The sequence below is a fragment of the Marinobacter sp. B-12 genome (genome assembly GCF_056857915.1).
The window spans coordinates 1-55783 of record NZ_JBSXOB010000054.1 but is presented as its reverse complement, the minus strand read 5'-3'; the positions used below and the strand labels follow the sequence as shown (position 1 = coordinate 55783).

Below are 55783 nucleotides of genomic sequence, written 5' to 3'. Positions count from 1 at the left end.
ATACGCTTGTTGTTGAGCGAGACAAAAAACCGCGAGCCGCCCATGTCCCTCAACTGGTCCAGCACAATATGCCGGTACTGTAACGGTAGCGACTTGAAGAACAGTGTGGTGGCAGCCGTTGAAGAAGCGAGATTGCGAGTGGTATTGACCAGACCCTCCACCTGTTGGGCGCGGAATGTGCCTACCCAGATCACGCTGGAGGCGACCTGGGCAACGCCCATTGCCAGCAGAGTCAGCAGCAGAATGCGCCCGAGAAGCGACGATGGCACCAGGCGCCAGACCTTGCGGCCGGTTTCCAGGGCCCCCACGTTATTCTGTGCCATGGGTCACCGTTGCCGCCAGCAGGTAGCCCATTCCACGCACAGTCTTGATAAGACGGGGATTGCGCCCCTGGTCCCCCAAACGCTGACGAAGCCGGCTGACGGCCACGTCCACCACCCGGTCCAGCGGCATGGACTCCCGCCCGCGGGTAACGCCGGAAATGGTGTCACGGTCCAGGACTTCGTTGGGGTGTGCCAGGAATAGTTGCAACAACGAAAAATCCGCGCCGGACAACGGCGTGGCTTCTCCCTGGTCCGAGACAAGCTCATGGGCCTGGGTGTCCAGCCGCCAGCGATCGAAGCACACGAACCGGGGATTGTCCGCACGATTGAACCCGGATCGTCGCAACAGTGCCTTGACCCTGGCCTGCAATTCCCGGGCGCTGAAGGGCTTGGCCAGGTAGTCGTCGGCACCAATTTCAAGGCCGACTACACGGTCGGTTTCGTCCGAACTCGCGGTCAGCATGATGATCGGCACTTGCGAGTGCTCGCGAATTTCCCGGCACAGCGTAAAACCATCATCGCCCGGCAACATGACATCAAGAACAATGAGATCGACCCGCGACTCTGACAGAGTGCGGCGCATGCTGTCGCCTTCGGCTGCGGTCATGACATCGTAACCGACACGAGACAGGTGCTCATGCAACAATTCACGGATTGCCAGGTCGTCGTCGACAACCAGAATCGATGTTTTTACATCAGACATTCATAAGCCTTTATTGTTATTCGTACGAGCTAAAAAGCAGGACAGCATGGTATCAAATACTTAACACTGCGCCTCTATCCTCCCGCCTCAGTAAACAGATTACGGCGGGCCGATTTCGCAGGCCAGCACCAGCGCCCAGAATTCCGAAAAGTCATTGACCACCACATCCGGCTTGTCCGGATGTTTGTGAGTGCCCGGAAAAATCCGGTTCAACCAGGGCAAATCCCACTGCGCACCGTTGAAAAACACCGCCGTCATGCCCGCGCGCTTGGCGGCAATGACGTCAGTGGTGCTGTCACCCACGTACCAGACACTGGGGTCCGGCGGGTAATCCAGCTTCTGCACGGCGAGATAAAGCTGGTCCGGGTGAGGTTTTCTCAGCGGCGTATCGTCACCGCATACATCCACATCGAACAGGTGCGTCCATCCGGTGTCTTCCACGGCAGCCAGTTCATGCTCAAAGAACTCCCTGTCCCGGTTGGTAATCACACCCACCTGAATACCAATGCGACGAAGCCCCTCAAGAACGGCCTGCACTTTTGGCTCAAAGGCTTTAACCGTTCCAAAATGCTCGCGGTAGTGACGATTGAATGCTTTGTGGGCAATCTGTTTGGCCTCCTGGTCGTCACCAAACAACACTTCGAAAATATCAGTACGAGAGATTTTTCGGTCGGCCCGAACCTTGGGGTGCAGTTTCGCAAACTCACGCACATAGGCCACAAGCCGGGCATCTTCCGGGGTCTTGCTGTCTTCCGGTGCCAGCATACGGCTGACCAGGCCCAGTTCCTCAAATTCCGGGAACATATCGTCCACCGCGTGGTACATGGCGTCCAGGGTATCCACCAACGTGGCGTGCCAGTCGAACAACACCACCGAAGGGCGGATCAGGCTGACAACGGCAGGATGCCAGTCAGGCTCAATACGGGGCTGTGGCGGTTCCGGGCGGGGGTATGGCCGTGGCCTGACTTCTGCGGGCGGCGCCCGAAAAGCATCAGGCTGTTGACGCTCCAGCAGCGCCAGCAGATCAATGAGGTCTTCGAAGCTGTCCAGAATGGCCGCCGGTGCATCGCGATAACTGAACCAGCTGTCAATCCGACCCGACTCCCAGCAAGCGCCGTTGTAAAACACACCCGACACCCCGGCACGATTGGCCGTGAGCATATCCACGTAGCTGTCCCCCACATACCAGGCCCGCCCGTCGAGCGGCAGTCCCAGCTTCTCCAGCACACGGGTAATCACCTCCGGATCGGGCTTGTACTCAGTGACATCGTCCGCACAGACGGTGACATCGAACAGGTTGCGCCAACGCCCCTCGTCCACCATGTTCAGCTCCTTGTCCAGGAACTCCCGGTTGCGGTTGGTGGACACCGCCAGCCGGATACCCATTTCCTTCAGCGCCGACAGGTACTCATAGGCGCCCTGCTGGAAAGGCCGCACCTTGCCGAAATACTTACGGTAACAGTCGTTGTAGGCGTTGTGGGCGATGAGCTTTGCGTCTTTGTCATCGTCAAAGATGGCATTGAAGATATCCGTACGGGACACCCGCCGTTCCGCCAGAATGCGCGGATGCAAACGCCGAAATATCCGTATATAACGCACCAGGCGGGCATCGTCAGACGTGCGACATTTGTCTTCTGGCAACAGCCGATCCACCAGGCCCAGATCCTCCAACTGCGGCAGCATCTCTTCCATGGCGCTGAACATGGCGTCGTGCGTATCCACCAGCGTGCCATGCCAGTCGAACATCAACACAGACGGAGCGAGCAGTCCATCGCTGAATCGGGCCATCGCCATTCCTCCAGACGTTTATGAATCTCTTGCAGTAAAAACCATTTCCAACCACGACACAAAACCACGTCGCGATTGAGCAAAACTTGCACTACTTGTTATAGCACTCCGAAATCGCTTTGCGCCGTCGTGGAACCGCCAAAACACCTTCGCACCAAACACGGGCGCACCCTCATCGTTCAATTTTCCATCAATTCCCGCAGATCAAATTTATTAAGTGCAATAAAAACATAGTGTTCCAAGCTGTCTTCCGCTTTCTGGCACAGCAGGTGCAACACCTACAGCAGGGATCATGACCTGTTAGTACAAGTGCAACGAAACGGGAAGGAAAAAAACGATGAGAGATTCAAGAACCCTTGCAACCATAACCCTCTGTGGATCGCTGGCGTTATCTGTATCTGCCGGCGCAGTCTCCGCAGAAACCATTCGCGTCGGCATCGGCCATCAGAGCATGGTGACCAACACCGTCTCCGGCGGCATTGTGCTGGAGAAACTGGGCCTGCTGGAAAAACACCTGCCCACCACAGGCAAATACGAGGATGTGGACTACGACATCGTCTACCGGGATTACGACTCTGGACCACCCATCACCAATCAGATGCTGGCCGGCAAGCTGGAATTCGGCGTGATGGGAGACTACCCCCTGATCGTCAACGGCGCCAAGTTCCAGGAAACGGGGAAACAGGAAACCCGATTTATTGCCGTGACCGGCTACAACCTAAGAGGCACGGGTAACGGCATTGTGGTGCCCATCAGTTCCGACGTTCAAAGCCTCGCAGACCTCGAAGGCAAAACCCTGTCTGTACCGGTAGGCAGCGCGGCCTGGGGGATGACCCTGAAGGCGCTGAGCGAAGCCGGCCTGAGCGACAAGGTCCAGATTGTCAATCAGAGCCCCGCCGTTGGTGCCGCCAACATTCAGGCCGGGCGCATTGATGCCCATGCGGACTTCTGCCCCTGGTCGGAAATCATGGAGTTCCGCGCCACGGGTCGCAAAATCTATGACGGCAGTGAGGCGGAGATTCCCACCTTCCACGGCATCGTGGTTCGCGAGAGCTACGCTGAGCAGTACCCCGAGGTTGTAGAAGGTGTGCTCAAGGCCACCCTCGAGGCCCAGAAGTGGATCCAGGAAAATCCCATGGAAGCGGCTGTAAAAGTGGCCGATTGGACCGGTGTGGAGAAGGAAGTCCTCTACCTCTACTTCAGCAAAGGTGGGATTACCACAGCCGAAGCCAGCATCAAGGATGAATGGGTCGATGCCATGAAGTACGACCTGGATTTGTTGAAGCGGGAAGTTGGCGTGCCGGATCTGGATTTCGACCGCTGGGTGGACGACACCTATCTACGTGCTGCCTACCAGGCCATGGACCTGGACTACGACGCCCTGGTCAACTCTGTGGTGGTCACACAACCCAACAATCCGGACTTCAAACCCGCCGAAATCTGGTTTGAAAACAAAGGCATCGTTACCTACGACTCCGTAGCCGAAATGCTGACCGCGATGGAAGCCTCTGGCGACGCCATCAATGCCACCTACGTCTACGACAACCTTACCGGGCTAAAACTCTTCGGCAAGGCCGCCTACCTGGTGCGCGGCGACGATGGAGAGGTGGTTGCTTTCCTCAAGAAGGCTGACTCCGAGCAGCATATCGCAAATCACGGCGGTACCCCGGTTGTTCCGGGCAATGCTCTCGCCATGGCCCACTGAGCCTCTGTTGCGCAGGCCCGGCCACGGCGTCTGCGCACTCCGGCCCGAGGAGTGACTAGGATGGACAGCAAAAGTAACGCTGCAATCAGGACCGATCCAGTAGCCGCCGAGCCCTCGCATCAGGCGAGCTCTGGCCCCTCGACCGCGCGGGGATCGATACCGGTATTACCCATGGCGCAGCAGGCCGGCAACCAATCACGTCTGCCGGCCAGGGTGTGGATGAAAACCACCGGAACTCGGTATCTCGTGCGCACACTGGCGCTGGTCGCCGCCGTCGTGCTCTGGCAACTGGCGTCTACCAACGGTTTTCATTTTTACATCAACTTCGACAACATTCCCGCACCTTCCGTGGTTGGCGCAGCGCTGGTTTCGGAGCTAACGGGGCAGGAGTTTTACCTTCACATTCTCCACAGCCTTCAGCGGGTCGCTATTGCTTACGTGTTGGCGGTTGTCTTTGGCGTCGTACTGGGCGTGGCCATGGGGCGTTCACGCTGGGCGGAGGACATCATCCTCCCCTACATCGAACTACTGCGTCCCATACCCGCCGTGGCCTGGATTCCATTGGCGATCCTGATGCTGCCGACCGAGCAGTCCAGTATCATTTTCATCACCTTTCTGGGTGCGCTGTTCCCGGTAGTGCTGAACACCGTTCATGGTGTGGAGCAAACCAACAGTGTACTCATTCGGGCGGCCCGCAGCCTGGGAGCCAGCAAAACAGCCATTCTCTGGCACGTGGTCCTGCCCGGCGCAATGCCGTCCATTGTCGCCGGTCTCGCAATCGGTATGGGCGTAGCCTGGTTCTCGCTTCTGGCCGGGGAAATCATCAGCGGCCAGTACGGTATTGGCTACTACACCTGGAACTCCTACACCCTGATCCAGTATCCCCAGATCATCATCGGCATGCTGACAATCGGCGGGCTTGGCACCCTTTGCACGCTGCTCGTGCGCTATTCCTGTAATCCACTGCTGAAGTGGCAAGCGAAAGGAGGCCGATCATGAGCGATGCCCCTGTCAGTAACAACCGTCTCGCGGTACTTGATCACAGCCGCTTGCGTGCCAAAACCGGAAAAGACGGAAGCGAACGAGGCCGCATTTCGGTGCGCGACGTAGACATCGTGTTCGACACCGTCAGCGGCCCCCACGTGGCAGTCCAGCAGGCCAACCTTACGGTTCGGCCGGGGGAATTTGTCTGCCTTCTGGGTCCCTCCGGCTGTGGCAAATCCACGCTGATGAACGCTATCGCCGGCTTTGTCGAGCCGAAATGCGGCGAGGTCCAGGTTGACGGCACCTCAGTGACCGAACCTGGGCCGGATCGGGGCATGGTGTTCCAGCAACACTCCCTGTTTCCCTGGAAAACAGTGCAGGAAAACGTTGCTTTCGGCCCGCTAATGGCGGGTGTCGGAAACAACGAAGCCAACAGCGTTGCCCGCACATTCCTCTCTCTTGTAGGGCTGGCCGCCTTTGCGAATGCCTATCCCAACACCCTGTCCGGTGGCATGCAGCAACGTGTTGGTATCGCTCGCGCGCTGGCCAACTACCCCAGCGTGCTGCTGATGGACGAACCGTTTGGTGCGCTGGACGCCCAGACCCGAATCATGATGCAGGAGAACCTGCTGGACATCTGGGGCGAATTCCACAACACCGTGGTGTTCGTCACCCACGATATCGATGAGGCCGTGTTCCTGTCCGACCGGATCGTCGTGATGAGTGCAAGCCCGGGCAAAATCATTGCAGATATCGACGTAAGGCTCCCCAGACCAAGGGAACAGTCCCTGCTGACCAGTCCCGACTTCATGGCGCTGAAGCGCCAGTGCCTCGACCTGATTCGAAAGGAAACACTCAATGCCTTCCAGCAACAGAACAAGGCGGGGTGAATCATGTACCAGCTCAGCCTCAACACGCCCAAACTCGCCATAACTTGTCATAACAAGGGGGAGTGTACGCCATGCCCAATGTAACCCAGTTAATGGCGGGGCACTCGCCATTACCTCTGTACGTTCAGATTCGTGACAGCCTGCGCCGGCAGATTCTTGATGGTCATTTCGAGGTGCATGCGCGACTGCCGTCGGAAAACGACATGATGAACACCTTTGGTGTCAGCCGGATCACCATTCGCCAAGCCCTCAGGGATCTTCACAACGAGGGGCTGGTGTTCAGCGCCCAGGGCAAGGGCACGTTCGTCAGCAAACCCAAGGCGGTACAAAACGTCCAGCGGCTGGAGGGTTTTGGTGAGGCCATGGCGGCCCAGGGCTACGAGGCCTCGGCCCGTGTGCTCAGCATCCAGCAGATGAAGGCACCCAAAGCGGTCGCTGCCGCACTGGACCTGCAACCCGGCGACGAGACCGTCGAGGTCAAGCGGGTGAGATACCTCAACCGTTCCCCCGTTTGCATAGAGAACAGCTACTTCCCAATGGATGTGGGCCGCCAGATGTTCAGCCTGGACCTTTCCGGCGACATCTTCCCCATGCTGGAGAACCTGTTCGACATTCCTCTGGGCGGAGCCGACATCAGCCTGGACGCCATCCTGGCAGACAACGAAACCCAGCAATACCTCAACCTGAAAGCTGGCGAAGCCATCTTGCGAGTGGAACGACTGACCCACAACCGGGACGGCCGCCCCATCGACTTCGAATACCTCTGCTATCGCGGCGATTCATTCAAATATCAATTCCGGATAGACCGGAAATAGGAGCGCACCATGAAAATAAATGACATCCCTGTGATCGAAACCGACGTTCTGGTGATTGGCGGCGGCACTGCCGGCCCGATGGCGGCGGTCACCGCCAAGGAGCAGGACCCCGGCCTGAACGTCATGTTGCTCGAGAAAGCCAATGTCAAACGTTCCGGCGCCATCTCCATGGGCATGGACGGCCTCAACAACGCCGTTGTGCCCGGCCACGCCACTCCCGAGCAGTACGTGAAGGAAATCACCATCGCCAACGACGGCATTGTCCACCAACCCGCACTGATGGCCTATGCCACGCGATCGTTCCCGATGATAGAGAAGCTCGATAGCTGGGGCGTGCATTTTCAGAAAGACGAAACCGGCGACTACGACATGAAGAAGGTCCACCACCTAGGTACTTATGTACTGCCGATGCCGGAGGGTCACAACGTCAAGAAGATCCTCTATCGTCGCCTGCGCCGTAACCGGGTACAGATCGAGAACCGCTACACGGCTACGCGTCTGTTGAAAGACCCGGACGGCAAGATCGCCGGCATGATCGGAGTGAACACACGCACGGCGGAACCCATCATCATTCGCGCCAAAGCCGTGATCATGGCTACCGGTGCCGCTGGCCGCCTGGGCCTGCCAACGTCCGGTTACCTGTTCGGCACCTATGAAAACCCGGCCAACAACGGTGATGGACACGCCATGGCCTATCACGCCGGCGCGGACCTGGCAAACCTGGAATGTTTCCAGGTAAACCCGTTGCTCAAGGACTACAACGGCCCGGCTTGTGCCTATGTGACCGGCCCACTGGGGGGCTTCACCGCCAACGCCTTTGGCGAGCGCTTTATCGAGTGCGATTACTGGTCCGGCCAGATGATGCTGGAGTTCTTCAAGGAGCTGGAATCCGGCACCGGCCCGGTGTTCCTGAAACTGGACCACCTGGCTGAAGAAACCATCCAGGAAATTGAGACTGTTCTGCACACCAACGAACGCCCCACCCGCGGCCGCTTCCACGAAGGCCGAGACGTGAACTACCGCCAGCGCATGGTGGAAATGCACATCTCCGAAGTGGGCTTTTGCTCCGGCCACTCCGCTTCCGGCGTCTGGACCGATGAAACCGGCGCCACCACCGTGCCCGGCCTTTACTGCGCTGGCGACATGGCCAGCGTGGCCCATAACTACATGCTGGGCGCCTTCGTTTACGGACAGATTTGCGGTGAAAGCGCCGTTGAATTCGTGAAATCACGAAGCGAACCAGAACTCGACGAGGACTTCATCATCCGGGAACTGGAGCGTATCCAGGCACCTATGAAACGAGCTGACGGTATTCCTCCAGAGCAGATGGAGTACAAAGTGCGCCGCCTGGTGAACGATTACCTGCAGCCACCCAAGGTGACCAAGAAAATGGAAATCGGCCTGGAGCGGATTCTCGCGGTACGCGAGGATGTGCCTCAGCTCTGCGCCCGGGATCCCCATGAACTGCTAAGAGCCATGGAAGTGCAATCCATCATCGACTGCGCCGAAATGGCGGCCCGCGCCTCTCTCTACCGCACCGAATCCCGGTGGGGGCTCTACCACTACCGCGTGGACTTTCCGGATCAGGACGACGGTGAATGGTTCTACCACAGCCGCCTGTTCAAAGACGAAGACGGCCAGATGGCCAGCGGCAAACGCCCCATTGCGGACTACCTGGTGTCGCTCGGTGAAGAAAAAGACGCCTACCGCAAGATGCGGGTCCAGAAAGCGGCTAACGAATAACGCAACTCTGCGGACGCCTCCTGGAAGGCTTCCCCTGACAAAGAATTTTCTGACGAGAGAGGAAGACCGACATGCCTATCGCCAATCACCACTCAAGCGTTCCCGTCATTGTTGACGAGGACAAATGCATTGCCGACAAGGGCTGCACCGTGTGCATCGACGTGTGTCCGCTGGACGTGCTGTGGATCAACGAGGAAACCGGCAAGGCCCACATGAAATACGACGAATGCTGGTACTGCATGCCCTGCGAGGCGGACTGCCCCACGGACGCCGTGACCGTCAACATTCCCTACCTGCTGCGCTGAGGTAAGCCATGAAAACCTACGACGATCCCGAACTACAGGCCATTGCCGTAAAACTCACTTCTGAGGATCCCGGTATACGACGTGTCGCCGTCATGGACCTGGTGGATTCCGGTGAGCCGGAAGCCGTTGAACTGGTCATCCAGGCCCTGAATGACCCGGACACCAACGTGCGCCAGGAAGCCGCCAAGGTAGTGGATGAATTCGAAGCGGCTGACATGGCGGACGCCCTGATTGCGGCCCTCAGTGATAACGATGAAGTGGTACGCAACAGTGCCGCCCACGCACTGGCCGATCTGAAAGACCCGGCTGCCGCCGCGCCATTGCTGGAAGCTCTGGAATCCAGCACTGACGGATTTGTGGTGTCGGGAATCCTTCGGGCCCTAAAGCCTCTGCGGAACCCGGGCTCCCAGCGGCCTGCCTTGAAGAGGCTCGGCGATGAGGATCCACGTGTTCGCCGTGAGGCCGTGGCCGTCATCGGCTGGTTGAAACAGCCGGAGAACCTGCCCGCCCTTGTGGAAACCGCCCAGCATGACAAAGACCCGGAGGTACGCCGTGCAGCCACCGGTGCGCTGGTCTACGCCAGCCCGCAACAGGTAGGACAGGCGCTGATTGCTCTGCTCAAAGACGAGCACTGGCAGGTGCGCTGCGAGGCCGCCAACAGCATCGGCAAACTGGATCATCAGGAAGCGGTACAGGCCCTGATGGAGTCCACCAGGGACGAACTATGGCAGGTCCGTGAAAAGGCGGTGGACGCCCTCGGCAAGTTGGGCTCAACAGATGCCATCCCAGTATTGGGAGAATGCTCAAAAGACGCCATGAGCAACCTGCGCAAGGCCGCCATCGGTGCCCTCGGCACCATCGCCCACAGTGATGGACGCCCTTTCGTGGTGACCGCTCTCGACGATCCCGACCCGGATGTGCGCAAGCTGGCCCGCTGGGCCATCTCGAAACTGGACGCTGCGGCCTGAGATGCCGGCCAGCCTGTTCCGCACCAGGCTGGCCCGGCATCCGCCAACGACCCGAGAGGAGAACGCCATGACCTTTGTTATTACCGAAAACTGCATCCGTTGCAAATACACAGACTGTGTCGATGTGTGTCCCACGGACTGCTTTCACGAAGGCCCCAACTTTCTGGTGATCAATCCGGAAACTTGCATCGACTGCAGCCTATGCGTCACCGAGTGCCCGGCCGATGCCATTTTCGATGAAAACGACCTGCCGGAGGATCAGCGCCACTTTATCCAGTTGAACGCCGACTTGGCTCAGATATGGCCGGTCATCGACTCGACGTCCGCGCCGCTACCGGAAGCTGAGGAGTGGGTCGACCGTCCCGATAAAATGCAATTCCTGGAGCGCTGAGCCATGCCTCAACTTGTCATAACGAGTTGTTTTCGGGCGTTATCGTTTGCCCTGGTGGTCCTGTCCGCCGCCGCTCTGGGCAGCACTCGCCCAATGGAATTGCCTGATCGCCATGTTCCGCTGCCGGAGGCGCCGGAACTGGTGATCCCGTCCACACAGGTAGGAGGCCCCCATGCCTAACCAAACCTTGGTTGCTCCCCCCAAAGAAGTTCGCCTGAAGCGCAAACTCAACGCGCTGGAACTGAGCTGGCACGATGGCCTGTCCACGCGGCTGAGTTGCTTGATGCTGAGAAAGTCCTGCGCCTGCTCACACTGCACGCAGGCAAAACGCTCTGGCCGACTTAGCCTGATTGACGCCGACATCAGTGTCGAACGTGTGGAACTGTCTGGCGTCAGTGGTCTCCAGTTCTTTTTCAGCGATGGCCATTACCGGGGGCTTTATCCCTGGGCTTTCCTGCGTGAACTGAGCGAGCAAGTGTCATGAACCAGACCCTTCGCGCCCTGGACACCCGTTGGTGGGCTCCAGCACGGCTGCGCTATCCCGGAACGGCCCTGTGTGTCGTGCTGGCACTGGCTGGTAGCTTCCTGGCGGAGCATTACGGGGCTCCAGCGCTGGTGCTGGTCCTGCTGCTGGGCTTTGGTTTTGCCAGCCAGGCAGCGGATACCCGATTGCGACCAGGTGTGGAGTTCTGCAGCCGGCAGGTTCTCCGCGTGGGCATTGCCCTACTCGGTGCACGAATCGGCGTGGAACAACTGATGGCCGTCGGCAGCCTGCCGTTGCTGGTGGTCCTGACCTGTACGCCCATTATCATCAGCTCCGCGCTTTTGCTCGGACATTGGCTTGGCCTGCCCCGGTTGCAAAGCCTGGTGGCCGGTGTGGCGGTCGCAATCTGCGGTGTGTCCGCTGCCATCGCCGTTGCCGCCGTTATCCCCCAGGGCAAGCTGGAAGACAGACGACTGCTGGGTGTCGTGGTGGGTGTCACCGCTCTCGGCACCATTAGCATGTTAGCGTTGCCGCCGCTGTTCAGTCTCTTGGGGTACAGCGATCCACAAACGGGCCTGTTGCTGGGTGCGAGTATCCATGACGTGGCGCAGGCCGCAGGAGCTGGGTACCTGGTATCCGATACTGCCGGCGACATTGCCACGCTCACCAAACTGTTACGGGTTGCCCTGCTGGCGCCGCTGGTTCTGCTACTGGGGGCTCTGCTTAACCGCAATAGTGCCGGCAAGGCAGAACATCCCTGGTTCTTACTGGGCTTTGTGGTTCTGTTCGGTATGAACAGCCTGGGCTGGCTTGCCAACGACTTTCGTCACGCCCTGACCACAACTTCCCAGGCTTGCCTACTGGTAACCATGGCGGCCCTTGGGATGCGCACCAGCCTGTCATCGCTGATCGCTCAGGGCTGGAAACCCTTTGCATTGCTGGCCCTGCTCAGTGCCCTGCTTGTTCTTACGGCCATGACTTCCCTGGCCACTTACTCACTTTAACCACGTTTACATCTGGCCAAAACGGAGGACTACCCCATGGCTGCACTTGGAACCGAAAACGTCATCAGCGTCCATCACTGGAACGATACCCTGTTCAGTTTCAGGACTACCCGGGACCAGAGCCTGCGCTTTGAAAACGGCCATTTCGTCATGATCGGCCTGCCAGTGGAAGGCAAACCCCTGCTGCGCGCCTACAGCATTGTCAGTGCCAACCATGAAGAATACCTGGAATTTCTCAGCATCAAGGTACCGGACGGCCCTCTGACTTCACGCTTGCAGCACATCCAGAAAGGCGACTCGCTGTTTGTCAGCCGCAAGCCGGTGGGCACCCTGATCATGCACGACCTCAACCCTGGCAAAAACCTCTACCTGCTCGGCACCGGCACTGGCCTGGCACCGTTCATGAGCATTATCCGCGACCCGGAAACCTATGATCGTTTCGACAAAGTGGTGTTGGTGCATTGCGTTCGCGAAGTCAGCGAGTTGGCGTATCATGACTACCTGACCAGCGAACTGCCCGGCCATGAATTCCTGGCGGAAATCATTGGTGACAAGCTGATCTACTACCCCACGGTTACCCGCGAACCCTTCCGTAATGAGGGTCGCATTACTACCCTGATTGAGTCTGGCCAGCTGGCCAGTGACACCGGCCTGCCGCAACTGAACGCGGACCATGATCGGGTCATGCTTTGTGGCAGTCCCGCCATGCTGAAAGACCTATCCACCATGCTCGACAATCAGGGATTCAAAGCCTCACCCCAGCAGGGTGAACCAGGCGACTACGTCATTGAACGCGCGTTCGTGGAACAATAACCGGAGGTATCATTATGTCTAGTCCAGTGTCGTACTTGCCCGCGCATCAGCAGAAACGGCAGCCCCCGGAGCAGAGGTCAGTTCCCGGCGTGAAACACCTGATCGCCGTCGCGTCCGGTAAAGGCGGCGTCGGCAAATCAACAACCGCCGCCAACCTTGCTCTCGCGCTCGCCACCGGTGGTGCCCGCGTGGGCATATTGGACGCGGACCTGTACGGTCCCAGCCAGCCCCGCATGCTGGGCCTGAAAGGCATGCCCGACAGCCTGGATGGCAAGGTCCTCGAACCCATGATTGGCCATGGCATCCAAACCATGTCTATCGGCTTTCTGGTGGATGACGAGTCCCCCATCATTTGGCGTGGCCCGATGATCACCCAGGCGCTGACCCGCCTGATGTATGAGACACACTGGAACAACCTGGACTACCTGATAGTGGATATGCCACCGGGCACCGGTGATATCCACTTGACTATGGCCCAGCGTATGCCGGTCTCGGGTGCGGTAATTGTTACAACACCCCAGGACATTGCACTGCTGGATGCTCGCAAAGGTCTGAGCATGTTCGAGAAAGTGAATATTCCCGTGCTCGGTATCATCGAAAACATGAGCACTCACGTCTGCTCCGAGTGTGGCCACGAGGAGCACATCTTCGGCGAAGGCGGGGCAAAGAGAATGGCGAAGGAATCCGGCACCGAACTTCTGGGCGAACTGCCATTGGATATCCGCATCCGCACCGGCTCGGATTCGGGTCGGCCTATTGTGGTCAGCGACCCCGGAGGCCCCCTCGCAACTGCTTACGGGGTGATAGCAGAACGGATTAGCCGCAAGATCAAGCTAGTCGCCAGCCCTGTCGGGGACGGCGAGACGAATGAGCCGGCCATGCCCAGGATCTTTGTGGAGTGAAGCGCCGGGCACCAACGCGTCACTGGGGCTTCTTCGTGGTTCTCACCTGAATGACCCGACCGTTGCGCAACTTCACGATGCGTCGAAACTGGGTCTTTCCGGTCTCGTACAGCCATTCTTCCACTGGTACCAGTTGATCGGCACGGTAATGACCGGGGGCCGTGGATCCACGGCCAACGGATTCCCAGGTTACTCTGCGGGAAAGCGGCTCGCCACAGTAGGCCACCATCTCGAACTCGCTGAGCCCGCTTTGCAGCCGCGCCGGAGAACAGTCACCGGCACTGTCGCCGGCAAAGCCATAGCCCAGGCTGTGCTCATGCCGGAGCTTTCCGTTCCTGAACTCAAGGCGGCGGATAAATCCCTGTGGGCCGGGGTTGTAGTACCAATGCTCGACTTCGCCAACAATACCGATTCCGGGAACGGTGGCCGTGGGATAGGTCGCTACGTAATCCGGCGCACCGCAGCGCTCTTCAACCTCTACCGGCCAGTCGCCAACATCCACCAACGACGAGCCGCAGCGAAAAGCGCCATGGGCTGCACCCGGCAGAGCGACTATCCCCGGGAACACCAAAAACATCAGCACTTTCATCGAACAAAACACGCGCATACCTTTGCCCTCCCAAAAGGCGCCTAGCCTTCCATACTAGAAGGATGGCAACGTCATGGGCACCCGGAAATCGTAAAAAGCACGTAAACGTCAATGCTAACGCCCCTAAACCACCGGCCATGGTTCAACCACTACCGGGTTGAAAACCGTCATTTCACCTATAGGTCTTGCGGTGTCGATGCAATATAAGGAGGACACTTATGTCGCGCCCACAAGACCTGTTTCCAACACGCCTTGAACGCAAACTGGGCATGTTTGAGCGACTGGATCCTGTGGTACATACCCCTTCGGAGCGCCTGTCAGACGGCCCACTGTCCGCCAGACAGGTGCGAGAATTCGATGAGAGGGGGTTTCTGTTTTTTGATTCCTTTTTCTCCAAGGACGAGATGGACGGATTTATCAAAGAGCTTAAAGACTATGAGGACGATGACGACCTCAAGCTCTCCGAGGGCACCATTCTTGAGCCCGGAAAGGAGGAGATCCGATCCATCTTCGGCATTCACGACATCTCGGAACGCTTTGACCGGCTGACCCGTGACGCGCATTTGCTCGACATCGTGCGCCAGTTGCTGGACAGCGACGTTTATATCCACCAATCGCGGATCAACTACAAACCCGGCTTCAAAGGCAAGGGATTCAACTGGCACTCCGATTTTGAAACCTGGCACAGCGAGGATGGCATGCCACGTATGCGCAGCCTCAGTTGCTCCATCGTGATGACCGACAACAACGAGTTCAATGGCCCGTTGATGCTGATCCCGGGTTCCCAGAAGTACTTCATTCCCTGTGTCGGTCGCACACCGGAGGATAACTACAAGAAATCCCTCAAGAGTCAGGATCTCGGTGTTCCAGACGCCGCCAGTCTGACCCGCCTGATGGACGAGAACGCTATTGAGGCGCCCAAGGGACCACCCGGTTCACTGATCATCTTTGAGTGCAACACACTGCATGGTTCCAACGTGAATATGTCGTGCTGGCCGCGGAGCAACCTGTTTTTCGTTTACAACAGCGTTCACAATACTCTGGAAGAGCCTTATTGTGGCAACAAACCACGGCCTGAATTCCTGGCCAACCGGAAGAACCTGGAACCGCTGAAGCCGGTCAGGAACCCGTAACGGCCCTGGCACACTTGGCGGACAAACGGCAGGCGAGCAACCATGAAAATTGGCGAAATCTCGAAAACCACAGGCATTCCGGTAGAAACCATTCGCTATTACGAAAAAATCGGGCTGGTGCCAGCTCCCGACCGCCTGGCCAGCGGCTATCGCCAATACCGGCAAAGCCACCTTGATCGCCTGCTGTTCATCAAACGTTGCCGCAATCTGGATATGGCACAGGATGAAATCCGCGAACTGATACGGCTGGCCGACCAGCCAGACGCTGATTGCAGCGAAGTCGACGCTCTGCTGGCCCGCCATCTCAGCCATGTAAGGGAGCGTCTTCAGGAACTGGCCAATCTGGAAGACACCCTACAACAACTTCAACATGCCTGCTCCGAAGGCCGCACTGTCAGCGAGTGCGGTATCCTCGGCGGACTGACTTCGGAGCCGGCCCATGAAGCGTCCTCCGGCAACCACAACCATATTCCCGGCACTCACGGCACTCGCTGAACACCCTTTTCGCGACGCGGTTTGACTCTGTAGTAGCTACAGGGTTTTTAATGAATACAGTCTCACATAAGGAGGTATTCATGGCCTGCAGTAGCTGCTCCGCCCCCAACCCAAAATCCCCCGCGCCAGGCTTTAGAAAAGCGTTGTGGATTGCACTTTGGGTCAACCTTGCAATGTTTTTAGTGGAAGGCATTGCCAGCCTTCAGTCCGGGTCGGTGTCGTTGATGGCCGATGCTATCGACTTCTTTGGCGACAGTGCCAACTACGTCCTGTCCCTGACCGTTCTTTCCATGGGCATGCTTTGGCGCGGCCGGGCTGCCCTGGTGAAAGGCATTACGATGGCCGCGTTCGGTGTCATCGTGCTCGCCCGGGCCATCTGGGTACTTCAGAGTGGCATGACACCGGAGCCTCTGACCATGGGGGTCGTAGGCCTTGTGGCACTGGTGGCAAACGTCATCGTGGCACTGATACTGTTCCGCTACCGGGACGGTGATTCTGACATGCGCTCGGTGTGGCTGTGCAGCCGCAACGACGCCATTAGCAACGTCGCCGTGATGGGCGCAGCGCTGGGGGTGTTCGGCACCGGTACCGCCTGGCCCGACCTGGCCGTGGCGACGGTGATGGGTGGTCTGGCCATTACGGCGGGGGTCAGCGTGGTGCGCCATGCCCGCAAGGACATCGACGGCGCAAAACAGGCGTCAGCCCATCCCGTCAGCCCGGAAGTCCGATAAGTCGTACTGGGGGTGGTTATAGACGCGACAACCTGTATAAACTTGAAGCGCATTGAACATCCCTGTTTGGTTCATCAGAGGGGATTGCACAAAATCCAATCAATTCGCAAACAGGGCACCAGGCGTTATGCGTGACGTCGTGTATTTATGACCAACACACTAGTGTCACAACTATCCCCTTACTGGCCAAGATTCACGGTGCTGGCAGCGCTTCTGGTGGCTGCTTTCCTGTTGCCGGCAAGCACTCTGGAATGGTCTCGTGAGGGCATTCCTGAAGGCGAGTACTGGCGACTGCTGACCGGCCACTGGGTTCACCTCGGTCTGAACCACCTGCTACTCAACCTGGCAGGACTCCTGGTAACCGGCCTGTTGTTCACAAGGCACCCGCCCCTGCCGAGCTGGATAAGCTACCTGATTCTCTCGCCTCTCGCCATCTCTTCAGGCCTGTTTCTGGCAGCGCCCGAGCTTGACTGGTATCGAGGCTTTTCAGGCTGCCTGCACGGGCTCCTGGTGTTTACGGCGCTCTATAATATAAGAGCAGAGACACGCTGGAGCCTCATCATTCTCGGATTCCTCCTGATAAAGCTGGCAACAGAAGTGTTTCTTTATCCGGCTGTTGGAGAAAACCCTTTGGTCGGTGGCCGAGTCATCGTCCAGTCCCACTGGCTTGGTGCACTTGCCGGCTTGGCAGCCGGCCTGCTTACCCTGTCTCGAGCGCCCCGGGTTACGGCATAACCAGGGCCACCATCACCGGTATAAACAGCAGGGCAAACAAGGTGCTTAGCAGAGCGGTGCCAGCGGCCTGTTTTGGTGCGGTGTCCAGCAGCGTGGCGATCACCACGGTATTGGCAGCAATGGGTGTTATGGAGATCAGGAAAACCGCCTGGTAGACGGCCAGGTTGTAGATACCGAAGAAACGGGCATCCAGCCACCACAGCACGATGGCCGCCAGCGGCCAGGACACAAACTTGCCGAAGAACGCCAGGCCGGTAAAGCGCAGGTTGCCCGCCAGCCCGCGAAAACTGAGAATTCCCATTCCAATAATCATCATGCCAAGGACGCTATAGGCACCGCGAAGGTTGTCGAAAAGCGGCGTAAAAACGTCCGGGATGGAGAATCCGTTCAGGTTCAGCACAACCGCCAACATGAATGCGTAGACCGAAGGCAGCCGCGCCACCCTGACCAAAGAGTCCTTGAGGCTGTATCGACCCCGGGCAGCCAGATAAAAGCCCACGGAATTCTCGAACAACGTCGTACCCAGCATGCACACGATATAAAGCGCCAGCCCCTCCTGGCCAAACAGCAGCAATGCCACCGGTATGCCAAAATAACCGGTATTGCCCGTGCCCACCGACAACGGAATAAGACTGGCGCTGCCGTCCGAAATAATCCCGCGAGCAATCCTCATGTGGGCAAAACCAAGTACCGAGCACAGCGTAAAAACCAGTAATGGCAACAGGATCACTTGCATCGACAGTGGTGCCGCCATAACGCCGGAAAACACCACAGAGGGTGTGACGATGTAGAGCATGATACCGGCGATGTGTTTACCGCTGGCCTGGAGATAACGCCCGGCAACCCAACCCAGGGCAACCGTGATATACAGGGGGAGCAGTTTATAGAACAGTGCGAGGGCAGCGGCCATGCTGACTCCGGTAGAGGGCAAGAAAGGCACCGAGTTTAACACCAGCAGGAATATTGATTCAGCCGCTAAGACAAACTGGTTTAATTTATTTTGCATGTATCTATCCAGATGCCAAACTCCGACAACTGACCCAGCCAAGGTGCCCCCATGAAACAGGAACCGATTGCCAGTTCATCGCCCCCATGCATGCTGGCAGAGCGACACCGGGATATTGTCTGGCACGAGCCCGCGCCCGAGTCCCATGCGTTACTCAGCGGGCTCAGCCACTGTTTTGGCATTCATCTGAGCAACGACAGCGACAGCCCCCAACAGCGCTTCGTCAGTGAGTTGGGCGGACTGTTCCAGAAATGCCGGGTGGACGCTGAAACCGATCTCGAGCGGCACAACCGCCCCTGGGGTAATGTCTATCTGATCCAGCACGGCGTGCTTCGACTGTTCCGGGAATCACTGGCGGGAAAGGTGGCCATCCACCATTTTTTCACGGAAGGGGACCTTATCTGGCCTGTCTTTGGCAGAAGCCGAACCTCCCGCAACACCCTGTGCCTCACAGCCGTTACCCCTGCAACCCTCTGGGTGGCCGACTTTTCCTCGTTCCGGGCGGCGGTTCAGGCGCAGGGGGATGGCGCCTGGGAAAAGTTCGCCATTGTGCTGACTGAGGAAGTCGCCGAGTTGACCAGCATGAGGGAATTCCGCAAGCAGACCATGCCGGCTCAGGAGCGTTACCGGCTACTGCTGGACGAGTATCCCGAACTGATCAAGCGGGTGCCGGACAACCAGTTGGCGTCCTGGCTGGGTGTGGTTCCGGCAACCTTCTCAAGGCTGAAGAAGGCCACCGGCAACGGCCGCGGCTCGGGATAATTCATCGAATAGCGTTATTTCAGGTTCAGGCTGAACAACACGTCACACTTCGTCTATTGCGTACACCTGTACGCTGAAGTACCGTGTCGGCATGACAGAACCGAACCAGGCCCCCATGAAAGCTCGCGACAACCCCGAAGAATCCGTCCATCACCGTATCGAGGAATGGCTGAACAGCGCCACCCATGGTCTGGGCGCCCTTCTTAGCGTGATCGGTACAATTGCATTGATCGTCGCGGCCAGCCAACTGGGGGATGTCTGGAAGATCGTCAGCTTCAGCATCTTTGGCGCATCCCTGATCATGCTTTACCTGGCATCAGCGCTTTACCATGGCGCCCGCCACCCCAGGCTACGGGCGCTGTTCAAGACTCTGGATCACTGCGCCATTTTCCTGTTGATTGCCGGCACCTACACCCCTTTCCTCCTCGTCAATATGCGCGGCACCAGCGGCTGGACGCTGTTTGCCATCATCTGGTCCCTGGCTGCGACCGGCGTGGTGCTGAAAGTCATCTTCCAGAACCGCTTCAAACTGGCACGTGTAGGTATCTACATTGCCATGGGCTGGCTGATCACCTTCGCCTCATCAGACCTGGTGGCGAGTATCAGCGATACAGCTCTCTACCTGACCATCGCGGGTGGCGTGGTCTACACCGTCGGTGTCGGCTTCTACCTCGCGGACCGCATTCCCTACATGCATGCGGTATGGCACCTGTTCGTCATCGGCGGCAGCGCCCTGCACTTCAGCGCGATCTACTACGGCGTCCTGCCGCATACACTGTGACGGTGTGACCTCGCCATAGCGGCCTGACGAGCCGGATTTTGGTTATACTGTATAACCTCACCATGTCGGGAGCCGAGCAATGGCAAAATGGCTGGTTAAGACCGAACCGTCCGAATGCAGCATCGATGATTTTGAGAGCGCGAAGGATCAAACCATTCCCTGGGACGGTGTGCGCAACTATCAGGCGCGAAATTTCCTGCAGGAAATGGCTGAGGGGGACGACGTCTTTGTTTACCACTCCAGCTGCAAACACATTGGCGTGGCAGGGATTGTCCGCGTCGTCACGTCCGCCTATCCGGACCCGACCCAGTTCCGGACAGATTCGCCCTACTACGACCCAAAAAGCACACCGGAAAAGCCGCGCTGGCAAGCCGTGGATATGGCCTTTGAGAAAAAGCTGCCGCGACTGATTCCATTGGATGAGATCAAGTCGCTGCCGGGGCTTGAAGGCCTTGCACTGATCAGGCGTGGCAACCGCCTGTCGGTGATGCCCGTTACTGAAGAACAGTGGCGGATCATACTCGCCAACGCCTGAGCCCAGTTCCCGCTACCCAATCCGGCCCACTCCCTTTAGAATTCAGACTCCGCGATCGTTATGGAGTTTCTGTCTTCCCATGTCCGACCAACCAAGCCCCACAACCGGATTCGAACAACTGCGCCGCATTGAGTCCAGCCGGATATTCCAGAGCGTGGTTATCGGCATTATCATCCTGTCGGCGCTCACCATTGGCGCAAAGACCTACGAACTGCCGCCGCTGGTGGAGGGTTCCCTTAGCGTGATGGACAACGCCATCACTCTGTTTTTCCTGATAGAAATCCTGTTCCGCTTTGCTGCCTGCCCTAACAAGAAACGCTTTCTGATGGACGGCTGGAACCTGTTCGATACACTGGTCGTGGTTGGCAGCCTCATCCCACTGGACAACTCCGACGCCGTGCTCCTTGGCCGGTTGCTGCGCGTGTTCCGGGTGTTGCGTCTGGTGTCTGTCGTGCCAGAGCTGCGCTTCCTGATCAACTCCCTTCTGAAAGCCATCCCGCGCATGGGCTACATCGCCCTGTTGATGTTTATCATTTTCTACATTTATGCGGCCATGGGTTCAATGTTCTTTGCAGACGTGGACGAGACTCTTTGGGGCGATGTCGCCATAGCCATGCTTACTTTATTCCGGGTGGCAACCTTCGAGGATTGGACCGATGTGATGTATGCCACGATGGAATCCTACCCGCTCAGCTGGCTCTACTATCTGACGTTTATATTTCTGACTGCGTTCGTATTCCTCAACATGATGATCGGGGCGATCCTGGAAGTCATGAGTGAGGAACAGAATGCGGAGCAGGCCCAAAAAGCCCACGATGAACGGGACGAGATCGCACGTCAGTTAAAGGCGGTTCAGGAACAGTTGCAGGAACTGACAAAGCAGGTATCCGAGAAATCCGGGGGGCGCTGACCGTCACAGAAAATTCGTGCCTGACTGCAAACTGCAACCAATGGTCAATAGCCTCAACGGAAATACCAGCTAAAGTATAAGAAACCATTTTGTAACAGGAACACTGGCATTATGACCCCTGATCACTTTACCAAGGCCGATCTGGAAGCCTGCGGACAAGGCACGCTCTTTCCCGGCAAGATGCGGCTGCCTATCAATGAAATGCTGATGATGGACCGCGTTACCCATTTCAGCGAAACCGACGGGCTCTATGGCAAAGGCAGCATTGTTGCCGAGCTGGATATCAATCCGGACCTCTGGTTCTTCAAGGTTCATTTTGTGGACGACCCGGTCATGCCCGGTTGTCTGGGCCTGGACGCCATGTGGCAGTTGGTGGGTTTTTTCCTGGCAGCCACCGGGGGTGAAGGCAAGGGTCGCGCGCTGGGAAGCGGCGAGGTGAAGTTTTCTGGGCAGGTGCTACCCACGAACAAACTCGTTCGGTATCACCTCGACATCAAGCGGGTCATCCGCCGCAAGCTCACCATGGCCATTGCGGATGCCCGCATGGAAGTGGATGGCCGAGAGATATACACCGCCAAAGACCTGAAGGTCGGCATGTTCAATTCTACGGATGACTTCTAGGAGCCATTAAATGCGTCGTGTTGTTATTACAGGCATGGGAATCGTCTCCAGCCTCGGAACCAATCAAGACGAAGTAACCCGGTCCCTGCGGGAATCAATTCCTGGCATTGGCTTTAGCCAGGAAGCCAAGGACAACGGTCTGCGCAGCCATGTGTGCGGACAGATTGACCTGAATCTGCCGGAACTGATTGACCGCAAGCTGATGCGTTTCATGTGCCCGGCCTCGGGCTACACCTACCTGGCGATGAAAGAAGCCATTGAGCAAGCCGGGCTGACCGAAGAGCATATACGCGCCAACTCAACCGGCGTCATCACTGGTGCTGGTGGTGCATCAACGGTCGAGCTGATGGATGCGATCGATACCCACCGCGAGAAAGGCATCCGCCGGGTAGGCCCGTACCGTGTACCACGCACCATGGGCAGCGCTATCAACGCCACCCTTTCCACGGCGTTTGGCATTACCGGCATCAACTACGGCATCACCTCAGCCTGTGCCACCAGCGCCCACTCCATTGGCCATGCCGCCGATATGATTGCGCTGGGTCGCCAGGACGTGATGTTTGCCGGTGGCGGTGAAGATATCCATTGGACGCTGAGCCTGATGTTCGACGCCATGGGTGCGCTCTCCACCAAATACAACGACACTCCCGGAAAAGCCTCCCGCACCTATGATCGGGATCGGGACGGTTTCGTGATTTCCGGTGGCGGCGGCATCCTGGTACTGGAAGCCCTGGAGCATGCAGAAGCACGTGGGGCCAACATTCTGGCCGAACTGGTCGGCTTCGGTGCAACCTCTGATGGCGCCGATATGGTGGCGCCCAGCGGCGAAGGCGCCATTCGCTGCATGCAGCAGGCGATGAAAAACATTGATGGCGAGATCAGCTACATCAACACCCACGGCACCAGCACGCCGGCGGGGGATGTCACCGAACTCAAAGCGCTGAAGGAAACCTTTGGCGACAAGATACCGCCACTAAGCTCAACCAAGCCACTTTGCGGCCACGCTCTGGGCGCAGCCGGTGTGCACGAAGCCATCTACAGCCTGATCATGCAGCGGGGGAACTTTATTGCGCCGTCTGCCAATATCGAGAATCTCGATGAAGGCGCCGAAGGCTACCCCATCGTGAGAGAGCGGCAGGACAACGTGGATCTGCCCCTGGTGATGAGCAACAGCTTTGGATTCGGCGGCACCAACGGCACGCTGATCTTCAAGAAAGCCTGACAACCAGACAGCAAATGCCGGGGCATGCACGAATTTGCTACCCCGGCTTTTTTCAATGCCCCTTAAACCACCCTCAAGCAACCCGCGAGCGGTAAGCTCCTGGCGATTTGCCCATCCAGCGTTTGAACGCACGGCTGAAGGCGCTGAGCTCGGAGAACCCAAGCTGCTCAGCGATTTCCACGAGAGGCTTGCTTCGATCCTTCAAATAGGCCAGAGCCCGTTCACGCCGGATGTCCTCAAGCAACGCCGCAAAGGTCAGGTTTTCTTCCTTTAACCTCTTATGAAGCGTATGCCGACTCATATGCAGTTGAGAGGCAACAGCCTCCACTCCTACCCGACCACGTTCCAAGTGCCCGGCAATCAACGAAGTCACTCGCGCACTGAACGGTGCCACAGTCGCGCGGGGCTTCATCGGTTCTGAGTGCATGTCACTGTCTCCTGATAATTCCTCGCAGGCACACTTTTTACCTGCGCTCGTCAGCGTACACATGTTAGCTGAAAATAGCCATATTCGGCTTTAGTCGCAACAGGACATGAGGCAATTCGGTCATTCAAAGCGTCGAGCTATCGGTCTGATTGCCAGCCCCTTAGTGCCACAAGGGTTGATTGAGGTATAATCACGACACGCGCAATTTAATACCTGACTATTTTACTCTGGTATTGTATACTCACTCACCAGAAGAAACGGATATTGCCCTTGATTTTCAACAGGGCCGCACCCAATCCGTCATCCAAAAACCGATTGCAGGGCGCACCCAGGTCTGGGGCGATCACTGCAACGCATGAATTTATGACATCCGCCCGGCAGCCCTGAACACGAGACTACCGGCGACACCAGGGGCTGCAAGGCCCGAGATGAGAGAATACGGAGCGACGATCATGGCGACCACCGATAAAGAGGTGAACGAGCTGATCAAACGGGAATACGAACACGGTTTCGTGACAGACATCGAAGCCGACACGTTCGAGCCCGGCCTGAACGAAGACGTCATTGCCCGCCTTTCCGCCATTAAGAAAGAGCCGGAATGGATGCTGGAATGGCGCCTGAAGGCCTACCGTCGCTGGCTGGAAATGGACGAGCCGGACTGGGCACACGTGGGTTATCCGAAAATCGACTACAACTCGATTTCCTATTACTCCGCGCCCAAGCGCAAGGAAGACATGCCCCAGAGCCTCGACGAAGTCGACCCGGAGCTGCTCAAGACCTACGAGAAACTGGGCATTCCCCTGCATGAGCGTGAAAAGCTCGCTGGCGTGGCCGTTGATGCCGTCTTTGACTCCGTTTCCGTGGCGACTACCTTCAAGGAGCCGCTGGCCAAGGCTGGCGTGATTTTCTGCTCCATTTCGGAAGCCATCCAGGACTACCCGGAACTGGTGAAAAAGTATCTTGGTTCTGTGGTTCCTGCAGGCGACAACTTTTTCGCGGGCCTGAACTCCGCCGTGTTTTCAGATGGCACGTTCGTGTACGTTCCCAAAGGCGTGCGCTGCCCCATGGAACTGTCCACCTACTTCCGTATTAACGCGGCCAATACCGGGCAGTTCGAGCGCACCCTGATCATCGCGGAAGACAGCAGCTACGTCAGTTACCTCGAGGGCTGCACGGCGCCGATGCGCGATGAGAACCAACTGCACGCGGCGGTGGTTGAGTTGGTGGCCCTGGACGATGCACAGATCAAATACTCCACGGTGCAGAACTGGTACCCGGGCGATGAGAACGGCAAAGGCGGCATCTTCAACTTCGTCACCAAGCGTGGCGCCGCTATTGGCAAGAACTCAAAGATCTCCTGGACCCAGGTTGAGACCGGTTCTGCGGTTACCTGGAAGTATCCAAGCTGCGTGCTGCGCGGTGACAACAGCGTGGGCGAGTTCTACTCGGTGGCACTGACCAACAACTTCCAGCAGGCGGACACCGGCACCAAGATGATCCATCTGGGCAAGAACACGTCCAGCACCATCATCTCCAAGGGCATTTCCGCCGGCAAGAGCTCCAACGCCTATCGTGGGCTGGTGAAGTTCGGCCCCGGTGCGGAAGGGGCGCGCAACTACACCCAGTGTGATTCGCTGCTGATCGGCGACCGCTGCGGCGCCCACACCTTCCCGTACATCGAGAGCAAGAACAAGTCGGCCATCGTTGAGCACGAGGCAACCACCTCCAAAGTCAGCGACGAGCAGATGTTCCTCTGCCGCCAGCGTGGCATCGACCCGGAGCAGGCGGTTTCCATGATTGTGAACGGCTTCTGTAAAGAGGTGTTCAAGGAGCTGCCGATGGAGTTTGCTGTGGAAGCTGGCAAGTTGCTTGAGGTTAGTCTTGAGGGATCTGTTGGTTAACAACCAACAGACAGCCCCGCACCGGAATTCAGAAAACAGAGAGAGAAATCGTCAAATGCTGAGCATCAAGAACCTGCACGCATCTGTTGAGGGTGAAGAGATCCTCAAGGGCATCAACCTGGAGATCAAGGCCGGGGAAGTTCACGCCATCATGGGCCCGAACGGCTCTGGCAAGAGTACCTTGTCCCAGGTATTGGCAGGTAACGAGACGTTTGAGGTAACTCAGGGCGAAATCAGCCTGAACGGCGAGAACCTGCTGGACCTTGAAACCGAAGAGCGGGCTCGTGAAGGTATTTTCCTGGCATTCCAGTATCCGGTGGAGATTCCCGGTGTCAGCAACCTGCAGTTCCTGCGCACCGCCGTTAACGCCATGCGTACACACCGTGGCGAGACGGAAATGAACGCGGCCGAATTCATGAAGCTGGCCAAAGAAGTTTCCAAACAGGTGGACCTGGACCCGGCGTTCCTCAAGCGTGGCGTCAACGAAGGCTTCTCCGGTGGCGAGAAGAAGCGCAATGAGATTCTTCAGGCGCTGTTGCTGCAGCCGAAGCTGGCCATCCTGGATGAGACAGATTCAGGGCTCGATATTGACGCCCTCCAGGTGGTTTCCAAGGGCGTAAACGCCCTGCGCGCCGAAGACCGTGCCATTCTGATGGTGACTCACTACCAGCGCTTGCTGAACCACATTGTGCCGGACCATGTTCACGTACTGGCCGGTGGCAGGATCGTCAAATCCGGGGGTCGCGAGCTGGCCCTCGAGCTCGAAGAGCGTGGCTACGGCTGGCTCGGCGTGAAAGACGAAGAAGCCACTCCCAGTGCAGCCAGCTAAGGAGGCCGTGGAATGAAACCAGCACCAACCATTTCCAGCGCCTTCCTCGAGCCGGGCGGGCAATCGCTGCCGGCACCGCTTCTTGAGCTGCGCAAACAACGGGGTACGGCACTGGTCGATATGCCACTGCCGACCCGCAAAACCGAGAACTGGAAATACTCCAGTCGGCACCTGAAGCTGACCGACGAACTGGCCAGCACCCTGCCCGCGACCGGCAAGGATGGCTATAGCTTGTCGATTCCCGGTTATCGCGTGGTGTTCCATAACGGCGTGATGATTCCGGAAGCCTCGGACTTTCCGGACCTGGACGGCATCCGCATTCAACGTTTCGCCGATCTGGACGATGACGAAGCTGCTGGCCTGGCCGAGCGCCTGGATAACACGCTGGACACCCGTGCCGTACAGATGGCGCGACTGAACTCCGCTCGCTTTGAAGACGGCCTGTATATCCAGTTGGACAAGGAAGCGGTTCTCGATCAGCCTCTGTTCATCGTGCACGAAGTGACCGGCACGGCTTCCGGCTCGGCGTACCCGCGCATTTATGTGGATGCCGCACGTCACAGCCAGATTACGGTGGTAGAGGAATACCTCTCCAGCGGCGAGGAGCCGGTCATGGTGGATACCGTCACCGAGTTTGTATTGGCAGACGGAGCCCAGGTCACGAATGTGCGATTGGTCATGGAAGGCGAAAATGTACAGCACATCGGGGCTACCGGTGTTCGCCAAGCCGCCAATTCTCGCTTCGAGAGCCACTGCGTGGGCTTCGGTGGACCACTGCGTCGCCATGATCTGCAGGTTCGGCTGGAAGGCGAAGGCGGCGAGTGCAAGCTGAACGGCGTGGTCGTCACCCAGGGCAAACAGCACTACGACAACCACACATCCATTGAGCATGTGGCTGCCCACTGCGACAGCGAGGAAACCTATCGCAATATCGCTGCGGACGAATCCCATGCCGTGTTCAATGGCCGCATCCATATCCACGAGGATGCCCAGAAGTCCAACGCGAACATGAACAACAAGAATCTGTTGCTCTCTACCGGCGCCGAGATCGATACCAAGCCGGAGCTGGAGATCTACGCGGACGATGTCAAATGCGCCCATGGCGCAACAATCGGCCAGCTTGACAGAATTTCCCTGTTCTACCTGGTATCCCGTGGCATCGGGCGTCGTGAGGCCAATACCCTTTTGACGATGGCCTTCATTAACGAACTTGTTGAACAGATTCCGGTTCAGGCCGTCAAAGACGCTGCCCAGCTCCGGCTGAATGAATTTTTCGATCAGACGTTTCAGGAGGCCTGACCGGTTATGACAGACCTTTCCATGGCCAAAAAGGCGGGCACTGCGGCGTTCGACGTCGAGGCCACCCGCCGGGACTTTCCGATTCTTGATCAGCAGATCAACGGCAAGCCCCTCGTGTATCTGGACAACGGTGCTTCGTCACAAAAGCCCATCGCCGTGCTGGACGCCATGGATCGCTATTACCGGGAAATGCATTCCAACGTCCATCGGGGCGCCCACACGCTTGGCGACCGTGCCACCAGTGCCTTCGAGGGCGCCCGGGAGAAGGTTCGCGCATTCCTGAACGCTGACAGCACCCGCGAGATCATCTGGACCCGCGGCACCACCGAGGCCATCAATGTGGTTGCCAATGGTCTGGCCGGCCGCCTCAAGCCTGGCGACGAAATCCTCGTCAGCCATATGGAACATCACGCCAACATCGTGCCCTGGCAGATGGTGGCCGAGCGCACAGGGGCAAAGGTGGTTCCCATCCAGGTCACGCCTCAGGGCGAGCTGGACCTCGACTCATTCAACAGCCTGCTGGGCGACCGCACCCGAATACTGGCACTGACTCACGTGTCCAACGTCCTGGGCACGGTGAACCCGATTGCACCGCTGATTGAGCAAGCCAAGGCTTACGGCGTGATCACCGTTATCGATGGCGCCCAGGCCGTGCCGCATTTTCAGCCGGACGTAAAAGCACTGGGCAGTGATTTCTACGTGTTCTCATCCCACAAGCTGTTCGGCCCGACGGGCGTTGGCGTACTGTACGGCAAGGCCCAGTTGCTGGAAGAAATGCCCCCGTTCCAGGGCGGCGGCGAGATGATCGAGCGGGTGTCGTTCGAACGCACCACCTGGAACGTGTTGCCTTACAAGTTCGAGGCCGGTACACCGCCGGTTGCTGAGGCCATCGGCTTGGGCGCGGCCATTGATTATCTGGGCAACCTGGATCGCAACGGCATGGAAGCGGCAGAAAACGCGCTTCTCACCCGCGCCAACGAATTGGTCGACTCAGTCCCCGGCATGGAAATCATCGGTACGGCCAGCCAAAAAGTACCAGTAATGTCCTTTAAAATCGCCGGCCTGCACCCCAGTGATATAGGAACGCTGCTGGATCAGCAGGGCATCGCGATCCGCACTGGCCACCACTGCGCCATGCCGTTGATGGACTTTTACGGGGTTCCCGGTACAGCCCGGGCATCCTTTGCGTTTTACAATACGCTGGAGGAAGTGGAACAATTATTCACTGCCCTGCAGAAAATCCAGCGTCTGTTTGCCTGATGGAGGTGGAACTATGACAGCCGAAGTCTTCACACCAACCGTGGCGGTCACCATGACCCCGACAGCGGTAAAACACGTACGCAAACAACTGGACAAGAAGCCTGAGGCGAAAGGTATCCGCCTGGCCATCAAGAAAAGTGGCTGTTCCGGCTTCAAGTATGAAACCCAGTGGGTGGAAGAAGCCGCAGCGGACGACAAGGTGTTTCACATCGACGGTGTGGACGTCTTTGTAAAGGAAGAGCATCTGCCTCTGGTGAACGGCATTGAAATTGATTTCGTGACCGAAGGGGTGAACTCCCTGTTCCAATTCCGGAATCCGAATGCGACGGCAGAGTGCGGTTGTGGCGAAAGCTTTACAGTCGCCTGAATCCGAAAACCAGATAGCGAATACGAGGCCCATTAAGGCATGCAAGAACGGGAAGTGGTCCTGACAAAACGCGAAGTAGAGGCACGCTTGGTGCCCGCCGGAACCGAAATCATGATTCCATCGGATACCTTTGTGACCATCACACAGTCACTGGGTGGCAGCTTCACCGTGGCGGTGAACGGCAACCTCGCTCGCATTGAAGGCCACAACGCCGATGCCCTAGGCAAAAAACCTCTTGAAAGCAGCTTCGACACCCCGGAAGACGGCACCGTCAACGAAAACCAGGTGTGGGAAGCGATGCGCAACTGCTACGACCCGGAGATTCCGGTCAACGTGGTGGAGCTGGGCCTGATCTACGAGTGTGACATACAGAATGGCACGGAAGACGGCAACCATGTCTACGTTAAAATGACCCTGACAGCCGCCGGCTGCGGCATGGGCCCGGTGATCACCGAAGACGTCAAAACCAAGCTTGAGCATGTTCCCAACGTGGATAAGGTAACCGTCGAACTGACCTTCGACCCGCCCTGGAACAATGACATGCTTACCGACGAAGCCAAGCTTGAACTGGGGATGCTGTAATGGGTGCCGCTGAACAGGAGTTTCTGAATAACCCCCTCGGGAAAGACACTACCCTCGAGGACGTTCTGGATGGCTTTGAGTTTCTGGACGACTGGGAAGAACGTTACGCCTTCATTATCGACCTTGGCAAGCAGCTACCGGCATTTCCGGACGACGAGCGCAGGGAAGAGAATTACGTCCATGGCTGCCAGAGCCAGGTGTGGCTGATCCATCATTACGATGAGCAAAGCGGCAAGCTGTACCTGCTGATTGACTCCGACGCCATCATCGTTCGCGGCCTTGCCGCCATTATCCTGGTGGCGCTGAATGGCAAGTCCCCCAGGGACCTTCTGGCTACGGACATCGACGAACTGTTCGAACAACTGGATCTGTTCCGCCACATTTCGCCCACGCGGGGCAACGGCCTGCGGGCCATGGTTGGCAAGATCCGGGACGTGGCAGCGGAAACCGCCGCAGTCTGACCGCCCCTACCAGACGATGGCCACGTCATCCCGCTGTATATTGATCAGCCCGCCAAAGACAGGAATGCTGCCGTTGCTGAAATCCGGGTGAACGTTGTTCACCGTCATGGTGGTGCGGCTGTCCACCAGTTCCGGGGTCGCCCCGGGTGAATCGAAGAAGCTGGCACTGCGATAGAGCTTCAGTTCGTCCCCCGGACGCAGGCCCGCCGTGGCCCCGGAATCCAGCGTGACCTTGTTGCCGTCAACTCTCGTCACCCTCGTGATAAATGGCTGGCAAGCCAGCGCATCATTGACCGCAGACACCATGTTATTCATCAAGCCAGCGACAGCCTGTCCGTATTCGGTTTCCCGGAAACCTGCCGACCCAAACCCATCAGAAGACCCCGGCCCGGCATTCCAGCGTGCCTCCGCCGAAAATCGCTCCTGATAGACAGGCGCCCCACTGAAGCCGTCATAAACCATCATGTCCACCACAAACCGCCGGTTCTGGTTGGCCGCGCCAATGCCACGCTGCAGACGGTCAATAACGGAACTGCCCCAGGCGTCCGGGTCAGACACGCCAACATCACGAATGACACCGGTAACCACAAACTGCACCCCAAGTTCGCGAGCCACCTGGATCACGTTGCTCAATCGATTGTTGAATTTCTGATGCGTCGGAGCATTGAGCAGGTCATCAAACAGGCGCTGGGTGGTTGCGCCGAAGACCTGGAGTTTACCGCTGCGCCGGAGATCCGCCTGCAGTAATTGCGGCAAGACTTCGCCGGCATCCCCTATGCGCCCTATCCGGGCCTGATCCGGATACACCATGGGGAAGCCGGTCACGGCCACACGCTTTCTCAACTCTGCGGCATCGCCGGCCTGGCACTGGCCGCTGGCCGACATATCGGCGCGAACCGTGACACGCAACAGATTCCCCCGCCGGTACTCGTCCACCACTTCAACGGACGTTGCCCGCGCCGACGAGGCAACCTGCAGGCGGGATTCCGTCACCACACCGTTTTCCATGGTGTCGCGGCTACTGATCCTGGCTTCGTACTGCAGGGAAACATCCCTTAACGCGGCCTTCTTAGCCTCCTGCCGTGCGCTGTCGACGTCATCGTTATAAATGGTGGCGTGGCCGACGCCCTCCAGCACCACAGCCTGGACACCGCCACACGCAAACACCAACAGCACTGTGACAACGGAAATAGCCAGCTTCATGGGAAATCGTTCTCTTATTCGAGGTAGTAGAGGGAATCAACGCCCCGGCTCTGGAAATCTCCGGCGCTGTCGTTGCCTCTGGGCATCGGGATCGGGCACAGGTCCTGCACTTCACGATCCGTTACGCGGGACACACAGGCACGGAACCTGGGCTCCAGCTTGAGTTCCATAACGGTTTCCACCACGCCGTCACTGTGCTCACTCACGGCAACCATCTTGGCACCACGGATGTAGCTGTCCACGTAAGTGCGGAACATATCGTTCTGCAAAACGAAATCGTTCACTGTTGAGCTGCCGTAGATCACAGTGCCATACACCCGTTCCGCCAGATTGCGATAGGCATCCAACTGGGACGCACGCCGGGCAAGCAGGCGCTTGCGCGTGTTCAGGCGATCTTTCGACGCGTCTTCGTAGGTCCCGAAGCCGCTGACCCTCACTGTGATCGGGTCCAGTTCGGTCTGCTGCCGGTCGGCCCCGGCGTTCCGGTGCTGGCCCACAGGGGCACAGCCGATCATTGTTACCACCAGCGCAGGTATCAGTATCCACCGCAGGGTCATGTTGGTTCTCCGAAAAAACATCTGTTCACTGCCCTATGAAAAATTCACGCCAACCTTTGTAACCAACTGAATTCCATAATTTCGTTTCTCAAAGCCCTCGTCGCACACGATCAAGGCGGCAAAAATCTACCGCTATTTACAGTAGAAAAACAAACCGTTACCGCATCACCGGTGAGTCACGGCAGCAACTGGATTAACCTGAGCTGAATGTCACCTTTAACTTAGCAGCACCATCGCTTTATCAGGACACATCATGACCCCACATCGTCTGACCAAGCTGTCACTGGCCATCGGCCTTTCCATTGCCACCACCTCCACCATCGCGAGCCCGCAAGCGTTCATGTCATCGCGCTCATTTGCCATGGGCGGCACCGGTGTCGCCGTCGCCCACCCGGCAGCGGCGGGTGCCACCAATCCGGCGATGATGGCAGCGGATCACCATGAATGGTCCAACGACTTTGGCCTGATACTGCCCTCGATCAACGCCCGATTTGCGGACGAAGAGGAAACCATCGACCAGATCGACGATATTCAGGATACGATTGATCGCTTTCAGGAACTGGACAAGACGTCCAACCCGGACGATGCCCGCCAAGCCGCCGGTGAGCTGAGACGGCAGTTGAACGACTTTGATCGCGACACCGTGCGGATCGACGGGGCTCTGGGTCTCGCCCTGGCCGTGCCCTCGGAGTCTTTTGCCGTCGGTTTCTTCACCAACGGTAACGTAAGGGCCACGGTTCGCGGAGAGTTTGACGAGGACGATGAGCAGTTCCTGGCTGGCCTGGAGAATGCAACCATCCCGGACCTGATTGCCGCGGACCTGGACCGTGACCTGGAATCCCGGGGCCGCATCCTGGCCTCTGCCGTTGCGGAAGTAGGCCTTTCCATTGCCACCTCTATCGATTTGCAGAACGAATCACGACTACAACTGGGCATTTCGCCAAAATACGTTCAACTGCGCACCTTCCAGTACACCGAAACCGTCTCCGGATTTGAAGACGACGAGTTCGACAGCGACGAGTACCAGACCGACAAAAGCGGTTTTAATCTGGACGTGGGCGCCGCCTACGCTTTCGGTTCGCGCAACCAGTGGAATGCCGGCATCGCGGTCAAGAACCTGATTCCCATGGAACTGGATTCGGCGGCCAGCCGCCCCGACGAGGAAAAGCGTACTCTGGAACTTGACCCGATGGTAACCGCGGGCATCGCCCATAAAGGCAACTTCCACGTGCTGACGGCAGAGATTGACCTGACGGAAAAGAAGGCCTTCGGCTACGAGGATGACACCCAGTGGGTTGCCCTCGGCGCCGAATTCGACGCATTCCGCTACGCGCAACTTCGCTTCGGTGTGCGCCAGAACCTGGCCAGCAATGACGACAACGATGGCATTGAGGAAGACACCCAGTTTACGGCCGGTATCGGACTGTCGCCCTTCGGTGCACGCCTCGACATCGGCGGCCTGATCAGCGATGCCGATCTGGGCGCGGCGATTGAGCTCGGCGCTGCGTTCTGACCCTGTTTTATTGAAGCAGCCCCACCAAGCCCGGTTCGATACCGGGCTTTTTTGTGGTTAACCGGTTTGCCTGTGGCCAGCCTTGCCGGGATAATCCCAGGAGCAACATCCCTCAAGGAGCAGAACCCGATCCATGAAAACCTATCTGGTGGGCGGAGCCGTCCGTGATGAACTGCTTGGTCTGCCGGTCAAAGACCGGGACTGGGTGGTCACCGGTGCAACGCCGGAAGACATGTTACGACAGGGTTTCAAGCAGGTAGGCGCGGATTTTCCGGTATTCCTTCACCCCGACACCCGGGAAGAGTACGCGTTAGCGCGAACGGAGCGAAAGCAGGGGCGAGGCTACCACGGGTTTACCGTGTACAGCGCCCCGGACGTGCCCCTTGAGGACGACCTGAAGCGCCGAGACCTGACCATCAACGCCATGGCAAAGTCCACCGCAGGTGAGATTGTCGACCCCTTTCACGGCCGACAGGACCTGCAGGATCACAAGCTACGCCATGTCTCCGAGGCCTTTGCCGAGGATCCATTGCGCATACTGCGCACCGCCCGTTTTGCTGCCCGCCTGCAGCCCCAGGGATTCACCATTGCCGAGCCCACCATGGCGCTGATGCGGCAGATGGTGAACCAGGACGAGGTCAGCCACCTGACACCGGAGCGGGTATGGCAGGAAATCCAGCGAGCGTTGCATGAGCAGGAACCCGGCACCTTCTTCGAAGTCCTGCGTGAATGCGGCGCACTGGCTGTCCTTATACCGGAACTGGAGCCACTCGAGGCGTTTTCTGACGCCATCGGCGCCTTGCGCCGTGCCCACCAAAGCAGCGATGACACCAGTGTCCGCTTTGCGGCGCTGCTTTCCCCCCTGGCGCCGGCCGAAGCCCGTAATCGAGCCAGGGCACTGAAAGCCCCCAACGACTGCCAGGATCTCACTCGCCTCACCACCGAACTGATACCAACGATCCGCACTATGACGTCTCACGACGCTGACCAGTTGTTGGAGATCCTGGGTGGCGCAGACGTGTGGCGTCGGGCCGACCGATTTTCCGGACTACTGGTTGCCCTGAAATGCGCGCTGCCGGAGCCAGAGCTGCACAAGGTGGATTGGCTGGAATCCGCGCAACATGCCGCCACCGGGGTACAGGCGAAAACCCTGATGGATCAGGGGTTTCGTGGAAAAGAACTCGGTGAAGCAATCCACAAAGAGCGGTTACGGCGTATCCTCGCATTCCTCAACAAAGAGTAAGACACGCGATGGCATCATCAACACCTGTAGCGCTCATTACCGGCGCAGCGCATCGACTTGGCGCCCATACCGCCAGACACCTCCACCAACGCGGCTGGAACCTGGTCATTCATTACCGTTCGCGGGAGGCGAACGCGAACGCCCTTCGTGACGAGCTCAACAGCATCAGGCAGGAATCGGCGGTTGCTATCCAGGCCGATCTTGCCGCCCCGGATCAGACGGAATCACTGGCTCACCAGGCAATTTCTACCTGGGGCCGGCTTGATGGCTTGGTGAACAACGCCTCGGTGTTCTATCCCACCCCTACACAAGACGCCAGCGCGGGTGACTGGGACGCGATCATGAACACCAACCTGCGGGCGCCTTTCTTTCTCGGCCAGGCCTGCCTCCCGGCCTTGAAACAGTCACAGGGCGCCATCGTGAATCTGATCGATATCTACAGCCAACGGCCGCTGGCCGACCATCCGCTTTACTGCTCCAGCAAGTCCGGACTCGCCTCACTGACCCTGTCCTGGGCAAAGGACCTGGCACCGGAAGTCCGCGTCAACGGCGTGTCGCCGGGCGCCATTCTCTGGCCAGAGGGTGATGCGACGATCGATGAAAGCTACCAGCAGAGCATCCTGGACAGGACTCCCCTGGCCCGCACCGGCAAGCCGGAGGACATTGCTGGCGCCATCGCCTTCCTGCTGTGCGACGCTCCGTTTATCACCGGCCAGATCCTCGCGGTGGATGGCGGACGCAGCCTCAATATGTGAGACCATCGCAGTTGCCTGCTTTGGCCCACTCGCGCTTTCCGATACAATGCAGTCAGCTTTTAAAATCTGAGTGCAAACCGGAGAAAGTCCATGCGTGATGTCGTTATCGTAGCCGCCAAACGTACCGCCGTCGGCAGCTTCGGCGGCGGGCTGTCCAGCCTGAGTGCCGATCAGTTGGGCAGCGCCGTTATCAAAGCCCTGCTTGCAGAGACCGGCGTTGCTGCCGATCAGGTCAACGAAGTGGTCCTTGGCCAGGTTCTAACGGCCGGTTGCGGCCAGAATCCGGCACGCCAGGCGTCCATCAACGCCGGCATCCCCGCATCGGTACCGGCAATGACGATCAACAAGGTATGTGGCTCTGGACTGAAGGCGGTGCATATGGCGGTCCAGGCCATTCGCTGCGGTGATGCCGAGCTGATGATTGCCGGTGGCCAGGAAAGCATGAGCCAGGCTCCCCACGTGCTGCCCAACAGCCGCAACGGTCAGCGCATGGGTAACTGGAACATGGTGGACACCATGATTTCCGATGGCCTTTGGGACGCTTTCAATGACTACCACATGGGCGTCACCGCGGAAAACATCGTGGAAAAGTATGGCATCAGCCGTGAAGAACAGGACGAGTTTGCTGCCGCGTCCCAGCAGAAGGCAGCCGCCGCGATCGACGCGGGCTACTTCGAGAGCCAGATTGTTCCCATCACCGTTCCTCAGCGCAAGGGCGATCCGCTGATCGTCAACACGGACGAAAACCCGCGGGCTGGCGTGACTGCGGACAGCCTGGGCAAGCTTCGTGGTGCGTTCAAAAAAGATGGAACCGTCACCGCCGGCAATGCGTCTTCCCTTAACGATGGCGCAGCGGCCGTCATCGTATGCAGCGCCGACAAGGCCAAAGAACTCGGGCTTGAGCCGCTGGCCACCATCAGGGCTCACGCCAATGCCGGAGTCGACCCGGCCATTATGGGCACCGGCCCGATCCCGGCAAGCCAGCGGTGCCTGAAACTGGCCGGTTGGTCGGTGGACGACCTGGATCTGGTGGAAGCGAACGAAGCCTTCGCCGCCCAGGCCATTTCCGTTAATCGGGATCTGGGCTGGGATACCGCGAAGGTCAATGTGAACGGTGGCGCCATCGCGCTGGGCCATCCAATCGGGGCTTCCGGTTGCCGAATCCTGGTCAGCCTGCTGCACGAGATGGCTCGCCGGGATGCGAAGAAGGGCCTTGCCACCCTGTGCATTGGTGGCGGCATGGGTGTTGCCCTCGCCGTGGAACGTTGATCACAGGATGTTGAACGTGGTGCTGTTCGAGCCGGAGATACCGCCGAATACCGGCAATATCATCCGGCTCTGCGCCAACACCGGCTGCCGGCTGCATCTGATTGAACCCCTGGGTTTTACCCTGGAGGACAAGCAGATGCGCAGGGCGGGCCTGGACTACAGCGAATACGCAACGGTAACGGTGCACTCCGACTACCAGGCCTTTTTGGAGAGTGAACAACCTTCAAGGCTTTTCGGGCTGACCACCAAAGGTAGCCGCGGCTATCATGATGTCGAATACCAGAATGGTGACTATCTGATGTTCGGCCCCGAAACCCGCGGGCTGCCACAGGACGTCCGAGAGGCGATGCCGGAGCACCATCGCCTGAGAGTGCCCATGCGACCGGAAAGTCGTAGCCTTAACCTATCCAACACGGTAGCACTGGTGGTTTATGAAGCGTGGAGGCAGTTTGGATTTGAAGGGTCGCAGTAACCCTCGCCCCAGCGGATGGCCCGTTCTTGCCGTTTTGCTCATGCTGACCACCAGCAACGCCTGGCCCAATAACGGAACGCAGGCTACCCGGGTTATCACCACGCCCTCGACAACTTCAGAAGTGTCTGTGGTCCTTGGCAAACAGATCATCAGAAAGCTCTATGACAGCTGCGGGCTGGACATAAGATATCTGGATGTCCCGGCTGCGCGGGCCGTGCTTATGGCAGAGAAAGGCCTGTCAGACGGCGAACTTGCCCGAATCCCCATGGCCGTCAACGACAATGCACCCTTGCTACCCCTGGCTACGCCGATCCTGGACGCGCGCCTGGTTTCGATGGCTCTCAACGGCGAAACCAGTGACTCGAAGGCGTCTTTGAAGGGAAAACGGATTGGCTTCCTCAATGGCTATCGAATGGTCGCGGCAGTCCTGCCCGAGAATGTGACACAGATAACCACCAGTGACACCTTTCAATTGATCGATCTGCTCGAACGAGACCGTATCGACGTGGCACTGACCCTGGAGTGGGATGCTCTGGCGGCCAGGCGCAAGAACCCAAAACTGGCCATTGGCGAGCCACTGCTGGAAGCTCCAATCTATCACTGGGTGCATGAATCCCACAAAGGTGACATCCCCTGCCTGTCCCATGCACTGGAGTCGATGAAGGCGTCCGGTGAAATCGACCAGATAATCAGTGATGGCATGGGGCCGGAAACCGTCCAATAAAAAACCCCGCGAACCTGAAGCGTTGACGGGGTTTTGTTGGCGTTTGTGCCGTGAGCGTATCAGTGAGTCTGCTCTTCCTTCGCTTCCCCTGATGCCTCTTCCTGCTTGCGCTTCAATGCCTGTGCGTAGATGGCATCAAAGTTAACCGGTGCCAGCATCAGCGCGGGGAAGCTGCCCCGGCCAACGACGCCGTCAATGGCTTCCCGTGCATAGGGGAACAGGATGTTGGGGCAATAGGCACCCAGCATCTGGCCAAGCTGCGGGCCTTCAATACCTTTCACCAGGAAAACGCCTGCCTGTTGAATCTCGACAATGTAAGCCACTTTTTCATCGACTTTCGCGGTCACTGTCAGGGACAGGACCACTTCGTACTGGTTATCGCTGATCTTGTTGTGGGACGTGTTCAGATCCAGGTTGACCTGAGGTTTCCACTGATCCTGAAACACCGTCGGGGAATTCGGCGACTCGAACGACAGATCCTTCACATAGATACGCTGGAGCGCAAACTGGGGTTGGTTCTGGTTTTCGTTGCCTGCTGCGGCCTGCTCATTTTCAGCCATGTTCAATCCTTTCGTTCTCGGTAAGGGGCAACCAGGGCCCGTTGTTATGTCAGTGCTGCCGGAACAGTCTAATGCCTGGCTCCGCCGGCTGTTGTGAAACAGTGCGACAGTTTACCGTTCAGTTCAAGGCCTGGCAGTACCGTTACTTCTTAACCAGCGGCAGATTGCTGCCTTTCCAGTCCGCAACGCCACCATTGAGGCGAACCACATTAGCGTAGCCTTCCGCATTCAACTGCTTGACCGCCATGGCGGAATGCTGCCCCATCTTGTCAGCTACAATAATCTGCTTGTCCTTGAACTTCTTCAGTTCCGACGCACGACTTTTGATACTATTAAGGGGAATATTGATTGAACCGGTTATCCGGCCCTCGTTAAAATCCTTGCGATCACGGATATCGACGACGACAGCTTCGTCGCGGTTAATCAGATTCACGGCTCCCTGCGCAGAGATTTTCTTGCCACCACGGCGAGACTCGAGCACCAATATGGCCAGCAGGAAAGCGACAAACAGAGATACCAGAATGTAATGGTTAACCGCGAACTCGAACACCCTTTCCATGAAAACACCTTGCTGAATAGTTTGTGGCGGGATTATACACACCCTTCCCCAAGGACAGAAGGTGACCAGGCCGAAGGTGACGCCACTGGCCGGAGGGTGTGAAAATGTTTAGAATCAATGTTCGTTTTAGTAAATTTACCAAACTACCATCGGATTAAATGATGACTGCCACGCGTAAGCCTACCGCACTGATCATTCTTGATGGCTGGGGCCACCGTGACCCGGCTGAAGACAACGCCATCAGCAACGCCAACACCCCGTTCTGGGATAAGCTATGGAAAAATCAGCCAAAAACACTCATCAACACATCCGGTATGTTTGTCGGCCTGCCCCAGGGACAGATGGGCAACTCCGAGGTTGGCCACATGAACCTGGGCGCCGGTCGGGTGGTTTATCAGAGCCTGACACGCATCGACAAAGATGTAGAAGAAGGTAGTTTTACGGAAAATGCCGTACTCTGCGCCGCCATTGATAAAGCCGTCAGCAACAACCGTGCTGTTCACCTGATGGGCCTGCTTTCCCCCGGCGGCGTTCACAGCCATGAAGACCACGTACTGGCGGCCGCTGAAATGGCAGCCAAGCGCGGTGCGAAGGAAGTCTATATCCACGCGTTCCTCGATGGCCGCGACATGCCCCCCCGCAGTGCAAAAGCCTCATTGGAAAAGGCTGCCACCAAACTGAAGAACCTCGGGGTGGGCCGGGTGGCCTCCATTGTCGGCCGCTACTATGCCATGGACCGCGACAATCGTTGGGATCGCGTGGAAGAAGCCTACAACGTTATGACCCTGGGCGAAGCAGAGTTCACCTCAGCTGATCCGGTGTCCGCGCTGGAACAAGCCTACGAGCGCGGCGAAAACGACGAGTTTGTAAAGGCCACCCGTATCATGGCCAGCGGCGAAAACGAGGGCACCATCCGTGACGGCGACACCGTTATATTCATGAACTTCCGTGCCGACCGCGCCCGCGAGATGACACGCTGCTTCGTGGAAAAGGACTTCGACGGCTTTGAACGTCGTAAGCATCCGGAACTGGCTGACTTCGTCATGCTGACCGAGTACGCAGCCGATATTCATACCTCGTGCGCTTACCCTCCGGAACAGTTGACCAATGGTCTGGGCGAGTATGTGGCCAACCTCGGCAAAACCCAGCTGCGGATTTCCGAAACCGAGAAATACGCACACGTTACCTTCTTCTTTAACGGCGGTCTCGAAACACCGTTTGAAGGTGAGGACCGAATCCTGGTTCCTTCGCCCAAAGTAGCGACTTACGACCTGCAACCGGAAATGAGTGCACCCGAGGTCACTGACAAGCTGGTCGAAGCCATCAAAAGCGGAAAATACGATCTGGTGGTCTGCAACTACGCCAATGGCGACATGGTGGGCCATACCGGCAAGCTGGACGCCGCCATCAAGGCTGCAGAATGCATCGACCAGTGCGTAGCGCGTATTACCGAGGCTCTGCAGGAAGTGGGTGGTGAAGCATTGATTACTGCTGACCACGGTAACTGCGAACAGATGACCGACCCCAATTCCGGTCAGGTACACACGGCCCACACGATCGGCCCCGTGCCGCTTATCTACGTAGGCCCACGCAAGGTCAACCTCAGGGACGACGGCAGCCTCAGCGACGTGGCGCCCACCCTGCTGAGCCTGATGAGCCTGAAACAACCGGCTGAAATGACCGGGCACAGCCTGGTGGAGATCGGTTGATTCTGCGTCTTTGGCTGGCAGTGGCGATGTTTGCAGTCGTCACGCCAGCACTGGCGGAGCAACAGGTCACACCTGGCCAGATAGAAGATCTCAAGGAAGAGATTGCCGATATTGATGAGTGGCTTGCCGACGCTGAGGAAGACCGCTCCTCGCTGGAGCAACAGCTCTCCGGGCTCGAACGGGACATAGGCCGGCTCACCCGCGAACGTCGTGAACTCCGCCAGCAAGCAAGGGAACAGCAACAGCGCCTGACCGAACTTGGCGAGGAAGAGGCCGAACTCACCCGCGTGCTGGAAAGCCAGCGCGACAGCCTGAAAAAACAGATCCGCGCCGCCTGGATGGAAGGTGACGCGCCTGCCGTCAAAGTCCTGCTCAACGAGATTGACCCGGACAAGATCGCCCGCACGATGACCTACTACGAATACCTCAGCCGGGACACCATTGACCGCCTGGAGGCGTTCGCCGCCAATCTCCGCCAATTGAAAGAAACGCAGGACCAGGTTAAAGCCGGGCGACTGCGGCTGGCAAAGTTGGAAGAGGATGTAGCCGACCGCCAACAAAAGCTGAGCAGTCGCAAAAAGGAACGGGAACAAACCCTGGCTTCCCTCAAGACCGACATCAGCAACCGACTGACCGAACGCGAGGAACTGGAAGAGGACCGAAAGCGCCTGGAAAAACTGCTGCGGGAGGTCGAAGAGGCCATCGCTAACATCCCCACTCCCAATGAGTCAGACCCGTTCGGATCACTCAAGAACAAACTGCCCTGGCCGGCGGATGGCAAGGTTGTCAGTAGCTTCGGTGACAGTTATGCCAGCGGCAAGCTCAAGCACAACGGGCTGTTGATCAACACGGCCGAGGAAGGCGACGTAAGAGCCGTTCACTATGGCCGCGTGGTGTTCGCCAACTGGCTGCGCGGTTTTGGCCTGATCACCATCCTCGACCACGGCGACGGCTACATGACGCTCTACGGCCACAGCAGCAGCCTGTTCACCAGCCCCGGAGACTGGGTTGAAGCGGGCGAGGCAATTGCCCAGGCTGGTCGAACCGGCGGGACCAATGACCCCGCGGTGTATTTCGAGGTCCGCCACAACGGCAAACCGGACAATCCCCGGCGCTGGCTCGGCAACCGCTGAACCGGCTCATGCTACCTCAAAGGCTGACAAATCAGCCGGGTAACGCCATACTGTCCGGCAATACTTGGGAACAACCAGTCATCGGATTAACACAGGACATGTGAATGAGACGGGTAAGAAGTCTACACCACGCCAGCACACGCGCACTCGCCCTTGCCACCTGCTTAACCGTTCTGCCCGGCCTTGTTCATGCCCAGGAAGCCGATGAAGACACCCGACGCCTGCTGGAGGGCATCCAGCACGGTGAACAGGTGGAAATACAGCTACCCGATCCGGAAGAACAACTGCCACTGGACGACCTTCGCAAATTTGCCGAAGTATTCGGTCGCATCAAAGACGCTTATGTGGAGGAGGTGGACGACCGCCAACTCCTCGAAAGCGCGATAAAAGGCATGCTGTCGGATCTCGACCCTCATTCCACTTACCTGGCCCCAAAAGACTACGAACAGCTTGAAGAAAGCACCTCTGGCGAGTTTGGCGGTCTGGGTATCGAAGTGGGCATGGAAGATGGCTTCGTGAAAGTCATCTCGCCCATCGACGATACTCCCGCCCAGAAGGCCGGTGTGCAGGCCGGCGATCTGATTATCAAACTGGGCGATCAGCCGGTGAAAGGCATGTCGCTGGAAGAAGCCGTCAAACTGATGCGCGGTAAGCCCGGAACCGTCCTTACACTGACGATCATACGCGAGGGAGAATCCACACCGATCGAAATCGATGTGGAACGTGACATCATCAAGGTCACCAGCATCAAATCCCGCATCATCGAGAACGGCTATGGCTACGTTCGCATAACCCAGTTCCAGGCGGATACCGGCAGCCAGTTCACCAAGGCACTGGAAGCCCTGGAAAAGGAACACGGCAGTGACCTGGACGGCCTGGTGATCGATCTTCGCAACAATCCCGGTGGCATTCTTCAGGCTGCGGTCGAAGCAGCCGATGCCCTGCTGGACAGCGGCTTGATCGTTTACACGGAAGGTCGCATCCAGAGCTCGCGCCTGCGCTTCAACGCCAAACCCGGGGACGTGATGCCGGATACGCCCATTGTCGTTCTGATTAACGGCGGCTCAGCGTCTGCATCCGAGATTCTTGCGGGCGCACTGCAGGATCACCAGCGTGCCGTGGTCATGGGCACCCAGTCGTTCGGCAAAGGCAGCGTGCAAACCGTCATCCCCCTGGATGAAACCCACGCCATCAAGATGACCACCGCCCGCTATTACACCCCGGATGGGCGCTCCATCCAGGCCAAAGGCATCAAACCGGATATTGAAGTGAAGCCGGCGCAACTGACCGAACTCGACAGCCAGCCGTTCTTCACCGAGGCGGACCTCAGCGGCCACCTTGAAGGGCAAGATGAGGGACAGCAGGAGGAAACGCAAAAGCAGGAGGGCGCACAAAGTACGTCGCCGGCGGACAAGGATTTCCAGCTACGCTCCGCACTGAACCTGCTGAAGGGCCTGGGCATTCTTAACAAGCGAAACAAGCCGGCACAGGAAAGCGCGGATTGAAAGTTCTAGCAACACTGATTGCCGCCACTCTGATCGCGTTCCCGGTCATCGCCGGGGAGCACGAACGGCAGCTTCCCCCCACGATCGCCATCATTATTGATGACATGGGGCACAATCTGGTGGAAGGCGAGCGGCTGATCGCCCTGGATCAGCCCATCACCCTGGCTTTCCTGCCCTACCGCAGATATACCACCAGACTGGCGGAGTTAGCGCACCAAAGGCACAAGGAAATCATGCTGCATGCGCCAATGGCCAATACCCGCAACATTGGCCTTGGGCCCGGCGGCCTGAACCCGGATATGGACCAGAACAGTATAGCCACTACCCTGCGGCGAGCGCTTCAGTCCATTCCCCATGTGCAGGGCGTGAACAACCATATGGGCAGCCTGCTTACTCAACAACTTCAGCCGATGGACTGGGTGATGTCTGAACTCGATCACTACCCGGTCTACTTCGTGGACAGCCGCACCATCGCGTCCTCCATTGCGGGCGAAGTCGCAGCCGCTTACCGCATACCCACCCTCACCCGTGACGTCTTCCTGGATCACGAGCAAACCGAGGAATACGTGGATCAGCAGTTCGAGCTTCTTATCAAGCGGGCAAAAGAAAACGGCAGCGCTGTTGGCATTGGCCACCCCCATAAGGTGACCGTTGATTATCTTGAAAAGCGCCTGCCAGAGCTGGACGAACAGGGCATAGCCGTGGCGACCGTCAGCGGCGTATGGGCAATGAGGAATGGCAACCGGCCAATGTTCGCAGAGGGGGAAAAACGCGCGATTCGGCCAGCGTTGGCAAAGCAGAAATGAGGCCCAGCCTCAATCCCGAACCACAATCCCCTGGGCCTTCATAAACGCCTTGGCCTCTGGAATTGTATGCTGCCCGAAGTGAAAGATAGACGCCGCCAGCACAGCATCCGCACGCCCTTCCGTGACACCATCGGCCAGATGCTGAAGTTCGCCAACGCCGCCTGAGGCGATCACGGGCACCGATACAGCGTCGCTGATTGCACGGGTCAGCCCCAGGTCAAACCCGATCTTGGTGCCGTCCCGGTCCATGCTGGTCAGTAGCAATTCACCAGCACCCATGGCGGTCATGTTGCGAGCCCACTCAACGGCATCCAGGCCTGTCGGCTTGCGCCCACCGTGGGTAAAAATCTCCCATCGGGGCTCCTCTCCTTCACCACTGATACGCTTGGCATCAATGGCAACAACGATACATTGACTGCCAAAACGGTCAGCGGCCTCACGCACGAAGTCCGGATTGAATACCGCCGCAGTATTGATTGACACCTTGTCCGCCCCGGCATTCAGCAGCTTGCGGATGTCTTCAACGGTGCGCACACCACCACCCACCGTCAGCGGGATAAATACTTCAGCCGCCATACGCTCGACGGTTTCATAGGTGGTATCGCGGCTTTCGTGGCTGGCGGTGATGTCCAGGAAGGTGATTTCGTCGGCGCCCTGTTCGTTGTATTTGCGGGCCACTTCCACCGGGTCACCGGCATCGCGGATATCGACGAAGTTCACGCCTTTCACAACGCGGCCCTTATCGACATCCAGGCAGGGAATGATGCGTTTTGCCAGAGCCATAATTCGTCTTACCCCTTCAGGCTGTCGCAGAAGGCCTGTGCTTCGGCCACGTCAAGAGTGCCCTCATAGATGGCACGGCCGGTAATGGCGCCCAGGATGCCCTTGTCAGCCACAGTAGCAAGGCGCTTGAGATCATCCATATTGGTAACGCCGCCAGAAGCGATCACAGGGATACCGCCTTCTTCCGCCAACGCAGCGGTGGCTTCCACGTTCACGCCCTGCATCATGCCGTCGCGGCTGATGTCGGTGTAGACAATAGCCTCGACGCCGTCGTTGGCAAAACGTTTCGCCAGGTCGGTCGCCATGACTTCAGACACTTCCGCCCAGCCGTCAGTGGCCACACGGCCGTCTTTGGCGTCCAGGCCCACAATAATGTGGCCGGGAAAGCGCTTGCACATATCAGTAACGAATTCCGGCTCTTTCACGGCCTTGGTACCAATAATGACCCACTGTACGCCGGCTTTCAGATAGGCCTCAATGGTTTCCGCCGAACGAATACCACCGCCAATCTGGATGGGCAAATCCGGGTATTTGCGAGCAATGGCCTGGACGATTTCGCCGTTGACGGGCTCGCCGGCGAAGGCGCCATTCAGGTCAACCAGATGTAGGCGGCGGGCGCCAGCATCCACCCAGCGGGTTGCCATATCAACAGGATCGTCACCGAAAACGGTGGAGTCGTCCATACGGCCCTGGCGCAGTCGTACGCATTTGCCGTCTTTAAGGTCTATGGCAGGGATGATCAGCATGTTCCAGTCCAGTTGGTAAAGTTTTTCAGTAACTGCAGTCCCGCCCGAGCGCTTTTTTCGGGGTGAAACTGCACCGCAAAGATGTTGTCTCTCGCCACCGCCGCCGCCAGGTCAACACCGTAATGGGTACGGCCGGCAATGTCGGTGTTGCCCTCGGCTTCAGCGTAGTAGCTGTGCACGAAATAGAAGCGGTCGCCGTCGGGGATATCGTGCCAAAGCGGGTGATCCATGGCCTGGTGCACTTCGTTCCAGCCCATATGAGGCACCTTCAGGCGCTCACCATGTTCGGTAAGGTTGTCACCAAAAAAACGAACTTCCGATGGGAACAGGTCAATGCAGTCCACCCAGCCGTTTTCCTCGCTGCGGGACATCAGCGCCTGCATGCCTACGCAGATACCAAGCAAAGGTCTGTCAGCAGAGACTTCCCGCACCAGACTATCAATGCCAAGGCGACGAATTTCCGCCATACAGTCACGGATGGCACCCACGCCCGGCAGTATTACCCGGTCCGCGCTGCGGATCTGCTCGGCGTTATCGGTGACCAGAACACGGGCGTCCGGTGCGACGTGTTCAACCGCTTTGCTGACGGAATGAAGGTTACCCATGCCGTAATCAATAATGGCAACGGTTTTCATGCGAAGAGAGACTTCCTGAATCGTGGTTCTGTCTTGGTTAAGGACCGGGCCGCTTACAGCGACCCTTTGGTGGACGGGGTAATACCCGCCATTCGCTCGTCCATTTCAATGGCCATGCGCAGGGCGCGACCGAAGGCCTTGAACACGGTTTCAATCTGGTGATGGGTGTTCTTGCCCTTCAGGTTATCGATGTGCAGGGTGACCATGGAGTGGTTCACAAAGCCGTGGAAGAACTCTTCAAACAGATCCACATCGAACCCACCCACGGCACCACGGGTATAGGGCACATCCATCATCAAGCCAGGGCGGCCGGAAAGATCAATCACCACGCGGGACAGTGCTTCGTCCAGAGGCACGTAGGCATGGCCGTAACGACGGATGCCCTTCTTGTCGCCAACCGCCTGCTTGAAGGCCTGGCCCAGGGTGATACCAATGTCTTCCACCGTGTGGTGGTCATCAATGTGCAGATCGCCCTTGGAGACAATGTTCAGGTCCACCAGCCCGTGGCGGGCAATCTGATCCATCATGTGCTCAAGGAACGGCACGCCCGTGTCGAAGCTGGACTTGCCGGTGCCATCGAGATCAATCTCGACAGTGATCTGTGTTTCCAGGGTATTTCTCTCTACCCGAGCCTTGCGTTCGGCCATGGGGACTCCAAAGTCATCAGTCGGCACATGCCGGAAAAGTGTCTGCGCGCATTATACCTTTTATGATTCCCCGCGTCCCGCAATGGCCTTTATAGCCTTGATAGCGACGACCATCAGAACGCTTTCTTGAGGTTACTCATGTAGGTATCGACCAGGCTGTTGAACTCGTGCTTGATCACGGGGCTGATTGCCAGTTTCAACAGGCTCGGCAGCGGAACGGTCAGCTCGGCGCTGGTCTGAAATTTCACCAAAGTAGTGCTATCGCCTTTCTTTTTGAGGGTCCAGGAGCCTTTTACCACACCATTACCCTCGCCTTTCACCGGCTCCCAGGTAATCCTGCCGTTGTCTTTGTCCGCAAAGTACTTGCACGCGTAAACAGACTGGATGGCATGTTTATCCACGCCCACCTTTTCCATTTCCCAGCGATAAGCGTTATCCCCCAGGTCCACCAGGTTATGCACCTTGGGAAAATGGCTTGCCGATGCGGGTACGTCCGCCAGCAGCTCGAACACTTCGTCATATCCGGCGGGCAGGTCCAGTTCCCGGTTAAGCTCAATAGAAACAGTAATAGCCACTGCTTGCTCCTTTTTATCGTTGTAAGACGCGCTTTATATCGTTGTGTAGAAATAAGGTGCCTATTTTGGCTGATCACTAACGTATTGTCATACACTCAGGCTTTTATTTTGTTACCCCTGGGTTATCCTTGGGCTAATCACAAGCCCAGTTGCCGGACACGAATTAACGGAAGGACGCCAAAATCATGAAAGCTGTTCGCTATGTGGCTCTAGCCATCGTTGGCCTGCTCATTCTTGCCGTTGCCGCCGTCGCTATCGCGGTCGCCGTTATCGACCCGAACGCCTATAAGCCACAGATTGAGAAAGTGGTCGAGAACAAAACCAACCTTGACCTGATCCTGGCCGGGGATATTGGCTGGTCTTTCATCCCACTGGGCCTGGAACTGAACGACGTTGAGGCTACCCTGGAAGACGAGCGCCTGGTCAAACTTGATCAACTGGTGGCGCAGGTCAGCTTCTGGTCCCTGGTAACCATGTCGCCCCGGGTCGACACTTTCCTGTTGAGCGGGCTGGACGCCAACTTGTCCGTCGATAAAAACGGCAACGGTAACTGGACGCGGATCATGCCGGAAGGGGAAGAACAACCGCAGCAGGAAGAGCCCGCCGCGCCAGCCGAAACCGCTGCAGAGCAACCAGAAAACAGCGGCACCAGCGAGCCCTTGAACTTCAACGTAGAAAGCGTGGAAATCAGCAACGCTCGCGTTCATTACGAAGACAAGGGCACGGGCCAGGCAGTTACCCTGGAAGATTTCACCGTAAACGCCAGCGAGATCACCCTGGGCTCAAGCTTCCCGTTGAACGTGTCGTTCCGCTTCGCCACTAACCAGCCACAGTTTGAAGTTCAGGGCGACATCAGTGCCCGCCTGGCCGCCAATGAAGCCCTAAACGAATTCGGCGTGTCCGACCTGGAAGCCATCTTCAACATGAATGGCGAGCCTTTTGGCGGCGAATCCGTTCGCGCCGAAATAGCTGGCTCCCTGGAAGCCAACCTGGAAAACGAAACCGCCACGCTTAACGGCTTTACCGCCAGCCTCGCCGACCTGACTCTGAACACTGACCTGACCGTTAACGGCTTTGGTGACAAGCCGAAACTCGAAGGCAGCCTAAGCATTGACGAATTCTCCCTCAAAGCACTTCTGGCGGCCCTTGGCCAACCCGCCATCGAAACAGAGGATCCAGACGTCATGAAGGCCGTCGCTTTCTCCACCAACATCGGCGGCCCCGCCGGCACCGTGGAACTCAGCGACCTGACCATCAGCCTGGACGACACTACCTTCCAGGGCAGCGCCAGCTATGCATTAGCCAACAGCGCCATTGGCCTGAACCTCCAGGGCAACGCGATCAATGCCGACCGCTATCTGCCGCCTGCCAGTGAGGAACAGACCGAAGCGGCTGCCGAAGACGCCCCGCAAGGTGGTGGCACCCCGGCGGAAGAAGGCGACTTGCTGCCACTGGAAACACTCCGCTCGCTAGCGCTGGATATCAATCTCGGGCTGGGCGAACTGATCGTCAGTAATCTCACAATCAAAGAAATCAAATCGGTCATCACCGCACGCAATGGTGTGCTGGAAGTGCAGGACTTCAGCGGCAAACTTTACGAAGGCTCCTTCGGCGCCAAAGTTACTCTGGACGCGCGCACCGACAATCCGAAGTGGACCATCGGCTCCAAGGTCAACAACGTACAGACTCTGCCACTGCTGACCGACCTTGCTGAAGTGGACATGCTTGCCGGTGGCGCCAATCTGTCCGTGGATGTGAACACCACAGGCAATCGCATTTCCGCCCTGCGCAGTAACGCCAAAGGCGACATCAACTTCAATCTGGCCGAGGGTGAGTTCACCCGCATGAACCTCACTCGCATGGCGTGCCAGGGCATAGCACTGGCCAACCAGGAAAGCCTCTCTACATCGGACTGGGGCACCAGCACGCCGTTCAACGACATGAAGGGCACCCTCAAGATTGACGGCAATACCCTGAACAACACGGACCTTGTGGCTGCCCTTGCCGGCATGAGACTGGAAGGCGACGGCACGGTGGACCTCGCTGCTTCCGACCTGGATTACGAGGTTGGCCTGCGGATCGTCGGCGAAATCCACCGCGATGAGGCTTGCCGAGTGACCGAATACGTGGAAAACGTGGTGATCCCGGTTGAGTGCCGTGGCGACTTCGCGGAAGACCCGGCCGGCCTCTGCTCCTTCGACGGGTCACGCTTCCGCGATACCCTGAAAACGATTGCGGCCAATGCTGCAAAAGCCAAGGCGCGCGAAAAAGTGGACGAGGCCAAATCCAAAGCGGAAGACAAAGTGTCCGAAAAACTGAAAGAAAAGCTGGGTGATGAGAGTGGCGAAAAAGTGAAAGACGCCCTCAAGGGCCTGTTCGGTCAATGAACGACGGTTTTGCCCAAAAGCTTCTCGCCTGGTACGACGAAAACGGCAGGCACGACCTGCCCTGGCATCATGACCGGAACCCATACCGCGTGTGGGTTTCGGAAATCATGCTGCAGCAAACCCAGGTAACCACCGTTATCCCCTACTTCGAAGCCTTTATGCAACGCTTTCCAGATGTGAAAGCGCTCGCCTCCGCTCCGGTGGATGATGTGCTCAGCCATTGGTCCGGCCTCGGGTACTACGCCCGCGCCCGCAACCTCCAGAAGGCGGCGCAACAAGTGGTCGACCAGCACGGCGGGGAATTTCCCGGCAACCTGGAACAACTCCAGGCACTGCCCGGCATTGGCCGCTCCACCGCTGCTGCGATCCTTGCCCAGGCCTTCCAGCAACGGGCGGCCATATTGGACGGCAATGTAAAACGGGTGCTGGCCCGCTACCACGCCATCCCCGGCTGGCCAGGCAAAACCGACGTGCTCAACCAGCTTTGGGAGCGTGCTGAAGAACACACGCCCGATGCACGCATCCGCGACTACACCCAGGCCATCATGGACCTGGGCGCCATGGTCTGCACCCGCAGCCGTCCAGCGTGCGACAGTTGCCCGTTAAAGGACGGATGCGACGCCTATGCCCGCAGCGAAACCAGCCTCTACCCTGGCTCAAAACCAAAGAAAGCCAAGCCAGAGAAAACCACCTGGATGGTGATACTGGAAGATCACCAAGGTCGCATCCTGCTCGAACGCAGGCCTCCCAGTGGCATCTGGGGTGGCCTCTGGAGCCTTCCGGAACTGGACCCGGCCTATGGCCCGGAAGAACTGCCAGACGCCTGCGAACAGGTCTTCGGCTTCCACTGCGGCGAACCGGAACTTACCAGCGGCTTTCGCCACACCTTCAGCCATTACCATCTTCATATCCAGCCGGCACGGCTCACCGTGCAAAGCCCCGCGCACATCAACGATCGGGACAACCACCAGTGGGTCCACCGGGACCAGGCCCTTACCCTCGGCCTGCCAGCCCCCATTCGCACACTGCTGACCGCGCCGGAACAAACCCTCCTGCTTTGATCTGTTATCATCCCAGCATATTCAGCAACGCCACCTCCAAACAGGAGCAGACATGAGCCGCACCGTATTCTGTCGCAAATACCAGGAAGAACTTGAAGGGCTGGACTTCCCCCCCATGCCCGGCAAGAAAGGCGAAGACATCTACGAAAACGTCAGCAAGAAAGCTTGGGAAGAATGGCAGGCCCAGCAAACCATGCTCATCAACGAAAAACACCTGAGCCTGATGGACCCGAACACCCGCAAGTACCTGCAAGCGCAAATGGAACGCTTCTTCAACAACGAGCCATTCGACAAGGCCGAGGGGTATGTACCGCCAGAGAAGTAGGCACACCCAACTTGTGGAAGCGCCTATTAAAATTTTCCCGGAACGGCCTTGACTCAGGCAACCTAAACCGGTTTAATAGCGCCCCGTTGCAGCAGCACCGCAACACGCCCGGATAGCTCAGTCGGTAGAGCAGGGGATTGAAAATCCCCGTGTCGGTGGTTCGATTCCGCCTCCGGGCACCATTAGAATTCAATGACTTAGCCCGCCTTGTGCGGGCTTTGTTGTTTCTGGAATTCCGATTTGTAAGCAATATGTAAGCAATATTCGTTTTTTACTACTTCTCACCACTGAAAGGGGCACTCGACGTTGAATGACGTGTTGTGTAGAGTTTATATACTACACGAGCGCGCTAGATACCCAGTGCGAGAGTTAATAAACAAATGAAAGCGCTAACATGCCCTCAAGCTACCCTCACCACCCCGCCTACATTCCAGTAATAAAGTGGCAGCAATATGAACAGTATGCCCTCCGTCACCTCCCAGCAGAAGTTCAAGATAGAGTCACGCCCTGTATTGAAATACGCACATCAAAACAGCACCAGAATCTTGTCGACAACTATCACTCTGTTCGAGCTTCTCACACCACACTCGTCGATTACTCCGATCCCGACGGACGCTTGAGCGGTGTTAGGCTCGCCGAATTCCGAGATTTCTTAAAGATAGCAAAGACAAATAACTACTCAGTTGTCCCTACTCTTTCCCCGAATGATCTGAACAGTCTAAGCTTCCAAGACCTAAACCTCTTAGCAAGTTTTGGCGAGGTAGCTATTAGGGAAAAAATTTCTGACTTTTCACTTTCGTCAGGCCAAGATTCTCGGCTCAGGGCGGCCATAGGAAAAATAAAATCTGTCGACAATTGTAGTGCTAGGGTTCTTATCGACAAGAGCCAGGCACCGGAGGCTTGGACTCGAGCCAACTGTACCCAGCTTGCAAATGCTATAGATCAAATCGCTGCCGCTGAAATAAAGAGCATTCACCTCTTATCCGGGGCATACCCAGAGAGCTTGACCACCGTTAAAACTGGCATGGCAGAGTTCAAAAGAAACGACTGGGCTTTATGGAAGGATGTTAACAATATTTGCACGTCAAATGTGGGCTTTGGTGACTACGGGATTTTGAATCCCTATTGGACAGAAGAAACGCTAGAGTTACGAGGTCAACGTCTAGCCATAAGATATACCAGAGATCAAGACTGGCTTATCTTAAGGGCGGACGGGAAAACTCGTGATCACTCCATCGCCATTAGCCAAATCTTGGTAAACGTGTATTCCTCCGATTTCAAAGGCGCATCTTACTCTTACGGTGATAAACTGCTGGAAGAAAGAGCAGATCCCATGGTTCCCGATAAAGATAAAAAATGTGGCCATTACCACATCACTGAGGGATGGAATCATCACATATCATTTGTGGTTAAAGACCAATATTGATGACTTATCGAAACTCCTTGATCGCCGCAACAAACAAGCTCTAACCTCTGATTTTAAGGAGCTTAATGAAAGTAAATCCGCTAACCTCTGCTGGAGAATGTAGAGGCTCTTACTTCTCCAGCCACGCGCCCCCCCGTGCCTCTCTAAAACATCTAGCACCTCTTTTTTATCAAGCAACGTAACTAAAGCGTAACCATCCACATTTTGGTTGACTCGGCCATATCGAATCCGACTAAACACTGCGCTCCCGTCTGAAGGGATTAGCATAATCCCCCACCAAACTGGAACCATAGCCATAGCTCTCACAAGATGACGCTCAGAAGTCACCAAAGTCACTTTGTCAAAAACCTTCCCATACCGACTACCCTGGGAATGAAGCCTTTTTAAGGTGTCCAGATCACTTTTTATCTCATAACAGTGCATGGAACTGACATCGACCAAGTCAGCGCGCACCACCCCTCCATTGACCTGCACCTCTTCGAGATAGGCCGTGGGTGTTTTATTTCTCCGATAGCGGTCTAAATGCGAAGTTAAGGCTTCTTTGATCTGCTTCTCGTGCATTAACGTCTCAGACTCGTCATACTATGGATCGGTGGTGGATTCTACCAGAGCAAGCCGCAAAACTCAGGGCCAACCACTTCCCTCTGACGGCCCGCCCAAAAACTTTCAACACTCTACAACCTTCACTAGAAGGCAACTATGCCAACGTGAGAGAATACCCCCCAACATCTTGATGGAGGAGCCTGTGAACAAAACCACGACTCCTATTACAGCAGCAACTGCCTTTCAGCAGCTAAGTCGAGCCGGATACCCTCAAAATTATATCAAAAGGTTCCTGCCAGACTGGTGGGACAATAGCTTGATCCGCACCAGCGCCGGGTCGCTTCAGTTCGCCCTGATATTGCACCAACGCCTTGGATTGCAGATAGAGTTCATGCCTGACGGGACGATAGCAATAGCCTCGGAAGCGCCAGCCGCTAGATTTAAGCACCGTGCAGACACCAAAGAGTCTGAACTCACTCTGGCAGCAAACCTTGGCCTGGCCCTAGCAAAAACTACTCTGCACGCGGTGCGAACTACATACCGCACTCTCTCCTCGGACCCCCAGAAAGTTCGAGAAAACTGCTTGGGCAACTCGACATGCAATGTCGTTTCCTTCGAATCGCTCCTGGACCTTTGCTGGAGGCACGGCATTCCTGTGCTCTTCCTAAATTATCTCCCAAGGGGCTCGAAAAAAGTGACCGGTATGGCCGTCTCGATCAATGATCGACCCGCAATTATTTTAGGTTTTAACCACAAACAGTCCGCTCGCCAGCTTTTCGTTTTAGCCCACGAACTCGGTCACGTTTTACTCGGACATGTTGGCCAGGATTCAGTTCTACTCGATGAAGAACTGGTTGAAGTCCAAGGCAATTTGGAAGGGAGCCCTGAGGTACCGAAGGATCAACAGGAGCTGGAAGCAGATAGTTTCGCCCTGCGGCTAATAAGAGGACACGTAGATGACCCAATTGAGGAAATTGGTTCTCCGAAGTCATCTGCTGCCCTGCTCGCCAGCACGGTTCCAGTAGCCAAGCGGTATGGAATCGATCCTGGACACCTTATCCTTTCATACGCGAAGCAAAATGATGAATGGATGCTGGCTAATCAGGCTCTAAACTTTCTTCCTCGTGAGGCCGACCCCTTAGAACTAATGGAAACACAGTTTAAAAGAAATATTGATCTTGACAGCATGACCAGTGAACACGCGAACTATGTTCTTCTAACTCAAGGTTATAGTGAATAATAGGGAAGTGGTCTTGTTATTATTAGATAGCGATGCAGCAAGAAAGCTATGCCAATTCGATCTAATTGAATTTCTTCTGACATCAATCCAGTTCGAAGCTACAGAGCTAGGGGTTCTCCCCCAACTCAGGTTTCAGCTTCATCTCAACGATGAGCAGAAGGCAGAGAAGAAACTTGGCTCAAGAATAGCGTATCAGAATGCCAAAAGTTTGGTTTCGTCGGCGTTTGAAGTAGAAGTCTCAGCAGTAAGTGCAAACCCCATCCTTAACTTAGATAGACCAGATTTGGACACTGGGGAACTAACACTTTTCGCTGCTCTTTCGGAAAAGAAAGAAAGCCACTTGTTGAGTGGAGATAAGCGCGCATACATTGCTCTATCAAAGGTAGACGAATCAGATAAAATACACGAACTTTGGCCAAGATTTCTCTGCTTAGAAGAAGCCATTCTAATCATAATAGCCCACCAGGACTTCGACGCGGTCTCCGAAAGAGTAAGAAGCGACCCCGATATTGATAAGGCAGTTACGTTGACTTTCGGTGTCAGCACGCCAACTTCAAAAGAAGCTGTCGAGGCAGCCCTCACAAGCTATGTTAATCACCTGCAAAAGCAGACTTCCGGGCGGTTTATTCCGATTGCCGACCCTAGCAAAGCTCTTCAATTACAATAATGGGTCCTTCCCACCGAAGATTAAACACCACGGGGGTCGCTGAGCGCGGTTTGTGAGCATCTTCAAACTTGCACTGGCTCCACAATTCCAGCTGATCGATGTACCGTGGATATCGACCCTCTAGTACCTGACGGTTGGCAAGCCCCCGATATCTTAGACACCTGACAGCTTTGTGAAGTACTGCTTTTCGAAGTCCACCGGTGACAGCCCACCGTTATTGCCGTGTCGGCGAACCGGGTTATAGAACATCTCAATGTAATCGAAGATATCCTGCCG

Annotated in this window: 63 protein-coding genes and 1 tRNA gene (1 of these 64 cut by a window edge); 47 read left to right on the top strand and 17 right to left on the bottom strand. The window is 57.2% G+C overall.

The annotated features are described in order from the left end of the window. The 3 genes from AC13D2_RS10665 to AC13D2_RS10655 all read right to left on the bottom strand — a co-directional run. Positions 1 to 323: the start of an ATP-binding protein gene (locus AC13D2_RS10665; protein ID WP_300495134.1), read on the bottom strand. Its footprint begins 1147 nt before the window's first position; the window shows 323 of its 1470 coding nt (coding positions 1-323); its start codon is at positions 321 to 323; its stop codon lies off the left edge, out of view. Then, complete coding sequence (locus AC13D2_RS10660) at positions 310 to 1026, bottom strand: response regulator (RefSeq protein ID WP_292046619.1); 717 nt, start codon at positions 1024 to 1026, stop codon at positions 310 to 312. The genes AC13D2_RS10665 and AC13D2_RS10660 overlap by 14 nt, the downstream gene beginning before the upstream one ends. A gap of 99 nt (positions 1027 to 1125) precedes the next feature. Then, positions 1126 to 2814 carry an HAD family hydrolase gene (locus tag AC13D2_RS10655; RefSeq protein ID WP_292046620.1) on the bottom strand — a complete coding sequence of 563 codons (1689 nt, stop codon included), beginning with the start codon at positions 2812 to 2814 and terminating at the stop codon, positions 1126 to 1128. 337 nt (positions 2815 to 3151) lie between these two features. Between AC13D2_RS10655 and AC13D2_RS10650 the strand changes: the two genes are divergently transcribed. The 13 genes from AC13D2_RS10650 to apbC all read left to right on the top strand — a co-directional run bounded on the left by AC13D2_RS10650 (position 3152) and on the right by apbC (position 13818). Further along, positions 3152 to 4519 (top strand): ABC transporter substrate-binding protein, encoded by a 1368-nt coding sequence (locus AC13D2_RS10650; RefSeq protein ID WP_292046621.1) that lies wholly within the window; start codon positions 3152 to 3154, stop codon positions 4517 to 4519. Positions 4520 to 4738: 219 nt separating this feature from the next. After that, a complete protein-coding gene (locus AC13D2_RS10645; RefSeq protein ID WP_292046753.1) occupies positions 4739 to 5518 on the top strand; it encodes an ABC transporter permease in 780 nt (259 codons plus the stop codon). After that, positions 5515 to 6393, top strand: a complete 879-nt coding sequence (locus AC13D2_RS10640; RefSeq protein ID WP_292046622.1) for an ABC transporter ATP-binding protein — start codon at positions 5515 to 5517, stop codon at positions 6391 to 6393. The genes AC13D2_RS10645 and AC13D2_RS10640 overlap by 4 nt, the downstream gene beginning before the upstream one ends. A gap of 71 nt (positions 6394 to 6464) precedes the next feature. Continuing rightward, a complete protein-coding gene (locus tag AC13D2_RS10635) occupies positions 6465 to 7208 on the top strand; it encodes a GntR family transcriptional regulator (protein WP_292046624.1) in 744 nt (247 codons plus the stop codon). 9 nt (positions 7209 to 7217) lie between these two features. Further along, complete coding sequence (locus tag AC13D2_RS10630; RefSeq protein WP_292046626.1) at positions 7218 to 8951, top strand: fumarate reductase/succinate dehydrogenase flavoprotein subunit; 1734 nt, start codon at positions 7218 to 7220, stop codon at positions 8949 to 8951. Positions 8952 to 9022: 71 nt separating this feature from the next. Then, positions 9023 to 9256, top strand: a complete 234-nt coding sequence (locus AC13D2_RS10625; protein ID WP_023012262.1) for a 4Fe-4S dicluster domain-containing protein — start codon at positions 9023 to 9025, stop codon at positions 9254 to 9256. A gap of 8 nt (positions 9257 to 9264) precedes the next feature. Beyond that, positions 9265 to 10224 (top strand): HEAT repeat domain-containing protein, encoded by a 960-nt coding sequence (locus tag AC13D2_RS10620; protein ID WP_292046628.1) that lies wholly within the window; start codon positions 9265 to 9267, stop codon positions 10222 to 10224. Positions 10225 to 10291: 67 nt separating this feature from the next. Beyond that, the gene (fdxA, locus tag AC13D2_RS10615) at positions 10292 to 10615 is read left to right on the top strand and encodes a ferredoxin FdxA (RefSeq protein ID WP_292046630.1); all 324 of its coding nucleotides are present in this window, start codon (positions 10292 to 10294) and stop codon (positions 10613 to 10615) included. 3 nt (positions 10616 to 10618) lie between these two features. Next, a complete protein-coding gene (locus AC13D2_RS10610; protein WP_292046632.1) occupies positions 10619 to 10795 on the top strand; it encodes a hypothetical protein in 177 nt (58 codons plus the stop codon). After that, a complete protein-coding gene (locus AC13D2_RS10605) occupies positions 10788 to 11099 on the top strand; it encodes a DUF971 domain-containing protein (protein WP_292046634.1) in 312 nt (103 codons plus the stop codon). The genes AC13D2_RS10610 and AC13D2_RS10605 overlap by 8 nt, the downstream gene beginning before the upstream one ends. Further along, on the top strand, positions 11096 to 12103 hold the full coding sequence (locus tag AC13D2_RS10600) for a YeiH family protein (protein WP_292046637.1): 1008 nt from the start codon (positions 11096 to 11098) through the stop codon (positions 12101 to 12103). The genes AC13D2_RS10605 and AC13D2_RS10600 overlap by 4 nt, the downstream gene beginning before the upstream one ends. A 36-nt stretch (positions 12104 to 12139) precedes the next feature. After that, on the top strand, positions 12140 to 12916 hold the full coding sequence (locus tag AC13D2_RS10595) for a ferredoxin--NADP reductase (RefSeq protein WP_292046638.1): 777 nt from the start codon (positions 12140 to 12142) through the stop codon (positions 12914 to 12916). 14 nt (positions 12917 to 12930) lie between these two features. Further along, positions 12931 to 13818, top strand: a complete 888-nt coding sequence (gene apbC / locus AC13D2_RS10590; protein ID WP_421911319.1) for an iron-sulfur cluster carrier protein ApbC — start codon at positions 12931 to 12933, stop codon at positions 13816 to 13818. Between the two features lie 19 nt (positions 13819 to 13837). Here apbC and AC13D2_RS10585 read toward each other — a convergent pair whose 3' ends face one another. Next, positions 13838 to 14425 carry a DUF2845 domain-containing protein gene (locus AC13D2_RS10585; RefSeq protein ID WP_292046640.1) on the bottom strand — a complete coding sequence of 196 codons (588 nt, stop codon included), beginning with the start codon at positions 14423 to 14425 and terminating at the stop codon, positions 13838 to 13840. Between the two features lie 200 nt (positions 14426 to 14625). Here AC13D2_RS10585 and thpD point away from each other — a divergent pair, with 200 nt between their 5' ends. From thpD to rrtA, 4 genes are all read left to right on the top strand, one after another. Next, positions 14626 to 15540 carry an ectoine hydroxylase gene (gene thpD / locus AC13D2_RS10580; RefSeq protein ID WP_420389428.1) on the top strand — a complete coding sequence of 305 codons (915 nt, stop codon included), beginning with the start codon at positions 14626 to 14628 and terminating at the stop codon, positions 15538 to 15540. A gap of 42 nt (positions 15541 to 15582) precedes the next feature. Next, positions 15583 to 16035: a Cd(II)/Pb(II)-responsive transcriptional regulator gene (gene cadR / locus AC13D2_RS10575; protein ID WP_300495163.1), complete on the top strand. Its 453-nt coding sequence runs from the start codon at positions 15583 to 15585 to the stop codon at positions 16033 to 16035. Positions 16036 to 16115: 80 nt separating this feature from the next. Beyond that, positions 16116 to 16766 (top strand): cation efflux transmembrane domain-containing protein, encoded by a 651-nt coding sequence (locus tag AC13D2_RS10570; RefSeq protein ID WP_482938576.1) that lies wholly within the window; start codon positions 16116 to 16118, stop codon positions 16764 to 16766. Between the two features lie 147 nt (positions 16767 to 16913). After that, complete coding sequence (gene rrtA, locus AC13D2_RS10565) at positions 16914 to 17501, top strand: rhombosortase (protein WP_292046643.1); 588 nt, start codon at positions 16914 to 16916, stop codon at positions 17499 to 17501. On the opposite strand, the gene AC13D2_RS10560 is transcribed toward rrtA, so the two are convergent. Beyond that, a complete protein-coding gene (locus tag AC13D2_RS10560) occupies positions 17491 to 18411 on the bottom strand; it encodes an AEC family transporter (RefSeq protein WP_292046644.1) in 921 nt (306 codons plus the stop codon). The two genes, rrtA and AC13D2_RS10560, sit on opposite strands and share 11 nt — an antisense overlap. A 147-nt stretch (positions 18412 to 18558) precedes the next feature. On the opposite strand from AC13D2_RS10560, the gene AC13D2_RS10555 reads away from it, so the two are divergent. The 6 genes from AC13D2_RS10555 (at position 18559) to fabB (ending at position 23338) form a co-directional block, all read left to right on the top strand. Continuing rightward, on the top strand, positions 18559 to 19269 hold the full coding sequence (locus tag AC13D2_RS10555; protein ID WP_292046646.1) for a Crp/Fnr family transcriptional regulator: 711 nt from the start codon (positions 18559 to 18561) through the stop codon (positions 19267 to 19269). Positions 19270 to 19360: 91 nt separating this feature from the next. Continuing rightward, the gene (trhA, locus tag AC13D2_RS10550) at positions 19361 to 20050 is read left to right on the top strand and encodes a PAQR family membrane homeostasis protein TrhA (RefSeq protein WP_007153369.1); all 690 of its coding nucleotides are present in this window, start codon (positions 19361 to 19363) and stop codon (positions 20048 to 20050) included. Positions 20051 to 20129: 79 nt separating this feature from the next. Then, positions 20130 to 20585, top strand: a complete 456-nt coding sequence (locus tag AC13D2_RS10545) for an EVE domain-containing protein (protein WP_292046648.1) — start codon at positions 20130 to 20132, stop codon at positions 20583 to 20585. Between the two features lie 79 nt (positions 20586 to 20664). Beyond that, positions 20665 to 21495, top strand: a complete 831-nt coding sequence (locus tag AC13D2_RS10540) for an ion transporter (protein WP_292046650.1) — start codon at positions 20665 to 20667, stop codon at positions 21493 to 21495. Positions 21496 to 21606: 111 nt separating this feature from the next. Further along, on the top strand, positions 21607 to 22116 hold the full coding sequence (gene fabA, locus AC13D2_RS10535) for a bifunctional 3-hydroxydecanoyl-ACP dehydratase/trans-2-decenoyl-ACP isomerase (RefSeq protein ID WP_007153372.1): 510 nt from the start codon (positions 21607 to 21609) through the stop codon (positions 22114 to 22116). A gap of 10 nt (positions 22117 to 22126) precedes the next feature. Next, the gene (fabB, locus tag AC13D2_RS10530) at positions 22127 to 23338 is read left to right on the top strand and encodes a beta-ketoacyl-ACP synthase I (RefSeq protein WP_292046653.1); all 1212 of its coding nucleotides are present in this window, start codon (positions 22127 to 22129) and stop codon (positions 23336 to 23338) included. 73 nt (positions 23339 to 23411) lie between these two features. Here the strand turns inward: fabB and AC13D2_RS10525 are convergent, their stop codons facing one another. After that, the gene (locus AC13D2_RS10525) at positions 23412 to 23765 is read right to left on the bottom strand and encodes a helix-turn-helix transcriptional regulator (protein ID WP_292046654.1); all 354 of its coding nucleotides are present in this window, start codon (positions 23763 to 23765) and stop codon (positions 23412 to 23414) included. Between the two features lie 452 nt (positions 23766 to 24217). On the opposite strand from AC13D2_RS10525, the gene sufB reads away from it, so the two are divergent. From sufB to AC13D2_RS10490, 7 genes are read left to right on the top strand one after another with little or no spacing between them, the layout of a single operon-like run. After that, positions 24218 to 25666, top strand: coding sequence for a Fe-S cluster assembly protein SufB (gene sufB / locus AC13D2_RS10520; RefSeq protein ID WP_007153375.1), 1449 nt, complete (start codon positions 24218 to 24220; stop codon positions 25664 to 25666). A gap of 55 nt (positions 25667 to 25721) precedes the next feature. Then, complete coding sequence (sufC, locus tag AC13D2_RS10515; protein WP_292046655.1) at positions 25722 to 26495, top strand: Fe-S cluster assembly ATPase SufC; 774 nt, start codon at positions 25722 to 25724, stop codon at positions 26493 to 26495. Between the two features lie 12 nt (positions 26496 to 26507). Then, positions 26508 to 27794 (top strand): Fe-S cluster assembly protein SufD, encoded by a 1287-nt coding sequence (gene sufD, locus AC13D2_RS10510; protein ID WP_300495185.1) that lies wholly within the window; start codon positions 26508 to 26510, stop codon positions 27792 to 27794. Between the two features lie 6 nt (positions 27795 to 27800). Next, positions 27801 to 29054: a cysteine desulfurase gene (locus AC13D2_RS10505; RefSeq protein ID WP_041333994.1), complete on the top strand. Its 1254-nt coding sequence runs from the start codon at positions 27801 to 27803 to the stop codon at positions 29052 to 29054. Positions 29055 to 29067: 13 nt separating this feature from the next. Next, entirely contained in the window at positions 29068 to 29421 is a 354-nt protein-coding gene (locus tag AC13D2_RS10500) for a HesB/IscA family protein (protein WP_007153379.1), read from the top strand. A 39-nt stretch (positions 29422 to 29460) separates the two neighbouring features. Continuing rightward, positions 29461 to 30003 (top strand): putative Fe-S cluster assembly protein SufT, encoded by a 543-nt coding sequence (gene sufT, locus AC13D2_RS10495; protein WP_041333992.1) that lies wholly within the window; start codon positions 29461 to 29463, stop codon positions 30001 to 30003. Next, positions 30003 to 30464: a SufE family protein gene (locus tag AC13D2_RS10490; RefSeq protein WP_041333989.1), complete on the top strand. Its 462-nt coding sequence runs from the start codon at positions 30003 to 30005 to the stop codon at positions 30462 to 30464. Before sufT ends, AC13D2_RS10490 begins: the two co-directional genes overlap by 1 nt. 6 nt (positions 30465 to 30470) lie before the next feature. Here AC13D2_RS10490 and AC13D2_RS10485 read toward each other — a convergent pair whose 3' ends face one another. Together AC13D2_RS10485 and AC13D2_RS10480 are read right to left on the bottom strand one after the other, a co-directional pair. Further along, complete coding sequence (locus tag AC13D2_RS10485) at positions 30471 to 31667, bottom strand: flagella assembly protein FlgT (protein WP_421911327.1); 1197 nt, start codon at positions 31665 to 31667, stop codon at positions 30471 to 30473. Between the two features lie 14 nt (positions 31668 to 31681). Further along, on the bottom strand, positions 31682 to 32224 hold the full coding sequence (locus AC13D2_RS10480; RefSeq protein ID WP_041336641.1) for an LPP20 family lipoprotein: 543 nt from the start codon (positions 32222 to 32224) through the stop codon (positions 31682 to 31684). 253 nt (positions 32225 to 32477) lie between these two features. Between AC13D2_RS10480 and AC13D2_RS10475 the strand changes: the two genes are divergently transcribed. The 6 genes from AC13D2_RS10475 (at position 32478) to AC13D2_RS10450 (ending at position 38200) form a co-directional block, all read left to right on the top strand. After that, on the top strand, positions 32478 to 33737 hold the full coding sequence (locus tag AC13D2_RS10475) for a conjugal transfer protein TraF (RefSeq protein ID WP_041333987.1): 1260 nt from the start codon (positions 32478 to 32480) through the stop codon (positions 33735 to 33737). A 133-nt stretch (positions 33738 to 33870) separates the two neighbouring features. Continuing rightward, positions 33871 to 34980: a tRNA nucleotidyltransferase/poly(A) polymerase-related protein gene (locus AC13D2_RS10470; RefSeq protein ID WP_041333984.1), complete on the top strand. Its 1110-nt coding sequence runs from the start codon at positions 33871 to 33873 to the stop codon at positions 34978 to 34980. An 8-nt stretch (positions 34981 to 34988) separates the two neighbouring features. After that, positions 34989 to 35735, top strand: coding sequence for a pteridine reductase (locus tag AC13D2_RS10465; RefSeq protein ID WP_041333982.1), 747 nt, complete (start codon positions 34989 to 34991; stop codon positions 35733 to 35735). Positions 35736 to 35825: 90 nt separating this feature from the next. Beyond that, positions 35826 to 37004: an acetyl-CoA C-acetyltransferase gene (locus tag AC13D2_RS10460; RefSeq protein WP_300495205.1), complete on the top strand. Its 1179-nt coding sequence runs from the start codon at positions 35826 to 35828 to the stop codon at positions 37002 to 37004. Between the two features lie 7 nt (positions 37005 to 37011). Then, a complete protein-coding gene (gene trmL, locus AC13D2_RS10455) occupies positions 37012 to 37476 on the top strand; it encodes a tRNA (uridine(34)/cytosine(34)/5-carboxymethylaminomethyluridine(34)-2'-O)-methyltransferase TrmL (protein ID WP_075194389.1) in 465 nt (154 codons plus the stop codon). After that, the gene (locus AC13D2_RS10450) at positions 37454 to 38200 is read left to right on the top strand and encodes a substrate-binding periplasmic protein (RefSeq protein WP_482938575.1); all 747 of its coding nucleotides are present in this window, start codon (positions 37454 to 37456) and stop codon (positions 38198 to 38200) included. The genes trmL and AC13D2_RS10450 overlap by 23 nt, the downstream gene beginning before the upstream one ends. Positions 38201 to 38259: 59 nt before the next feature. On the opposite strand, the gene secB is transcribed toward AC13D2_RS10450, so the two are convergent. Continuing rightward, entirely contained in the window at positions 38260 to 38760 is a 501-nt protein-coding gene (gene secB / locus AC13D2_RS10445) for a protein-export chaperone SecB (RefSeq protein WP_007153391.1), read from the bottom strand. A gap of 142 nt (positions 38761 to 38902) precedes the next feature. Continuing rightward, complete coding sequence (locus AC13D2_RS10440; RefSeq protein WP_007153393.1) at positions 38903 to 39319, bottom strand: rhodanese-like domain-containing protein; 417 nt, start codon at positions 39317 to 39319, stop codon at positions 38903 to 38905. A 161-nt stretch (positions 39320 to 39480) separates the two neighbouring features. Between AC13D2_RS10440 and gpmM the strand changes: the two genes are divergently transcribed. The 4 genes from gpmM (at position 39481) to AC13D2_RS10420 (ending at position 44472) form a co-directional block, all read left to right on the top strand. After that, entirely contained in the window at positions 39481 to 41028 is a 1548-nt protein-coding gene (gene gpmM, locus AC13D2_RS10435; RefSeq protein ID WP_041333979.1) for a 2,3-bisphosphoglycerate-independent phosphoglycerate mutase, read from the top strand. 26 nt (positions 41029 to 41054) lie between these two features. After that, a complete protein-coding gene (locus AC13D2_RS10430) occupies positions 41055 to 42161 on the top strand; it encodes a murein hydrolase activator EnvC family protein (RefSeq protein ID WP_041336640.1) in 1107 nt (368 codons plus the stop codon). A 104-nt stretch (positions 42162 to 42265) separates the two neighbouring features. Beyond that, positions 42266 to 43666 carry a S41 family peptidase gene (locus tag AC13D2_RS10425; protein WP_300495218.1) on the top strand — a complete coding sequence of 467 codons (1401 nt, stop codon included), beginning with the start codon at positions 42266 to 42268 and terminating at the stop codon, positions 43664 to 43666. After that, positions 43663 to 44472, top strand: a complete 810-nt coding sequence (locus AC13D2_RS10420) for a divergent polysaccharide deacetylase family protein (protein ID WP_420389442.1) — start codon at positions 43663 to 43665, stop codon at positions 44470 to 44472. Before AC13D2_RS10425 ends, AC13D2_RS10420 begins: the two co-directional genes overlap by 4 nt. A gap of 9 nt (positions 44473 to 44481) precedes the next feature. Here AC13D2_RS10420 and hisF read toward each other — a convergent pair whose 3' ends face one another. From hisF to AC13D2_RS10395, 5 genes are all read right to left on the bottom strand, one after another. Beyond that, a complete protein-coding gene (hisF, locus tag AC13D2_RS10415) occupies positions 44482 to 45255 on the bottom strand; it encodes an imidazole glycerol phosphate synthase subunit HisF (RefSeq protein WP_421911333.1) in 774 nt (257 codons plus the stop codon). A gap of 8 nt (positions 45256 to 45263) precedes the next feature. Next, positions 45264 to 46001: a 1-(5-phosphoribosyl)-5-[(5-phosphoribosylamino)methylideneamino]imidazole-4-carboxamide isomerase gene (gene hisA, locus AC13D2_RS10410; protein ID WP_292046677.1), complete on the bottom strand. Its 738-nt coding sequence runs from the start codon at positions 45999 to 46001 to the stop codon at positions 45264 to 45266. After that, positions 45995 to 46636 (bottom strand): imidazole glycerol phosphate synthase subunit HisH, encoded by a 642-nt coding sequence (gene hisH / locus AC13D2_RS10405; RefSeq protein WP_292046679.1) that lies wholly within the window; start codon positions 46634 to 46636, stop codon positions 45995 to 45997. Before hisH ends, hisA begins: the two co-directional genes overlap by 7 nt. A gap of 53 nt (positions 46637 to 46689) precedes the next feature. Continuing rightward, positions 46690 to 47283, bottom strand: coding sequence for an imidazoleglycerol-phosphate dehydratase HisB (hisB, locus tag AC13D2_RS10400; protein WP_007153401.1), 594 nt, complete (start codon positions 47281 to 47283; stop codon positions 46690 to 46692). Positions 47284 to 47396: 113 nt separating this feature from the next. Continuing rightward, positions 47397 to 47858 carry an SRPBCC family protein gene (locus AC13D2_RS10395; RefSeq protein WP_292046681.1) on the bottom strand — a complete coding sequence of 154 codons (462 nt, stop codon included), beginning with the start codon at positions 47856 to 47858 and terminating at the stop codon, positions 47397 to 47399. A 185-nt stretch (positions 47859 to 48043) separates the two neighbouring features. Between AC13D2_RS10395 and AC13D2_RS10390 the strand changes: the two genes are divergently transcribed. The 5 genes from AC13D2_RS10390 to AC13D2_RS10370 all read left to right on the top strand — a co-directional run bounded on the left by AC13D2_RS10390 (position 48044) and on the right by AC13D2_RS10370 (position 53057). Then, on the top strand, positions 48044 to 50245 hold the full coding sequence (locus AC13D2_RS10390) for an AsmA family protein (RefSeq protein ID WP_482938574.1): 2202 nt from the start codon (positions 48044 to 48046) through the stop codon (positions 50243 to 50245). Next, on the top strand, positions 50242 to 51306 hold the full coding sequence (gene mutY, locus AC13D2_RS10385; RefSeq protein ID WP_482938573.1) for an A/G-specific adenine glycosylase: 1065 nt from the start codon (positions 50242 to 50244) through the stop codon (positions 51304 to 51306). The genes AC13D2_RS10390 and mutY overlap by 4 nt, the downstream gene beginning before the upstream one ends. Positions 51307 to 51358: 52 nt before the next feature. Beyond that, complete coding sequence (locus tag AC13D2_RS10380) at positions 51359 to 51631, top strand: oxidative damage protection protein (RefSeq protein WP_036208753.1); 273 nt, start codon at positions 51359 to 51361, stop codon at positions 51629 to 51631. A gap of 106 nt (positions 51632 to 51737) precedes the next feature. Further along, a tRNA-Phe gene (locus tag AC13D2_RS10375) sits at positions 51738 to 51813 on the top strand. A 212-nt stretch (positions 51814 to 52025) separates the two neighbouring features. After that, positions 52026 to 53057, top strand: a complete 1032-nt coding sequence (locus AC13D2_RS10370; protein WP_482938572.1) for a beta family protein — start codon at positions 52026 to 52028, stop codon at positions 53055 to 53057. On the opposite strand, the gene AC13D2_RS10365 is transcribed toward AC13D2_RS10370, so the two are convergent. Further along, positions 53031 to 53618 carry a sce7726 family protein gene (locus tag AC13D2_RS10365; protein ID WP_482938571.1) on the bottom strand — a complete coding sequence of 196 codons (588 nt, stop codon included), beginning with the start codon at positions 53616 to 53618 and terminating at the stop codon, positions 53031 to 53033. The two genes, AC13D2_RS10370 and AC13D2_RS10365, sit on opposite strands and share 27 nt — an antisense overlap. Positions 53619 to 53802: 184 nt before the next feature. On the opposite strand from AC13D2_RS10365, the gene AC13D2_RS10360 reads away from it, so the two are divergent. Together AC13D2_RS10360 and AC13D2_RS10355 are read left to right on the top strand one after the other, a co-directional pair. Then, complete coding sequence (locus AC13D2_RS10360; protein WP_482938570.1) at positions 53803 to 54840, top strand: ImmA/IrrE family metallo-endopeptidase; 1038 nt, start codon at positions 53803 to 53805, stop codon at positions 54838 to 54840. A gap of 13 nt (positions 54841 to 54853) precedes the next feature. After that, positions 54854 to 55507, top strand: a complete 654-nt coding sequence (locus tag AC13D2_RS10355) for a hypothetical protein (protein ID WP_482938569.1) — start codon at positions 54854 to 54856, stop codon at positions 55505 to 55507. Positions 55508 to 55660: 153 nt separating this feature from the next. Here the strand turns inward: AC13D2_RS10355 and AC13D2_RS10350 are convergent. Beyond that, the coding region (locus AC13D2_RS10350) for an IS3 family transposase (RefSeq protein WP_482938565.1) at positions 55661 to 55783 on the bottom strand (123 nt) is incomplete at its 5' end.

Coding starts and splice junctions, on each gene's coding strand:
- AC13D2_RS10660 (WP_292046619.1), bottom strand. CDS start 1,026: ATGTCTGATGTAAAAACATCGATTCTGGTTGTCGACGACGACCTGGCA.
- AC13D2_RS10655 (WP_292046620.1), bottom strand. CDS start 2,814: ATGGCCCGATTCAGCGATGGACTGCTCGCTCCGTCTGTGTTGATGTTC.
- AC13D2_RS10650 (WP_292046621.1), top strand. CDS start 3,152: ATGAGAGATTCAAGAACCCTTGCAACCATAACCCTCTGTGGATCGCTG.
- AC13D2_RS10645 (WP_292046753.1), top strand. CDS start 4,739: ATGAAAACCACCGGAACTCGGTATCTCGTGCGCACACTGGCGCTGGTC.
- AC13D2_RS10640 (WP_292046622.1), top strand. CDS start 5,515: ATGAGCGATGCCCCTGTCAGTAACAACCGTCTCGCGGTACTTGATCAC.
- AC13D2_RS10635 (WP_292046624.1), top strand. CDS start 6,465: ATGCCCAATGTAACCCAGTTAATGGCGGGGCACTCGCCATTACCTCTG.
- AC13D2_RS10630 (WP_292046626.1), top strand. CDS start 7,218: ATGAAAATAAATGACATCCCTGTGATCGAAACCGACGTTCTGGTGATT.
- AC13D2_RS10625 (WP_023012262.1), top strand. CDS start 9,023: ATGCCTATCGCCAATCACCACTCAAGCGTTCCCGTCATTGTTGACGAG.
- AC13D2_RS10620 (WP_292046628.1), top strand. CDS start 9,265: ATGAAAACCTACGACGATCCCGAACTACAGGCCATTGCCGTAAAACTC.
- fdxA (WP_292046630.1), top strand. CDS start 10,292: ATGACCTTTGTTATTACCGAAAACTGCATCCGTTGCAAATACACAGAC.
- AC13D2_RS10610 (WP_292046632.1), top strand. CDS start 10,619: ATGCCTCAACTTGTCATAACGAGTTGTTTTCGGGCGTTATCGTTTGCC.
- AC13D2_RS10605 (WP_292046634.1), top strand. CDS start 10,788: ATGCCTAACCAAACCTTGGTTGCTCCCCCCAAAGAAGTTCGCCTGAAG.
- AC13D2_RS10600 (WP_292046637.1), top strand. CDS start 11,096: ATGAACCAGACCCTTCGCGCCCTGGACACCCGTTGGTGGGCTCCAGCA.
- AC13D2_RS10595 (WP_292046638.1), top strand. CDS start 12,140: ATGGCTGCACTTGGAACCGAAAACGTCATCAGCGTCCATCACTGGAAC.
- apbC (WP_421911319.1), top strand. CDS start 12,931: ATGTCTAGTCCAGTGTCGTACTTGCCCGCGCATCAGCAGAAACGGCAG.
- AC13D2_RS10585 (WP_292046640.1), bottom strand. CDS start 14,425: ATGCGCGTGTTTTGTTCGATGAAAGTGCTGATGTTTTTGGTGTTCCCG.
- thpD (WP_420389428.1), top strand. CDS start 14,626: ATGTCGCGCCCACAAGACCTGTTTCCAACACGCCTTGAACGCAAACTG.
- cadR (WP_300495163.1), top strand. CDS start 15,583: ATGAAAATTGGCGAAATCTCGAAAACCACAGGCATTCCGGTAGAAACC.
- AC13D2_RS10570 (WP_482938576.1), top strand. CDS start 16,116: ATGGCCTGCAGTAGCTGCTCCGCCCCCAACCCAAAATCCCCCGCGCCA.
- rrtA (WP_292046643.1), top strand. CDS start 16,914: ATGACCAACACACTAGTGTCACAACTATCCCCTTACTGGCCAAGATTC.
- AC13D2_RS10560 (WP_292046644.1), bottom strand. CDS start 18,411: ATGGCCGCTGCCCTCGCACTGTTCTATAAACTGCTCCCCCTGTATATC.
- AC13D2_RS10555 (WP_292046646.1), top strand. CDS start 18,559: ATGAAACAGGAACCGATTGCCAGTTCATCGCCCCCATGCATGCTGGCA.
- trhA (WP_007153369.1), top strand. CDS start 19,361: ATGACAGAACCGAACCAGGCCCCCATGAAAGCTCGCGACAACCCCGAA.
- AC13D2_RS10545 (WP_292046648.1), top strand. CDS start 20,130: ATGGCAAAATGGCTGGTTAAGACCGAACCGTCCGAATGCAGCATCGAT.
- AC13D2_RS10540 (WP_292046650.1), top strand. CDS start 20,665: ATGTCCGACCAACCAAGCCCCACAACCGGATTCGAACAACTGCGCCGC.
- fabA (WP_007153372.1), top strand. CDS start 21,607: ATGACCCCTGATCACTTTACCAAGGCCGATCTGGAAGCCTGCGGACAA.
- fabB (WP_292046653.1), top strand. CDS start 22,127: ATGCGTCGTGTTGTTATTACAGGCATGGGAATCGTCTCCAGCCTCGGA.
- AC13D2_RS10525 (WP_292046654.1), bottom strand. CDS start 23,765: ATGCACTCAGAACCGATGAAGCCCCGCGCGACTGTGGCACCGTTCAGT.
- sufB (WP_007153375.1), top strand. CDS start 24,218: ATGGCGACCACCGATAAAGAGGTGAACGAGCTGATCAAACGGGAATAC.
- sufC (WP_292046655.1), top strand. CDS start 25,722: ATGCTGAGCATCAAGAACCTGCACGCATCTGTTGAGGGTGAAGAGATC.
- sufD (WP_300495185.1), top strand. CDS start 26,508: ATGAAACCAGCACCAACCATTTCCAGCGCCTTCCTCGAGCCGGGCGGG.
- AC13D2_RS10505 (WP_041333994.1), top strand. CDS start 27,801: ATGACAGACCTTTCCATGGCCAAAAAGGCGGGCACTGCGGCGTTCGAC.
- AC13D2_RS10500 (WP_007153379.1), top strand. CDS start 29,068: ATGACAGCCGAAGTCTTCACACCAACCGTGGCGGTCACCATGACCCCG.
- sufT (WP_041333992.1), top strand. CDS start 29,461: ATGCAAGAACGGGAAGTGGTCCTGACAAAACGCGAAGTAGAGGCACGC.
- AC13D2_RS10490 (WP_041333989.1), top strand. CDS start 30,003: ATGGGTGCCGCTGAACAGGAGTTTCTGAATAACCCCCTCGGGAAAGAC.
- AC13D2_RS10485 (WP_421911327.1), bottom strand. CDS start 31,667: ATGAAGCTGGCTATTTCCGTTGTCACAGTGCTGTTGGTGTTTGCGTGT.
- AC13D2_RS10480 (WP_041336641.1), bottom strand. CDS start 32,224: ATGACCCTGCGGTGGATACTGATACCTGCGCTGGTGGTAACAATGATC.
- AC13D2_RS10475 (WP_041333987.1), top strand. CDS start 32,478: ATGACCCCACATCGTCTGACCAAGCTGTCACTGGCCATCGGCCTTTCC.
- AC13D2_RS10470 (WP_041333984.1), top strand. CDS start 33,871: ATGAAAACCTATCTGGTGGGCGGAGCCGTCCGTGATGAACTGCTTGGT.
- AC13D2_RS10465 (WP_041333982.1), top strand. CDS start 34,989: ATGGCATCATCAACACCTGTAGCGCTCATTACCGGCGCAGCGCATCGA.
- AC13D2_RS10460 (WP_300495205.1), top strand. CDS start 35,826: ATGCGTGATGTCGTTATCGTAGCCGCCAAACGTACCGCCGTCGGCAGC.
- trmL (WP_075194389.1), top strand. CDS start 37,012: ATGTTGAACGTGGTGCTGTTCGAGCCGGAGATACCGCCGAATACCGGC.
- secB (WP_007153391.1), bottom strand. CDS start 38,760: ATGGCTGAAAATGAGCAGGCCGCAGCAGGCAACGAAAACCAGAACCAA.
- AC13D2_RS10440 (WP_007153393.1), bottom strand. CDS start 39,319: ATGGAAAGGGTGTTCGAGTTCGCGGTTAACCATTACATTCTGGTATCT.
- gpmM (WP_041333979.1), top strand. CDS start 39,481: ATGACTGCCACGCGTAAGCCTACCGCACTGATCATTCTTGATGGCTGG.
- AC13D2_RS10430 (WP_041336640.1), top strand. CDS start 41,055: ATGTTTGCAGTCGTCACGCCAGCACTGGCGGAGCAACAGGTCACACCT.
- AC13D2_RS10425 (WP_300495218.1), top strand. CDS start 42,266: ATGAGACGGGTAAGAAGTCTACACCACGCCAGCACACGCGCACTCGCC.
- hisF (WP_421911333.1), bottom strand. CDS start 45,255: ATGGCTCTGGCAAAACGCATCATTCCCTGCCTGGATGTCGATAAGGGC.
- hisA (WP_292046677.1), bottom strand. CDS start 46,001: ATGCTGATCATCCCTGCCATAGACCTTAAAGACGGCAAATGCGTACGA.
- hisH (WP_292046679.1), bottom strand. CDS start 46,636: ATGAAAACCGTTGCCATTATTGATTACGGCATGGGTAACCTTCATTCC.
- hisB (WP_007153401.1), bottom strand. CDS start 47,283: ATGGCCGAACGCAAGGCTCGGGTAGAGAGAAATACCCTGGAAACACAG.
- AC13D2_RS10390 (WP_482938574.1), top strand. CDS start 48,044: ATGAAAGCTGTTCGCTATGTGGCTCTAGCCATCGTTGGCCTGCTCATT.
- mutY (WP_482938573.1), top strand. CDS start 50,242: ATGAACGACGGTTTTGCCCAAAAGCTTCTCGCCTGGTACGACGAAAAC.
- AC13D2_RS10380 (WP_036208753.1), top strand. CDS start 51,359: ATGAGCCGCACCGTATTCTGTCGCAAATACCAGGAAGAACTTGAAGGG.
- AC13D2_RS10370 (WP_482938572.1), top strand. CDS start 52,026: ATGCCCTCAAGCTACCCTCACCACCCCGCCTACATTCCAGTAATAAAG.
- AC13D2_RS10365 (WP_482938571.1), bottom strand. CDS start 53,618: ATGCACGAGAAGCAGATCAAAGAAGCCTTAACTTCGCATTTAGACCGC.